This is a genomic window from Gemmatimonadales bacterium (assembly GCA_036500345.1).
Lineage (GTDB): Bacteria > Gemmatimonadota > Gemmatimonadetes > Gemmatimonadales > GWC2-71-9 > Palsa-1233.
Genome location: DASYCE010000031.1, coordinates 173,014 through 227,405 on the forward strand (window position 1 = coordinate 173,014; position 54,392 = coordinate 227,405).

The 54,392-nt window shown below is 66.6% G+C and carries 49 protein-coding genes and 1 tRNA gene (1 of these 50 running past the window's edge); 24 read left to right on the forward strand and 26 right to left on the reverse strand.

Translation table 11 applies throughout. The features are described from left to right. The 7 genes from VGM20_14055 to trxA form a co-directional block, all read right to left on the reverse strand. Positions 1-1,005, reverse strand: partial view of a helicase C-terminal domain-containing protein gene (locus VGM20_14055; GenBank protein ID HEY4101990.1) — the beginning only. The gene continues 1,497 nt to the left of window position 1, outside the view; only the first 1,005 of its 2,502 coding nucleotides appear in the window; the start codon lies at positions 1,003-1,005; the stop codon falls past the left edge of the window. After that, positions 1,002-2,288, reverse strand: a complete 1,287-nt coding sequence (locus tag VGM20_14060; GenBank protein HEY4101991.1) for a hypothetical protein — start codon at positions 2,286-2,288, stop codon at positions 1,002-1,004. Before VGM20_14060 ends, VGM20_14055 begins: the two co-directional genes overlap by 4 nt. Next, positions 2,288-4,051 carry a tetratricopeptide repeat protein gene (locus VGM20_14065; GenBank protein HEY4101992.1) on the reverse strand — a complete coding sequence of 588 codons (1,764 nt, stop codon included), beginning with the start codon at positions 4,049-4,051 and terminating at the stop codon, positions 2,288-2,290. The genes VGM20_14060 and VGM20_14065 overlap by 1 nt, the downstream gene beginning before the upstream one ends. After that, entirely contained in the window at positions 4,048-7,332 is a 3,285-nt protein-coding gene (locus VGM20_14070) for a hypothetical protein (GenBank protein HEY4101993.1), read from the reverse strand. The genes VGM20_14065 and VGM20_14070 overlap by 4 nt, the downstream gene beginning before the upstream one ends. Beyond that, positions 7,329-8,009 carry a DUF4159 domain-containing protein gene (locus tag VGM20_14075; GenBank protein ID HEY4101994.1) on the reverse strand — a complete coding sequence of 227 codons (681 nt, stop codon included), beginning with the start codon at positions 8,007-8,009 and terminating at the stop codon, positions 7,329-7,331. Before VGM20_14075 ends, VGM20_14070 begins: the two co-directional genes overlap by 4 nt. Continuing rightward, complete coding sequence (gene rsmI / locus VGM20_14080) at positions 8,006-8,845, reverse strand: 16S rRNA (cytidine(1402)-2'-O)-methyltransferase (GenBank protein HEY4101995.1); 840 nt, start codon at positions 8,843-8,845, stop codon at positions 8,006-8,008. Before rsmI ends, VGM20_14075 begins: the two co-directional genes overlap by 4 nt. Positions 8,846-8,922: 77 nt before the next feature. Then, positions 8,923-9,255, reverse strand: a complete 333-nt coding sequence (trxA, locus tag VGM20_14085; GenBank protein HEY4101996.1) for a thioredoxin — start codon at positions 9,253-9,255, stop codon at positions 8,923-8,925. A gap of 42 nt (positions 9,256-9,297) precedes the next feature. Here trxA and mce point away from each other — a divergent pair, with 42 nt between their 5' ends. After that, the gene (gene mce / locus VGM20_14090; GenBank protein HEY4101997.1) at positions 9,298-9,687 is read left to right on the forward strand and encodes a methylmalonyl-CoA epimerase; all 390 of its coding nucleotides are present in this window, start codon (positions 9,298-9,300) and stop codon (positions 9,685-9,687) included. A gap of 36 nt (positions 9,688-9,723) precedes the next feature. On the opposite strand, the gene VGM20_14095 is transcribed toward mce, so the two are convergent. Then, complete coding sequence (locus VGM20_14095; GenBank protein HEY4101998.1) at positions 9,724-10,176, reverse strand: hypothetical protein; 453 nt, start codon at positions 10,174-10,176, stop codon at positions 9,724-9,726. Positions 10,177-10,229: 53 nt separating this feature from the next. Between VGM20_14095 and VGM20_14100 the strand changes: the two genes are divergently transcribed. The 21 genes from VGM20_14100 (at position 10,230) to VGM20_14200 (ending at position 34,168) form a co-directional block, all read left to right on the forward strand. Continuing rightward, entirely contained in the window at positions 10,230-10,955 is a 726-nt protein-coding gene (locus VGM20_14100; GenBank protein HEY4101999.1) for a pyridoxine 5'-phosphate synthase, read from the forward strand. Further along, the gene (locus VGM20_14105; GenBank protein ID HEY4102000.1) at positions 10,952-12,817 is read left to right on the forward strand and encodes an Hpt domain-containing protein; all 1,866 of its coding nucleotides are present in this window, start codon (positions 10,952-10,954) and stop codon (positions 12,815-12,817) included. The genes VGM20_14100 and VGM20_14105 overlap by 4 nt, the downstream gene beginning before the upstream one ends. Then, the gene (locus tag VGM20_14110) at positions 12,804-13,826 is read left to right on the forward strand and encodes a lysylphosphatidylglycerol synthase transmembrane domain-containing protein (GenBank protein HEY4102001.1); all 1,023 of its coding nucleotides are present in this window, start codon (positions 12,804-12,806) and stop codon (positions 13,824-13,826) included. Before VGM20_14105 ends, VGM20_14110 begins: the two co-directional genes overlap by 14 nt. Next, positions 13,823-14,680 (forward strand): 4-(cytidine 5'-diphospho)-2-C-methyl-D-erythritol kinase, encoded by an 858-nt coding sequence (ispE, locus tag VGM20_14115; GenBank protein ID HEY4102002.1) that lies wholly within the window; start codon positions 13,823-13,825, stop codon positions 14,678-14,680. The genes VGM20_14110 and ispE overlap by 4 nt, the downstream gene beginning before the upstream one ends. Positions 14,681-14,742: 62 nt before the next feature. Continuing rightward, positions 14,743-14,813, forward strand: a tRNA-Gln gene (locus VGM20_14120). Positions 14,814-14,877: 64 nt separating this feature from the next. Then, the gene (locus VGM20_14125) at positions 14,878-15,831 is read left to right on the forward strand and encodes a ribose-phosphate pyrophosphokinase (protein HEY4102003.1); all 954 of its coding nucleotides are present in this window, start codon (positions 14,878-14,880) and stop codon (positions 15,829-15,831) included. Positions 15,832-15,849: 18 nt separating this feature from the next. Next, a complete protein-coding gene (locus tag VGM20_14130; GenBank protein ID HEY4102004.1) occupies positions 15,850-16,527 on the forward strand; it encodes a 50S ribosomal protein L25 in 678 nt (225 codons plus the stop codon). Beyond that, the gene (gene pth, locus VGM20_14135) at positions 16,528-17,094 is read left to right on the forward strand and encodes an aminoacyl-tRNA hydrolase (GenBank protein HEY4102005.1); all 567 of its coding nucleotides are present in this window, start codon (positions 16,528-16,530) and stop codon (positions 17,092-17,094) included. Between the two features lie 36 nt (positions 17,095-17,130). After that, a complete protein-coding gene (locus VGM20_14140; protein ID HEY4102006.1) occupies positions 17,131-19,197 on the forward strand; it encodes a sodium-translocating pyrophosphatase in 2,067 nt (688 codons plus the stop codon). Between the two features lie 16 nt (positions 19,198-19,213). Next, positions 19,214-20,311, forward strand: a complete 1,098-nt coding sequence (ychF, locus tag VGM20_14145) for a redox-regulated ATPase YchF (GenBank protein ID HEY4102007.1) — start codon at positions 19,214-19,216, stop codon at positions 20,309-20,311. Positions 20,312-20,321: 10 nt separating this feature from the next. Then, on the forward strand, positions 20,322-21,515 hold the full coding sequence (locus tag VGM20_14150; protein HEY4102008.1) for a hypothetical protein: 1,194 nt from the start codon (positions 20,322-20,324) through the stop codon (positions 21,513-21,515). Between the two features lie 139 nt (positions 21,516-21,654). After that, positions 21,655-21,993, forward strand: coding sequence for a 30S ribosomal protein S6 (gene rpsF / locus VGM20_14155; protein ID HEY4102009.1), 339 nt, complete (start codon positions 21,655-21,657; stop codon positions 21,991-21,993). Continuing rightward, a complete protein-coding gene (gene rpsR / locus VGM20_14160; protein HEY4102010.1) occupies positions 21,993-22,214 on the forward strand; it encodes a 30S ribosomal protein S18 in 222 nt (73 codons plus the stop codon). The genes rpsF and rpsR overlap by 1 nt, the downstream gene beginning before the upstream one ends. Positions 22,215-22,222: 8 nt before the next feature. Then, entirely contained in the window at positions 22,223-23,191 is a 969-nt protein-coding gene (locus VGM20_14165; protein HEY4102011.1) for a DUF2232 domain-containing protein, read from the forward strand. Further along, positions 23,188-23,637, forward strand: coding sequence for a 50S ribosomal protein L9 (gene rplI, locus VGM20_14170; GenBank protein HEY4102012.1), 450 nt, complete (start codon positions 23,188-23,190; stop codon positions 23,635-23,637). The genes VGM20_14165 and rplI overlap by 4 nt, the downstream gene beginning before the upstream one ends. A gap of 218 nt (positions 23,638-23,855) precedes the next feature. Then, a complete protein-coding gene (rsfS, locus tag VGM20_14175) occupies positions 23,856-24,173 on the forward strand; it encodes a ribosome silencing factor (GenBank protein ID HEY4102013.1) in 318 nt (105 codons plus the stop codon). 29 nt (positions 24,174-24,202) lie between these two features. Further along, positions 24,203-27,400, forward strand: a complete 3,198-nt coding sequence (locus VGM20_14180; GenBank protein HEY4102014.1) for a DPP IV N-terminal domain-containing protein — start codon at positions 24,203-24,205, stop codon at positions 27,398-27,400. A 4-nt stretch (positions 27,401-27,404) separates the two neighbouring features. After that, entirely contained in the window at positions 27,405-28,865 is a 1,461-nt protein-coding gene (locus VGM20_14185) for an SPOR domain-containing protein (GenBank protein ID HEY4102015.1), read from the forward strand. Between the two features lie 81 nt (positions 28,866-28,946). After that, a complete protein-coding gene (smc, locus tag VGM20_14190; GenBank protein ID HEY4102016.1) occupies positions 28,947-32,414 on the forward strand; it encodes a chromosome segregation protein SMC in 3,468 nt (1,155 codons plus the stop codon). Between the two features lie 51 nt (positions 32,415-32,465). Further along, positions 32,466-33,503, forward strand: coding sequence for a 3-deoxy-7-phosphoheptulonate synthase (aroF, locus tag VGM20_14195; GenBank protein HEY4102017.1), 1,038 nt, complete (start codon positions 32,466-32,468; stop codon positions 33,501-33,503). Beyond that, the gene (locus tag VGM20_14200; GenBank protein ID HEY4102018.1) at positions 33,503-34,168 is read left to right on the forward strand and encodes an outer membrane lipoprotein carrier protein LolA; all 666 of its coding nucleotides are present in this window, start codon (positions 33,503-33,505) and stop codon (positions 34,166-34,168) included. The genes aroF and VGM20_14200 overlap by 1 nt, the downstream gene beginning before the upstream one ends. On the opposite strand, the gene VGM20_14205 is transcribed toward VGM20_14200, so the two are convergent. The 16 genes from VGM20_14205 to VGM20_14280 all read right to left on the reverse strand — a co-directional run bounded on the left by VGM20_14205 (position 34,121) and on the right by VGM20_14280 (position 48,750). Continuing rightward, complete coding sequence (locus VGM20_14205) at positions 34,121-34,999, reverse strand: DUF2520 domain-containing protein (protein ID HEY4102019.1); 879 nt, start codon at positions 34,997-34,999, stop codon at positions 34,121-34,123. The genes VGM20_14200 and VGM20_14205 overlap by 48 nt on opposite strands. Then, positions 34,996-36,597 carry a S41 family peptidase gene (locus tag VGM20_14210; protein HEY4102020.1) on the reverse strand — a complete coding sequence of 534 codons (1,602 nt, stop codon included), beginning with the start codon at positions 36,595-36,597 and terminating at the stop codon, positions 34,996-34,998. Before VGM20_14210 ends, VGM20_14205 begins: the two co-directional genes overlap by 4 nt. A 25-nt stretch (positions 36,598-36,622) precedes the next feature. Further along, on the reverse strand, positions 36,623-37,261 hold the full coding sequence (gene tmk, locus VGM20_14215) for a dTMP kinase (protein HEY4102021.1): 639 nt from the start codon (positions 37,259-37,261) through the stop codon (positions 36,623-36,625). Next, entirely contained in the window at positions 37,261-37,611 is a 351-nt protein-coding gene (locus VGM20_14220; GenBank protein ID HEY4102022.1) for a YlbF family regulator, read from the reverse strand. The genes tmk and VGM20_14220 overlap by 1 nt, the downstream gene beginning before the upstream one ends. Then, positions 37,611-38,456 carry a peptide chain release factor N(5)-glutamine methyltransferase gene (gene prmC, locus VGM20_14225; GenBank protein ID HEY4102023.1) on the reverse strand — a complete coding sequence of 282 codons (846 nt, stop codon included), beginning with the start codon at positions 38,454-38,456 and terminating at the stop codon, positions 37,611-37,613. Before prmC ends, VGM20_14220 begins: the two co-directional genes overlap by 1 nt. Then, entirely contained in the window at positions 38,449-39,507 is a 1,059-nt protein-coding gene (prfA, locus tag VGM20_14230) for a peptide chain release factor 1 (protein ID HEY4102024.1), read from the reverse strand. The genes prmC and prfA overlap by 8 nt, the downstream gene beginning before the upstream one ends. Before the next feature lie 2 nt (positions 39,508-39,509). Next, positions 39,510-39,734 (reverse strand): 50S ribosomal protein L31, encoded by a 225-nt coding sequence (gene rpmE / locus VGM20_14235; GenBank protein ID HEY4102025.1) that lies wholly within the window; start codon positions 39,732-39,734, stop codon positions 39,510-39,512. 61 nt (positions 39,735-39,795) lie between these two features. After that, positions 39,796-41,070: a DUF4105 domain-containing protein gene (locus VGM20_14240; protein ID HEY4102026.1), complete on the reverse strand. Its 1,275-nt coding sequence runs from the start codon at positions 41,068-41,070 to the stop codon at positions 39,796-39,798. Next, positions 41,067-42,080, reverse strand: coding sequence for a Gfo/Idh/MocA family oxidoreductase (locus VGM20_14245; GenBank protein HEY4102027.1), 1,014 nt, complete (start codon positions 42,078-42,080; stop codon positions 41,067-41,069). The genes VGM20_14240 and VGM20_14245 overlap by 4 nt, the downstream gene beginning before the upstream one ends. A gap of 14 nt (positions 42,081-42,094) precedes the next feature. Continuing rightward, complete coding sequence (locus VGM20_14250) at positions 42,095-43,342, reverse strand: SpoIID/LytB domain-containing protein (protein HEY4102028.1); 1,248 nt, start codon at positions 43,340-43,342, stop codon at positions 42,095-42,097. Then, complete coding sequence (locus tag VGM20_14255) at positions 43,339-43,842, reverse strand: YajQ family cyclic di-GMP-binding protein (protein ID HEY4102029.1); 504 nt, start codon at positions 43,840-43,842, stop codon at positions 43,339-43,341. Before VGM20_14255 ends, VGM20_14250 begins: the two co-directional genes overlap by 4 nt. Before the next feature lie 6 nt (positions 43,843-43,848). Next, the gene (locus VGM20_14260) at positions 43,849-44,718 is read right to left on the reverse strand and encodes an RNA polymerase sigma factor RpoD/SigA (protein ID HEY4102030.1); all 870 of its coding nucleotides are present in this window, start codon (positions 44,716-44,718) and stop codon (positions 43,849-43,851) included. A 50-nt stretch (positions 44,719-44,768) separates the two neighbouring features. Continuing rightward, positions 44,769-46,259 carry an aldehyde dehydrogenase family protein gene (locus VGM20_14265; GenBank protein ID HEY4102031.1) on the reverse strand — a complete coding sequence of 497 codons (1,491 nt, stop codon included), beginning with the start codon at positions 46,257-46,259 and terminating at the stop codon, positions 44,769-44,771. A 15-nt stretch (positions 46,260-46,274) separates the two neighbouring features. Continuing rightward, a complete protein-coding gene (locus VGM20_14270; GenBank protein ID HEY4102032.1) occupies positions 46,275-46,736 on the reverse strand; it encodes a hypothetical protein in 462 nt (153 codons plus the stop codon). Next, a complete protein-coding gene (locus VGM20_14275) occupies positions 46,733-48,121 on the reverse strand; it encodes a sigma-54 dependent transcriptional regulator (GenBank protein HEY4102033.1) in 1,389 nt (462 codons plus the stop codon). Before VGM20_14275 ends, VGM20_14270 begins: the two co-directional genes overlap by 4 nt. Further along, complete coding sequence (locus tag VGM20_14280) at positions 48,118-48,750, reverse strand: hypothetical protein (GenBank protein ID HEY4102034.1); 633 nt, start codon at positions 48,748-48,750, stop codon at positions 48,118-48,120. The genes VGM20_14275 and VGM20_14280 overlap by 4 nt, the downstream gene beginning before the upstream one ends. A 70-nt stretch (positions 48,751-48,820) precedes the next feature. Here VGM20_14280 and arfB point away from each other — a divergent pair, with 70 nt between their 5' ends. After that, positions 48,821-49,255 carry an alternative ribosome rescue aminoacyl-tRNA hydrolase ArfB gene (gene arfB, locus VGM20_14285; GenBank protein ID HEY4102035.1) on the forward strand — a complete coding sequence of 145 codons (435 nt, stop codon included), beginning with the start codon at positions 48,821-48,823 and terminating at the stop codon, positions 49,253-49,255. Further along, positions 49,255-49,683: a hypothetical protein gene (locus VGM20_14290; protein HEY4102036.1), complete on the forward strand. Its 429-nt coding sequence runs from the start codon at positions 49,255-49,257 to the stop codon at positions 49,681-49,683. Before arfB ends, VGM20_14290 begins: the two co-directional genes overlap by 1 nt. Before the next feature lie 109 nt (positions 49,684-49,792). On the opposite strand, the gene VGM20_14295 is transcribed toward VGM20_14290, so the two are convergent. Together VGM20_14295 and VGM20_14300 are read right to left on the reverse strand one after the other, a co-directional pair. Next, entirely contained in the window at positions 49,793-52,888 is a 3,096-nt protein-coding gene (locus VGM20_14295; GenBank protein ID HEY4102037.1) for a M14 family zinc carboxypeptidase, read from the reverse strand. Between the two features lie 140 nt (positions 52,889-53,028). Continuing rightward, the coding region (locus VGM20_14300) for a S41 family peptidase (protein ID HEY4102038.1) at positions 53,029-54,392 on the reverse strand (1,364 nt) is incomplete at its 5' end.

Below are 54,392 nucleotides of genomic sequence, written 5' to 3' on the forward strand. Positions count from 1 at the left end.
GGCGAGATCAGCCGAGAGGAGGTGATGATTCACGACGACGATGTCGGCCTGCGCCGCGCGGCGCCGCGCCTGGAAGACGAAACAGTTGTCGAAGTGCTTGCAGCGGAGGCGGGGGCAGAGATCGGCCTCGGCGGCGACCTCGTCCCAGACGTCGCCCGACGGGGGCGTGGGGAGGTCGGCGAGCGTCCCGTCGGCGGTGTTCGCCGCCCAGGCGGTGAGGTTGAGCAGCTCGTCGAGCTTGTCACCTTCGAGCAGCGTGTGCTGACTCGCTGCGGCCGTCTCGAGGCGCTGGCGGCAGAGATAGTTGCGCCACCCCTTGAGGAGCGCGAAGGTCGGCTGATGTTCGTCGTTGCCGAGCGCGCGGGCCAGCAGCGGCAGGTCCTTTCCGACCAGCTGCTCCTGCAGGTTGATGGTATTGGTCGATACAACGGTCCGCTCGCCGTTGGCGCGAGCCCAGGCGAGCGCCGGGACGAGATAGGCAAACGACTTCCCCACACCGGTCCCCGCCTCGAGGAGGAGGACCCCGCCGTCGTTGTAGGCGTCGACGAGATACGCGGTCAGATCGCGCTGGCTTTGCCGATCCTCGTAATTTCCCAGCACCCGCGCAATCGCACCGGTTTCGCCAAGCTGCCCGATCACGTCGAACGGATCGAGGGTGGTGATCGGTGTCACGGCGGGGACTTCCACAACGACGTACAACCGTTCGGCGTCGTTATCGATGATCCCGAAGCCGATCCCGTCGTCGTGCGCCCGCGCCGCGACCGACAGGTCGGCCATCGATGGTTCGAGGCGGCCGCTGGGGTGATTGTGCAACAGCATCTCCCCGCGCCGAGCGACGCCTGGAAGCGCCAGAACCATGTCGACGGTACCGCGTGCTACCGGCCGAGCCGACGTGACGACCCCCTCGGCATCGATCGTCGCGACGAACGACACTTCGTTCCCTCCCGCGGCGCGAATCTCCCGCCGGAGAAGCTCGCGCGCGGTGGCGGCGAGTCGCTCGGTCACGTCTTCAATTCCTTCTTCTTCGCCGCCGGGAAGAGGACGTTGTTCAGGATCAGCCGGTACCCGGGCGAGTGCGGGTGCAATGACAGATCGGTCGGTGCATTCCCGATGGCATGCTGCGGATCTTCCGGATCGTGCCCACCGAAGAAGGTCCAGGTTCCCTTGCCGTGCTCACCATGGATGTACTTGACCCACGGTGCGCCAGACTCATCGCCAAGCACGACGACACCGGGCTTCACCCGGCTGCGCCGGAAGGAGGTCGTGAGGCCGTAGAAATCGGGGATGACTTGCCGGTGATTCTGCACCAGCATCGTCGCGACCGGATCGATCTTCGCGGAGAAGTTGAACAGCTCGAATGCGCCCAGCGGTTGGCGGTTGGGAGTGTTGACCTGGTGGCCATCGATGTCGCTGAACGCCGCCACCGCCGGCGACAGTTCAAGCACCGCATCGTGAAAGGCGAGCGCCTTGTCCCAGTGCAGCTTGCTCGACGCATCGGGGTCCATCGGCGTGCCGTCGGCGTACGCGGCGGCGATGTCGACCCCGTCGCTGGCGAGCGCCAGGTCGATGGTTTCGGTCGCGGTGCACATCGCGAAGAGAAACCCGCCGCGATCGACAAATGCCGCGATCTGCTTTGCCACGCCGCGCTTGCAGTCGGCGACGTTGGCAAAACCGAGCCTCGCGGCGGTGGATTGGTTGAGTTGCATCATCGGTTGCAGCCACGGTGCGCCCGCCGACGTGATGACGAACTTCGAGTACTGGCCGGTGAAGTCCTCGTGATGAAGATGCAGCCAGTCGTACGTCGCCAGCCCGTTGGCCATGACCTCAGGATCCCAGACACGGACGAACTCGATCCCGGCGTAGTTGAGCGCCATCGTCACGGCGTCGTCCCACGGTGCGGCATCGGGCGGCGCGTAGACGGCGACCTTCGGCACCTTCTCCAGCGGAATCGCATCCATGTTGCTCTGCGCGATCTGCGCCTTCGCATCGAGGATCGCCGCGTCGTCGACCTGCTCGACCGTCACACCGGCGAGCGCTGCGTCGCGCATCAGCGCATCGGACGCCGGGAGGAGAAACGCGCCATTGCGATAGTTGAGGAACCACTCCCCCTGCTCGCCGCGCTGCAAGGCGCGAAAAGCGAGGCCGTAGGCCTTGAGATGCTGCTCCTGCGCGTCATCCATCGGAATCAGCACGTTCGACGCGCGCACGCCGCGGATCCACCGGTACCGCGGCAGGAAGAGCGCGGCGCTGGTTCCGGTCCCCCAGCGAAGAAAGTCGCGTCGTCGCATCAGGGTGCCGATCCCGGCGTCGTGGTGCCCAGCGAATCGTGCAAGCGCCGCGCTTCGGGAACGACTGCGCTCTCCGGATAGTCGATGATCAACTGCTCGAGTGCATGACGCGCGTCATCGACGTGGCCTGAGGCGACAGCGATCCGCGCCAGGGCGAGACGTGCCGCCGCAGACGCTGCGGGGGCATTCTTGACGTCCGCACCGCGCAACAGTTCCGTCGCACGCACCGTGTCCCGCGCCGCAAGCGCGATCTGCCCGGCGAAAAGCCGGGTTTCGGCCGCGCCCGCGGGACGTACCGTCGCGGCAAGGACGGTGAGGTCGGTGACAGCCTTCGACGTGTCGCCCCGTTCGAGGGTGAGGAGCGCCTCGCCGAGGGCAGGAAGCGAATCTGCGCCGATGGCCTGGATCAGCGTCAGCACCGTGATGCGCTGGAGGGCCTGCTCGCGCTCCTCGTCGTACGGTCCGGCGGCCTTCAGCAGGTCGTTGGCGCCGGCAAGATCGCCGCGGTAGAGGGCGATCCGGCCCCGCAGGTCAAATCCCGACGTACTCGAATCGCTGGCAACGAGCTGCGTCGCGCGCGCAAAATTCCCGGCGCGAAGCCAGACCATGGCGATCCGCCGCGCAAGGCGATCGTGTTCGTCGGGGGTGATCGTTGGTCCGAGTTGCGCCAGCACCTTCTCCGCGTCTGCCGCCTTCCCTTCGGCAATCAACACGCCGAGCAGCGTCGTCGATGCGGTGTTCGCCATCCCCGCCGGGGCATCGGGTCTCGAGCCGACCACATCAAGCAGCCGCCGTGCCTGCTTCTCGTTCCCCGCGTCGGCGTAGGCTCGCGCAGCGTCCATCAGCGTCTCGACCGCGGCGCGACCGGACTCGCGCGCGGCGATTGCTTCGAGCGTCGCGGCGGCGGCGAGCTTCGAGGGATTGTCGTCGTGCGCGTGCAGGAGTCCGTAGAGGCGGCGGAGTGCCACGATCGCAGTCACTGAATCGGCCGGGAGTGCACCGCGAACGAGCGACAGCGCTTGCGTCGATTCCCCCCACCCTGCGAGCAGAAAGCCGAGCAATTGCTTCGCCTCGATCGACCCGTCCTGCATCAGCGCATCGCGAACCTGGGTACGCTGCGACTGCGCAACCTGCGACAGCACCGTCACGGCGGCGGTGCCGAACGCCGGGGTTGCACGGATCACGGCGACCCATTCGCGGGCCGCGCCACCGAGGTTGCCGGATCGGCGGAAGAGTTCGGCGCGCTCCACGCCGAGCGCCTCCGGTCCGAGGCGCTGGCGACCGAGATCGAGCGCTCGCTGTGCCTCGCCGATGTCACGCGCCTCGAGTGCGGCGTTGGACCATTCGCGATACGGGTCTTCGTCGTGCGGCGCGAGTGCGGCCCAGCGCTCCACGTATTTGCGCGCCGAATCGCCTCGATCGGCGTGCGCGAACGCGCGCACCGCCACTTGGAGCACGCCGATACTGGTCGAATCGATCGCCAGTGCCGCTTTGGAGAGCGTGAGCATCTCGGGGCCACGTCCCAGTTGCGGCAGCACGTGTTCCATGCCGATGAGGGCGCCGACGTTCGCCGGTTCCGTCTGCAGGATCGCCTGGTAGATCTTCGCCGCATCGCCGTAGGTACCGTTCCGCTCCGCCATCAATCCGCGGCCGAGTGGCGTCGCGGTGCTGTTGGTCTGGACCTGCGCCGCCGCGACGACAGGCACCGCGGCAATGAGCAGGAACGTGACCGCGCCACCGAATCGATGGAGGCGGATCGTCATGGATGCGATCCGGGCGGCGCCGTCAGCCGCTGGAAGTAGTCGAGGACGCGCCGGCGTTCGTCGGGCGACAAACGCTGCAGCGATTCCCAGCTCGGCATGCGGATATCGGCGGCGCCGTTGCGGATTCGCGGATCGAGCGGCGGAGGGATCGCGGGTGGGGCGTCCTTCGCCGTTGTCGCCTGTCGCTGCTTGTCGACGTCGTCCTGGTTCCCTTGCAGCGAGCGGCCGGCGTCCAGCATGCGCTTGAACAGCGCCTGCTGACGTTGCACGACATCGGGATTTAGGCTTCCCTGTTCCAGTGCCCGCGAGAGCGCCGTCGCTTCACGCGCCATGGCGCCGGCACCGGGCATCTGGCCGCCGGCGCGCATCCGCTCCAGCTGTTGCGCGAGCGCCCGCTGCTGCAGGGCGAGCTGCATCAGCTGCTGCGCGGAGAACCCGCCGCCTTGCATCATTCCCGCGCTCTGCTGGGCGAGCTGGCCCTGCTTGCCGGCCATCCCCTGCATCTGCTGCATCGCCTCGGGCAACCCGCTTCCGGATTGCGATCCGTTGATCCTGTCCTTCGACTGCATCAGCGCAAACGCCGCGACGGCGAGCGCATCGACGGCGTCGCTCGCGTGATCGGTGGCGGCGCGGACATTGGGGTTGACCGACGCGACTGCGTCGACTGCGTCCTGCATCGCCCGCCTCGCTTCGGCGAGCGCGACACCCGCCTGCGGCGAGACCAGTGCGTTCATCGCCCCGACGGCGACGACCTGCTGGAGCAACTTTCCCGCGCCTTCTGCCACGACACCCTGCTCGGTCCGCGTCGCGGGGAGGAGCGCCCCGTCCTCGAACGCCTGTGCCATCGCCAGCTGACGCTGGGCGAGCCGTGACGTTTCCTCGAGCGCACGGGTGAGGGCCTCCGTCACCTGGGCGCGCATCTCCGCCTGCATGTTCTGGCGGTTGTCGTCGATCTTCTTCGACAGCGGCTTGAGATCTTCTTCGGCCTGCTTCCCCTGCGATTGCGCATCAGAGCTCTTCCCCGTCTCACTCGATTGCGCGGCGTGCTGCATCTGCTGGCTCGCGGCATGTGCCTCCTGCGCCGCCTCTTTCAATCCCGCACGGGTATCGGCCGCGGGAGTCTGTGCCGCGGCCTTGTCGAGGCGCGCGCCGAGGGAATCGGCACGGCGCGCGATCTCCCGTTCCGCCTTCGCGGCAGCACCGCTGTCGTGCTGCGCCAGCTTCGGCGTGAGATCGTGCTGCTCAATGGTCAGCTGATTCGCATCCCGCCCGAGGTTCGCGAGCTCGGTTTCGAGCGCCGCCCGCTTGAAGAGCTCGCGCGCCTGATCGAGGGCGCTCTTGAGCTGCGCCTGCTGTTCGGCGAGGTTCTGCAAGGCGTCGCGAGTCTGGTCGGCGTCCAGTCGTTTGAGCGCGTCCTTGAGCGCCGTGAGATTGTCGCGAAGGTCGGACGAGAGCGCCTGGTCGAGGAGCTGATTGATCTCGTTCAGCTCGCGCGTGATGGCCGAATCGGGGGCACCGCCGCGCTGCGCGGCATCGCGCAAGTCACGCAGGGACTGCTGCAGTTTGGTGGCGTCGTCGATCACCTTCTGCTGTGACTGCGCCACGGCGTCGGCTTTACGGGCAGCATCGCTGGTGAGCGGAGCCTTGGCGCCGTTGTCGGTGGAACTCCCATTCGTGGTTCCGTTGGTCGTCCGGGGCCGCTCGCGTGCAAGATCCTCCTCGGCACGCTGCACCTGTCCAGCCTGTGCGGCGAGTGAATCGAAGGCGGTCGCCGTGGCGCTCGTCTGTCGCGTCTGCATCGCCCGCAATTCGGCAACCGTCGGAATCCGGACCAGAAACTCCCGCGACCGCCCCACCTGGTGCGCCGGCGAGTTGTCGGCCGCGTAGGCGGTGTAGTGAAGCGTGTCGCCACCTGCGACGCCGAGCGATCCGAGGTCGATCGTCGTGGTGATCAAGGCGCGGTCGCCGCCGCCGGGCGGCAGTTGGAGCGAGGATCGATGCACCGCGGACGAGCCGCCATGCCGCGTCTCGATACCGGCCGACACGATCCCGTGGTCGTCGCGGATTCCCACGACGAGCGCGAGCGACATCGACGCGGTCGCGATCGTGTCGACACCGGGGACCGGAATTTCCACGTGCGGCGCACTGTCGGGCACGACGCGAACCGGAAGCGCCGGCACATCGCCCGCCAGGCTGTTCCCGTTGGCGGCCACGACGTCGAGCCGCCAGGTGTTCGATTGCGCCGGCCCGAGTTCACCGTGGAAGGTGTTCGCCGTCACGGTCAACGCGACTCCACCGGCGTGGTCGATCAGGCGCGCGCGCTGCAGCGGTGCGGTCGCGCGCCCCGACATCCGGAGCAGTGTGCCCTGCGGAATGATCAGCGTGTCACCGGTGCTCGGGAGAACTTCGTCGTCGAGTCCGAGGTACGCCGGATAGTGGGCCGTCACCACAAACGACCCGAGAAACGCGGCGAGCGAAATGCCGACATGCACCTCGGCCGAGCGGTGACCGTCGCCTTCCGCGCGAGCGACCAGATCGGCGGTCAGCGGATCGGTGACGACCGTCGCGTGGCCGTCACGATCGAGCGCGATACGAGTGGTGCGCCACTCTTCTCCGGGCGACCGCGTCAGCAGGTCGGCATGATCCGCGCCGACGGCCGTGAGATCGAGGACTGCCCGTTCCCCGCGGGTCACGGTGCGCCGGCGCGCGGTAAGGCGGATCGGTGTCACCAGCGCGCGCAGCGCGGCGACGGGATGCCAGAGTCGCGCCGGAGCACCGGTCGCGGGACGCGCCGCCGCCAGGAGCAGCAGCATGATCAGGAGCGCGCCGCCGGCGCGACGGCCGTGCCCGCGCTGCACGACGAGCATCGGCTCGAGTGCGGTGCGCCCGCGCCGCCGCACCTCGTCGGCTTGCGAGGCAGCGGCGGCGGCGTGCAACGACGGACTCGTCCCGGGCGCGGCAGGTTCGAGCAGCGTGGTCAACGCACCGCGCCGCCACGCCCCGCCGGCTTCCATCGCCTGACCGACATGGAGCGCCGTCGTCTTCCGCATTGCGCTCCGCGCGATCACCACTCCGGCCACGGTCGCGCCGAGTGCGGCGACCCACGCCGCGATCACCCACACCATCGCCGCGGTCGCATCGACGCGATAGATCCATGCCGCGATCGCAAACGCCAGGATCGCCGCGGCAACGCCTGCCAGCAGGCGCACCCCGCCGCGCGTCGCGCCGAGGGGGCGGGCGATGTCGTCCAGTGCGACACGAACCTGTTCCGGGCGATTCATCCGCCGCCGTATCCCACGGCGTAGGCAAAGAGGTTGATCCCCATGCGCAACGCCGCTTCGTGTTTTTCCGGTGGATCGTGATAGACGGTCGTGTCTTCCCAGCCGTTGCCGAGATCGGACTGATAGGTGTAGTAGACCACCAGCCGCCCGTTCACGAAGATGCCGAATCCCTGCGCCGGCTTGCCGTCATGCTCATGGATCTTCGGCACGCCGTGCGGGAAGTCATACACCAGATGGTAGATCGGATGGTCGAGCGGCACGTCGACCAGCGGGTGATCGGGAAAGAGCCGCTTGATCTCGCGCCGAAATGACTGATCGAGTCCGTAGTTGTCGTCGACATGGAGGAAGCCGCCGGCAAGGAGCCAGCGCCGCAGGATCTCCAGTTCCTGATCGCTCCAGTGGATGTTGCCGTGGCCGGTGACGTGGAGGAACGCCACATCCCAGAGTTCCGGATCGGTGAGGCGCACCACGACTTCCTGCGGAGCGACGGGAATGTCGGTCCGCTGCCGGATCGCTGCCAGCAGATTCGGGAGGCTCGACGGATTGGCGTACCAGTCGCCGCCGCCATCGTAGTGGAGGCGCCCGATCGCGAGCGCCGGAACGTTGCCACTGACCTGGGCGGCAACAGGCACGGCGGTGAGCATCACGAGACACGCCGCAGCGGCGGAACGGATCACGGCCGCTCCATCACCATGCGATACGCGTCGTTGCGCGACACGCCGAAGCGCGCACTCACCATCGTGACCACATCCTTCCGGGACCTGCCGGCGCCGAGTGCATCGGCGATCGCGGCCGACACCTCCGCCGGGTCCGGCTCGGACTCGGAGACCTCGTCCTGTCGGCCGGAGAGCACCAGCGTCACTTCACCAAGGACATCGTGGGACGAGTAGTACGCCGCGAGCGCATCGATGGTGCCGGGCCGGATTTCCTCGTGCACCTTGGTGAGTTCCCGCGCGACCACCGCGCACCGCCCGCGACCGCACGCGGAGCCGAGGTCTTCGAGCAATTCCGTCAATCGGCCCGCCGCCTCGAAGAAGACGACCGGCCACGGTTCAGCGGCGGTGCGCTCGAGGAGTTTCCGGCGTGCTGTCCCTTTGCGGGGGAGAAAGCCGAGAAAGAGATATCGATCGCCGCCGAGCCCGGCGGCCGAGAGCGCTGCGGCGACGGCGGACGGCCCCGCAATCGGGACGACCTTGGCGCCGGCGGCATGGGCCGCGGCAACGATTTCGGCACCCGGATCGCTGATGGCCGGCGTCCCGGCGTCGGTCACCAGCGCGACGTCGCGTCCCTGGAGCAGCGCGTCGACAAGGAGGTCGGTCCGCTTTGCGGTGGAGTGGGCGTGATAGGAGAGGAGCTTTGGGTGTGCGTCGATCGCGGAGAGGAGCCCGAGCGTGCGGCGGGTGTCTTCAGCAGCGACCGTGTCGACGCCCCTGAGTGTGGCGACGGCCCGGGCGGAAAGATCCTCCAGATTGCCGAGCGGAGTGGCGACGACGTAGAGCGTACCGGTGGGCATCCCGGAAAGAAACCCGAAAGGGGCCCCGCCGCCACCGTGCTGTGCCCACCCGGGATCCGGGCAGGCACGGTACTGCGTCAGGCGGCGAGATGCTGGTTGATCTTGGCCTCGATCGACGGCCGCGGGTGGGCACCCACCAGCGTATCGACGTGGCGGCCATCCTTGAAGAACATCAAGGTCGGGATGGAGCGCACGTTGAACTTGGTGGCTGTTGGATTGTTGGCGTCGACATCCAGCTTCGTGATCTTGATCTTGCCGGCGTATTCCTTGGCAAGGGCGTCAAGGGTCGGCGCGATCATCCGGCATGGTCCGCACCACGTCGCCCAGAAGTCCACCAGCACCAGCCCCTTCGCATTGGTCACTTCGCCATCGAACGTCTGATCCGTCACCGCCACAGTGCTGTCGCTCATCCCGCCGCCGCTCCTTGCGATCTCGCGTTAAGTTCCGGTCCCATGCACCCTGTCATCGCCCATCTTGGCATCGCGGTCGCCGACCTCGATGCCTCGCTCGCATTCTACCGCGACGTCCTCGGTCTGCAGCCGCGCGGTACCGAAGAGGCTGACGGCGCCCGCATCGCCCATCTCGCGTTCGGCGACTCGGAAGTCGAACTGCTCCAGTCCGTCGTCGACGATTCTCCGATCGCCAGATTCATCGCCCGACGCGGCCCCGGTTTGCACCACGTCTGCTACCGCGTCGCTGATCTTGATGCGGCCCTCGCGGCCTGCCGCCTCTATGGCTACACCCTGATCGACGAGACCCCTCGCCTCGGCGCCGGAGGCCATCGTATCGCCTTTGTGCATCCCAAGGCCGGCCAGGGCACCCTTATCGAACTCACCGAATAGTGCACATGCAACACCGCAAACGCCGCCAGACCGCCGTTAGTTCCCGGGGCGCTGCGCGTGCTGACACGGCTGGTTGATCTTGCTCGCCTGCTCGAGATCGAAGTCGTGCACCAGCCAGCCGGTGCTGGAATGGACCGTGTTAATCGAGATCGTCGCCTTGCAGCCATTGTGCTCGAGCTCGGTCGTCACGGCGTGAACGCCGTCCTTCGTCGTGATATCGCCATGGGCCGTGGCATGGACGCCGCGCAGCATCGCCTGCATGATGACGAGTTTCTTCTCGTAGCCAGTGGGGCGGGTCTTGGCGACCGGCCCCTTGGTGTTGCCAAAGAGCTCGGACATCCGGGTAAGATTGCTGTCGGCAATCGCGTTCATCAGGCCGACCGCGGCGGCGGACGGTGACGAACCACCCTTGCCGGATTGCGCGGCGAGCGCCGCGGGGGATGCGAGGACGAGTGCCACGATCGATGAACGAACGGCGCGTTCCAGCATCGACAATCTCCAGTCCTGGCGTGAAGGGCGAAACGTAATACTTCGGAAGCTGAATGCGACCACTCCGGCTGTACATCAATGTGGACCACGTCGCGACGATCCGGCAGGCGCGTCAGACCGACGAACCTGCGCCGCTCGCCGCGGCGCGTGAGGCAGAACGCGCCGGTGCCGACGGGATCACCGTGCACCTCAGGGAGGACCGCCGGCACATCCAGGACGCCGATGTGCGAGCGATCGCTGCCGCGGTGGGAACCGTCTGCAATCTCGAGCTCGCTGCCCGCGACGACATCGTCGCGATCGCGTGCGACATCCGTCCCTATCAGGTCACGCTCGTACCCGAGCGGCGGGAAGAAGTCACCACCGAGGGAGGCCTCGACCTGTCCCAGCGTGATGGCAAGCTTCGTGGCGCCATCCGCCGCCTCGACGAAGCCGGATTGCATGTCTCGCTCTTCATCGATCCTGCCACCGAGACGATCGACGCCGCCAAGGACCTCGGGGTCCCGGCGATCGAACTCCACACCGGCCGATACTCCCACCGGTGGCGTGACGACCCGACCGCGCTCGACGAGCTGACCAGCGCGGCCGAGTACGCCGCGTCGCTCGGGCTTGCGGTGCACGCCGGTCACGGATTGACCTACGAGAGCACTGCCGCGGTCGCCAGGATCGCAGCCATCGAGGAGCTCAACATCGGCCACAGCATCATCAGCCGCAGCGTCTTTACCGGTATCGGCACCGCTGTTCGTGACATGAAGGCGATCCTGGCGGACGCCGGCCGGTGAGTACCACCTCCCGGCGGGCAGAGTTCTTCACGCTCGAGGCGAGCGAGTACCTCTCCGATCTCGAACCGCTCGCCAACGCGCACGACCGCCCCGATGCCGAGCGACTGGTTCGGGGTGCCCGTGCCCTGCGCGGTGCCGCGCTGATGGCCGGCCTCGGGACGTACGCCCGCACCGCCGCTGGACTGGAAGCGATCGCGCGGCAGGTTCGCGATCACGCGCTGGCGTGGGAACCGAATGCCCGTGAGGCGTGGATCGAGGGGCTGGCGACGCTGCGTGCGCTGATGACCCGCGCGGCAAGCTGGGAAGCGGCAGACGATCGGCAGGCGCTGGCGCTCGCCGAGCGTCTCGACCAGGTCCTCTCGGGCCGCCCGGCACGATCGACGGCACCGGCACCGGCAGCGCTCACACCCGGTGTTCGCGCGTTCATTGCGCGCGAGTCGGCACTCATCGCGGGGTCGCTGGAACAAGCCTCGCGCGCGCTCGCTCCCGTCCCTCCCACCGCGGCGCTCTCCGCCGTGCTGGAGCGGATGCAGTCGCTCCGCGGTCTTGGCGCGTCCGCGGAACTGTCGCCGCTGCCCGAATTGCTCGACGCGATGGAAGTGGTGACGCGCACATTGCTCAGTGACGTTCCACCGCCGCCGAATGTCGCCGCGGTCTTCGGCGATGCGGCGCACGCACTCGCCGCGATGGCGCGCGCAGTGGCTGATTCGGGGCGGATCGTGCCGCCGCCGGAGCTCGACGGGATCGCCAAGCGGCTCCTGGAGAGCTACGCCGCCGAACAAGACGTCGTCCCGATTGCGACACTGGCGCCGACCGGCGTCGACCCGATCCTGCATCGTGGCACACCGCCGCAGCCGTCGCCCGAATCGGTGCCGGTACCGGTCGAACTCGTCAGCGTCGGCGATCATCTGCTGCTCGTCGCCGACGCCCTCTCCCGCCCCGCAACGCCGGCGGCGCGCGACCTGCGCCTCTTCGTGCTGCACCGCACCCTCTCGGCGATGCCGTCGCGGAGCGCCACCGGACGTTTTCTCTCGCCCCTCGCCGACGCGATCACCACCGCCATCAGCCGCCGCATCGCGATCGAGCGGCCGGAGGCGTTCGTGGCGATGCTGCGGGGATCGGGCCGCTTCCTCGTGGAAGGGGCGAGTGTCACTGACCACGCGGCGCTCGCGAATCGGCGCGACGCAATCGCCACGTCGCTGGTGATGGTGTCGCTCGGCGCCCCCGCGGGCGGCATCGATACGACACCGCCAGGGAGATCAGTCGCATCGCCGAGCGCCGCCGAGACGCACGCCGAGGAGCAATTGGTTGCGCCGACCGACGCGCAGGTCGAACCCGTACCGCTCGAAGACGCTGCCGAGGTCGTGCCGATCGCGAGTCTCGTCGTGGACGAGCCGTTCGAGGTCGTGCCGATCGAATCACTTGCGGCGGACGAGGCGTTCGAAGTCGTGCCGATCGAATCGCTCGCACCGGACGAAACGTTCGACGTCGTGCCGATCGAGTCGCTCGCACCCGACGACACCGCCGTCGTGTCGATCGAGTCGCTCGCGCCGGATCCCGTCATATCGATTCCCGACACGGCACCGGGAGATCCGTCGCGGCTCGAACGCGCCTTCGCCGATCGTCGTGGGCGCGGTACCGCGTCATCGGCCGAGGCACCATCGTTGAGCGGACTGATCGGCGCGGAGATCGTTCCGATCGCGACGCTGATCTACCGCGGAGCGAGCGCCCTCGCTCGCGCGGCCGAGGTCCGGATCGAGATCCACGCGGTCCTGGCAGAGCCGAGTGTGTCGCTGGACACCCTCCGGCCGTACATCCACGAATTGCTTGATCTCGTGCCGCTGGCGCGTGACGCCGCCTGATCGCCGCGGCGCGGCTACGGTGCAGATCGTGGCCGGGATCGCCATCTCTGCCTTGCTGGTCTGGCTGGCATTTCGCCACACCGACTACTCAACGATCTGGACGCATGTCCAGACGCTGAGTGTTGCGCCGCTGCTCCTCGCCGTAACGCTTGCCACCATTCCCTTCCCGCTTCGCGTACCGCGGTGGCAGCTGCTCCTCCACTCGGAGGATCGACCAGCGACCACCTTTCGCCCGTTGTGGCAATCGATCGCGATCGGGTTCGCCGCCAACAACACGCTTCCTGCGCGCGCCGGCGAAGTCATTCGCATCGGCGCGGCAAGCCGCCTCACCGGGATTCCGTTCGGTACGGTACTCTCGAGCGTCGCGATCGAACGGGTCATCGACGCGCTCACCGTCCTCGCGCTGTTGGGCGCCGGACTGATGACCGCGAATCTTCCGGCGGGCGCCCGGATCGGAAACGGGCCGCCGATCAGCGTCGTCGCGACGCGGACCGGCGTCGTCTGCGCCGTGGTGCTTGCGCTGGCACTCCTCGCCGCGTGGCGACGCCCGACGGCACTCGCGTTGCTCGAACGAATGCTGCCGTCGGGACGGGTCGCGACCTGGCTGGTGGGATTTGCCGACAATATCCTTCGCGGCCTCGGCGCGATGCGAGATCCCCGGCGCGCGATTCCGGTCGTGGTCTGGTCGCTGGTGATCTGGAGCATCAACGCGCTCGGATTCTACCTCGCGTTCAAGGCATTCCATTTCAACGTGCCGATTTCGGCGGCGTTCATCGTCCAGGGTGCACTGATGATCGTCATCGCCATCCCGTCGACGCCGGGGTACATCGGCGTCTTCGAGACCGTGATCCCCGCAGCACTCCTGCTGTACGGCGTCGACAAGGATGCGGCGCTCGCCTGCGCCCTCGTCTATCACCTCACCACGTTCGTGCCGATCACCTTCCTCGGCGCGTTCGAGGCGATTCGCACCGGGACGCGACTGCGCGCACCGACGACGGCGTCGACATGACCGATTCGATCGTCCGCGACTGCCCGGCGAAGGTCAACCTCTTCCTGCGCGTCCTCGCCCGCGAGGAGGACGGCTATCACGGGATCGAGACGTGCTTCTGCCGGGTCGGACTCGCAGACACGCTGGCTGTTGAACGGACGGGGAGCGGGATTGCACTGACGGTCGAAGGCGCCGATGTCGGCCCGGGCGAAGAGAACCTTGCGTGGCGCGCGGCCGATGCCGTGCTGCAGGTCACCGGCCGGCGGTTTGGCGTGACGATGCACCTGACCAAGCGAATTCCGGTCGCCGCGGGACTTGGCGGCGGCTCCAGCGATGCCGCCGGCGCACTGCTGGCGGTCAACCAGCTCGCCAACAACGCCGTGCCGCGATCCGAATTGCTGCACGCGGCCTACCGGCTGGGCGCGGACGTTCCGTTCTTTCTGCTGGAGACCGGATGCGCGCTCGCCTGGGGTCACGGGCAGCGGATGCTGCGTCTGGAGTCGCTGCCGTCGTTGCCGATCCTGATCCTCGACACCGGCGTGTCGATCTCGACCGCCGATGCGTACCGGCGCGTTGATGAATCGCGCCGATCAGCCGGGCAACGTGGCAGTGTGGCGCTTGACCTCGAGGTGCTCCACCGCTGGAGCGATATCGCGCGGCTGGCAGGAAACGAATTCGAGAGCGTCGCCTTCGCCGACCATCCCCGGATCCGCGCCGGCTTCGAGGCGCTGGCGGCGACCCATCCGATCCTCTGCCGGATGACCGGTTCGGGGTCGGCGCTCTTTGCGGTCTACCGGACCGAGCGCGACCGCGATGACGCAGCCGAACGGCTTGGCGGGAAGCATGGCCGGCTGATTTCGACCGTATCCAGCTGACCGAACCGGGGGTGACCGGCCTCCCCCGGGCACCAATCGATGGTATAAGTTCCGGGCGCTGGTGCCCCTTCGTCTAAAGGCAAGACAGCGGCCTTTGGAGCCGCGAATCTTGGTTCGATTCCAAGAGGGGCAATCGCTCGACCCCCACCTCGTTTGACCGACACCCCGCCACGTAACTATCTTTGATGGCTATCTTTATGGCCGATCTACCGCTGATGCCGAAGCCGATGTTGCTCCTCTGCGGGTCGGCCAACCGGCCGCTCGCCGAGGAGATTGCGGAGCAGCTCGACACCAAGCTCTGCAACGTGGCGACCCGGCGGTTTGCCGATGGTGAAGTGTTTGTCAAAATCGATGAGAACGTGCGCGGGCGGGACGTCTACATCATCCAGCCGACCAACCCGCCGGCGGAGAATCTCCTCGAGCTGCTCCTCCTGATGGATGCGGCAAAGCGGGCGAGCGCGGCACGGATCACGGCCGTGATCCCCTACTTCGGCTACGCACGCCAGGACCGGAAGGACCAGGGCCGGGTGGCGATCTCGGCGAAGCTGATGGCCAACATGGTGTCCACGGCAGGCGCCGATCGGGTGCTGGCGATGGACTTCCATCAGCATCAGCTCCAGGGGTTCTTCGACCTGCCGGTCGACCACCTCTATGCCGCGCCGGTCTTCACGCAGTACTACCGGCAGATGGGGCTGACCGATGTGGCCGTCGTCGCCGCCGACGTCGGGTCTGCCAAGATGGCCCGCGGCTTTGCCAAGCGGTTGAACGGGTCGCTGGCGATCATCGACAAGCGGCGCACCACGGCGAACGTGGTCGACGCGGTCAACGTCGTCGGCGAAGTCGAAGGAAAGAACTGCATCATCCCCGACGACATGATCGATACCGGGGGAACGATGGCGGAAGCAGCCCACGCGCTCAAGAAGCTCGGCGCGCGGGATATCTACATCTGCGCCACGCATGCGCTCCTGTCGGGACCGGCCGTGGCGCGGCTGTCGCAGGCACCTGTGACCGAGGTGGCGGTCACCAACACGATCGCACTCCCCCCGGATCGGCATTTTCCGGCGCTCAAGGTCCTGTCGATTGCGGGGCTACTGGCGAAGGTGATTGGCTACACACATAGCGACCAGTCGGTATCGTCGCTGTTCGACTGACAAGGACGGAGCAGACCAATGCAGCATGTGAATCTCGCCGCGGAATCGCGGACCGATACCGGCAAGGGTGCCGCCCGCTCGCTACGACGCCAGGGGAAGGTTCCCGCCGTGCTCTATGGGCAGGCGCTCGAAGCGCGCCCCCTCACAGTTGAGCATCGTGCCCTCGGCAAGCTGCTCGAACTGATCGGCGGCGAAGCGGCCCTCCTCGACGTCTCGATCGATGGTGCCGCGCCGGTGCGGGCCCTGGTGCGCGAAGTGCAGCGCAATCCGGTGCGCCGCAGCGACGTGATCCACCTCGACCTCTACGCCGTGGTCGCAGACAAGCCAATCGTCGTCGAGGTCCCGGTGCATATCATCGGCACCGCGGAGGGCGTCCGGAATCAGGGCGGCGTGCTCGATCATCACCTGCACCGGATCTCGCTCAAGGTCCTCCCGGGCGACATCCCCGATCACATCGAAGTCGACGTGACCAACCTCACCGTCGGTCACGCGATCCATATCAGCGACATCTCGGTTCTGGTCGGCGAAATCATGAACGACGGCGACGTCTCGGTTGTCTCCGTGGTCGTGACCCGCGCCGAAGCCTCGGCCGAGACGCCGGAAGCGGCTGCCGGAGAGCCCGAAGTCATCAAGAAGGGGAAGGGCGAAGAGGGCGAAGAGGGCGCAGCGGCCGAGGCCAAACCCGCCGGCAAGTAAGTGGGCAAGGCGATCGTCGGTCTCGGCAACCCGGGACCGGAGTACGAACGTTCGCGGCACAACGCGGGCTTCCTCCTCGCCGATCGCCTGGCTCACCGGTGGGGGTTGCCGGCATTCCGACGGTCGGGCGATGCGATGGCCGCCGCGGGGACGCTCGGCAGCGTCCCCGTTCGCGTCTTGAAGCCGCAGACGTTCATGAACGCCAGCGGCCAGGTGTTGCGACCGCTGCGCGGGCCCGGGTTCGACCCGGCGGCCGATCTGCTGGTGCTGGTGGACGACGTGGCATTCGAGCCTGGCGTGTTCAAGCTGAAGGGTGCCGGTTCGCCCGGCGGGCACAACGGGCTCAAGAGCATCGAGGGCGCGCTGCATCGACAGGATTACGCTCGGCTGCGCATCGGTGTCGGTGCCAAGCCGCAGGAATACGACGACCTGGCCGACTGGGTCCTGGGACGGATGTCGGCGGATGAACGCGCGGCGTTTGACGCGGCGGCAGACCGGATGGCCGAGGCGGTGGAGTGCTGGGTGAGTGACGGAATCGAACGCGCCATGAATCGGTACAATCGCTGAGGCACGCTCTGCGCGTGATCTCCTGAGGAGCCAGTCGTGCATCTCGAGCTATACGTCCGTTACATCCCCTTTCTCGGCGCACTCGGCCTCTGCGGCGCCCTCGCGATGTACGTCTACCTCAAGCGACAGCCGGTCGGCAATCCGCGGATGCGCGAAATCTCCGGATTGATCGAGCAGGGCGCCATGGCGTTCCTGCGCCGTGAATACATCGTCCTTGCGCCGGTCGTCGTGATCGTCGCGCTGGTGCTGGCGTGGAAGATCGGGGTCGGGATCGCCGCGGCGTTCGTCTTCGGCGGCGTCTGCTCGGTCGCGGCCGGATTCATGGGAATGAAGTCCGCCACCAAGTCGAACGTGCGCACCACCGAGGCGGCCCGCTCCCACGGACAGGCCCGTGCGCTGGAGATCGCTTTCGACGGCGGATCGGTGATGGGGCTCGCCGTGGCATCGCTCGGCCTGCTCGGGCTCGGCATCGTGCTCGACCGCACGCTCGATCTGTCCGCCAGCGGAATCACGCCGCAGATGTTCAGCGATTTCGCCGAGACGATGAGCGGCTTCGCGATGGGTGCGTCGTCGATCGCACTCTTCGCGCGTGTCGGCGGCGGGATCTACACCAAGGCCGCCGACGTCGGCGCCGACCTCGTCGGCAAGGTCGAAGTCGGCATCCCCGAAGACGACCCGCGCAATCCCGCCGTCGTCGCCGACAACGTCGGTGACAACGTCGGCGACGTCGCCGGGATGGGCGCCGACATCTATGAGAGTTACGTCGACGCAGTCGTCGCAGCCGTGGCGATCGCCTCGACCAGCGCGGTGGTCGATAACGCATCGCGGGTCAACGCGGTGGCGCTGCCGCTGGCGCTCGCAGCCGCCGGCCTCGTCGCATCGACCATTGGTATCTTCTCGATGCGCCTCTTCAAGAGCGGCTCGCCCGCCGCGGCATTGCGCATCGTACAGATGCTGGGTGCCGCGCTCTTCGTGCTGATGTCCTGGTTCCTGGTGCGCGACCTTCCGATCGCTGTCATGGGGACTGATGCCGACGGTCCGTTCGTCGCCATTCTGGTCGGCACACTCGCCGGCGTCGCCATCGGCCTGATCACCGAGCACTACACGTCGGCGGGCCCGGTGCGCGAAATCGCCGACGCCTCGCTCACCGGCCCGGCAACCAATCTGATCAGCGGGCTCGCCGTCGGTCTCCGGTCGACGGCCGCACCGATTCTCGTCGTCTGCCTCGCGATCTGGATCGCCAATCATTTCGCGTCGCTCTACGGCATCGGCATCGCGGCGGTCGGCATGCTCGGCACCGTCGGCATCATCATGACCGTCGACGCGTACGGCCCGATCGCCGACAACGCCGGCGGTATTTCCGAGATGAGCCATCTTGGCCCCGAAGTGCGCAAGATCACCGACAAGCTCGACTCGCTCGGCAACACCACGGCCGCGATCGGCAAGGGATTCGCCATCGGGTCGGCGGTGCTGACCGCGCTGGCGCTCTTCTCGGCGTACGCGTCGTCGATTGAAGCGCACACCGGTCATCCGCTGTCGCTCGACCTCACCGACCACATGGTGGTAATCGGCCTCTTCATCGGCGGCGTCACACCGTTCCTGTTCGGCGCGATGACCATGACGGCGGTCGGGCGCGCGGCGCAGGGCGTCGTGATGGAAGTGCGCCGCCAGTTCCGCGAGATCGCCGGATTGATGGAGGGAACCGCGACCGCCGATTCGGCGCGCGTAGTCGACATCACGACACGTTCCGCGCTAAAGGAAATGGTCGCCCCCGGCGTGCTGGCGGTCGGGATGCCGGTTGTGGTCGGGTCGCTCCTCGGCGTGCAGGCACTCGGTGGCCTGCTCGCGGGAACGACGTTGAGCGGCGCCCTCCTCGCCTTGATGATGGCCAACGCCGGCGGCGCGTGGGACAATGCCAAGAAGTACATCGAAGCCGGCGCGCACGATGGCAAGGGATCGCCGGCACACAAGGCCGCCGTCGTCGGCGACACCGTGGGCGACCCGTTCAAGGACACCTCGGGACCGGGGATCAACATCCTGATCAAGGTGACCGCCGTCGTGGCGCTGGTCTTCGCGCCATGGTTCGCCTCGCTGGGGCGGTAGCACACCGCCCCCGCTGATGCTTTCCCTCGGAATCGTCGGGCTCCCCAACGTCGGCAAGTCGACGTTGTTCAACGCGCTGACTTCCGCCGGCGCGCTGGTGGCGAATTATCCGTTCGCGACGATCGAACCGAACACCGGCGTCGTCGAAGTTCCGGACGAACGCCTCGCACGGATCTCCGAATTCGTCCATCCGCAGCGGATCGTTCCCGCCACGGTGCAATTCGTCGATATCGCCGGCCTGGTGAAGGGAGCCTCGCAAGGCGAGGGGCTCGGCAACCAGTTCCTGGCCAACATCCGGGAAGTCGACGCCATCGTGCAGGTGGTCCGGTGTTTCGCCGACGACGATATCCAGCACGTGATGGGAAGCGTCGATCCGGTTCGCGATCGCGGCGTGATCAACACCGAACTCGCCCTCGCCGACCTCGCATCGCTCGAGAAGCGGCTCGACAAGGCGCACCGTGCCGCGCGCACCGGCGACCCGCAGGCGAAGATGGAAGCGGGACTGCTCGAACGCCTCGTCGCCGCAGTGGGAAACGGGCAGATGGCCCGCACCGTCGTGCCCACCGACGAAGAGCGCGCCACCTACCGCAACTTCGGGCTGCTCACGGCCAAGCCGGTGCTGTACGCGGCGAACGTGCATGAGGACGACCTCGCCACCGGCAATCCTTTCGTCGATCAGCTTCGCGCCGCGATCGCCGCCGACGGCGAGACCGGCGACGTCGTCATCTTCTCCGCGAAGGTGGAAGCCGAGCTGGCCGAGCTCCCGCTCGAGGATCGCGCCGCCTTTCTCGAATCGCTCGGCATCAGCGAGTCGGGACTCGATCGATTGGCACGCGCCGCGTACCGGTTGCTCGGCTTGCAGAGCTATTTCACCGCCGGCGAGAAGGAAGTTCGGGCGTGGACCGTGCGCCGCGGGGCGAAGGGACCGGAAGCGGCGGGCGTGATCCACAGCGATTTCGAGAAGGGATTCATCCGCGCCGAGACCGTGGCCTACGATGATTTTGTCCGGGTCGGCGGCTGGAAGGTGGCACGCGAACAGGGGCTGGCGCGTGCCGAGGGAAAGGAATACGTCGTGCAGGACGGCGACGTCATGCTCTTCCGATTCAATACCTGAGGTTGGGCCGATGCGGGAACGATTGATCGGGACATCACGGTGGCGCGGTGCTCACGCGATGGCGCCATGGGTGCTGATGCTGGCGGCGCTCGCCGGCTGCAGCCGGGAGAAGCCGGTCATCACCAGCCATACCCCCGTCGAACGCACCGTCACCGCCGCGCAACTTGATTCCTTGCCGCAGCTCGCCGCCACGGACGGACGGTTGATCTGCCAGTCCGATGGGGCGTCACCGTGTCCGATCAGCGCCGCGATCGCGAACTGGCTGCGCGACGGCACTTTCGCGACCTGGGAACTTCATCGCCAGGTGCAGATCTGGAGTCCCGGGAAGGTCGACCCCACGGCCCTGGGCGAAAGCGGCGCGGGCGAAAACAAGTACAACTATGTCGTGTCTGTCGCGGCGACTCCGAGCGGATACCAGATCATCGACGGCTCCCCGCCACATGTCCTGCTGTACGACCGCGCGGGAAAGTATCTGAGTTCGCGGCCGATTCCCCCGGTCGCTCTGACGCGGGCGATGGGTTTCTCCGGCACCGTGACGTTCATGCAGTCGGTGCGGGCGTCATCCGCCGACTCGATTTCGCCGGCCACCTTCGAGCTGCGCCAAATCGATTCCCCGGGTGACACCCTCGGCATCAGCGCGGTGAAGCTCCAGCTCCCCTGGTTGCGGATGAAGCGGATGCAGGCCGTGCAGGACAGCGTGGCCGGCCCGGTGCCACTCTTTGCGCTCCTGCCACCGTTCACCTTCACCCCCGACAGCGACGTGGTCTGGTCGACCGGCGAGCGATTCGCGATCAAGCGGCAGTCGTCGCAGGGGGCGTTGCGATGGAGCATCGCCAGCGATGTGGCCGGGCCGCCGGTGGGAGCCGATGAAATCAGCAAGCTTCGCAGTCAGTTCCTGGCGAAAGCACCGCCGCAGTTGCTGGCAAGTTTTGACTCGAACGCTGCCCATACCGGCAAGACGCATCCGGCGATCGTCGGGTTGCTCGCCGCGCCTGACGGCAGGGTCCTCGTCGTCGGCCCGTCGATGATCACTCGCGATTCCGTCACCTTCTATACCGTAGACAATGGCGGTATGGTCACGGCGAAGTTCGACCTGCCGAAGGGCGCGCGGGTCCTCCTCTTTGCAGGAGATTCGCTCGCGGTGCAGCGCGCCGGGGCGAACGCACAGCCGGAGCTGCGCTGGTTGCTTCTCCGCAAGCCGTAGCAGAGCTGGCCCGGGGCCGACCGCAGACCTGCATTGGCGCCGGCGCTCGCCCCCGCCTATCTTGGTGCCGGCTCGCCCATCGATCCTCCTCGGTCGCCGCACCAGCACCGGGGCTACTCCAGACCAAAGGAAGGTGCTCTTGGCTCGTCGTTACGAGGCGGTCTACATCTTCGATTCAGCGCTCGAAGAGGCCGCGGTCACCGAAAAACTCAATCGCTTCCACGCTCTCATCCCCCAGTCGGACGGCGCCGCCGTCACAATCAACCATTGGGGCAAGCGGACCCTGGCGTATCCGGTCTCAGGCCGGGAAACCGGGTACTACGTGATCACCAAGTTCGAGGCGGGGTCGCAGATGCTCCCCGAGTTCGAGCGCGCGCTCAAGCTCGACGAAGGGCTGCTGCGCCACCTGGTGGTGCTCGACGAAGGTGCCCAGATGGCGCCGACGCCCAGCGCCAAAGACGGTGAGGAGGAGGAATAATGCCCCGCCCACAGAAGAGTTGTGCGATCTGCGAATCCGGAGTCCGCGTTGTCGATTTCAAGGATGAACGGCTCCTGACCCGATTCCTCACCGAACGCGGCAAGATGTTGCCCAGCCGCCTGTCGGGAACGTGCGCGCGTCATCAGCGCCAGCTCAGCACGGCGATCAAGCGAGCCCGTCAGGTCGCGCTGCTCCCGTACATCAAGGGATTCGGCGGCTGAACGGATTCGTGCCGGCGTCCGCACTGCGCGGGCGCCGGTCCCAATACCTCCGCCTGCTGGCGGTCGCGGCGATCTTCTACGTCGCGTTCCCGTTTTCCGCCGCGTTCTTCCTCGGGCCGCTGGCAGTCCTGCTGGTTCTCTCCCGGCCGACGACGTTCCGCGAATGGATCTGGATCGCGGTGTGTGTCACCGCGGTGGTCATCTGGCTCCGGCTCCCCGAATCGCTCAGCCAGCAGACGATTCGCGCCGCCGCGGCATTCTACGTTGGCGCGCTCGCCGCGCTGACGCTGGGCGGAAAGCGCTCGCTGGTCTCGCGTGCCCTGATGGCGGTGACCATCGCGGTCGTCGCCATGATCGGCTGGTTCCTCGTCCTGCATCTCCGGTTTGTCGACCTGCAGAACGATCTCGTGGCGCAGACCTGGGGCGCGTGGCGGCAGATCGCGACCAATCTCCCCGCGACGCCGCCGACGGGGACCGGTGACTTTGTCCAGGACGCGCAGGCGACCGATCTGCCGACGCTGCTGGCGACATCGCTGACCACACTCAAGCTCCTCTTCCCCGCCCTCCTCGCGTTGCTGGCGCTGGGCGGAACCTGGCTCGCGTGGGACAATTACCAGCGGATCGCCCGCACGCCGCTGGCACCCGGCGCATCACCGCTGCGCGACTTCCGGTTCAACGACCATCTCGTCTGGACGCTGCTGATCGCGGCCGCCGCCATGCTGCTGCACCTGTCGCCGGCATTGACCATCGTCGGCTCCAACGTGCTGGTGGTGATCGTCGCGCTGTACTGCCTGCGGGGAATGGCGATCGTGGCGATGATGATGCGGAACGCTCCGCCCCTCTTCATCGCGCTCCTCGTGGTGATAATGTTCCTCACGCTCGCGTTTGTGCTGGTAGGGTTCGTCCTCGTCGGCATCGCCGACACGTGGCTTGATTTCCGGCGGCGCGCCGCACCGCCCTCAGGAGTTCGCCCATGATGGAATTGATTCTGCGTCAGGATGTCCCCTCCCTCGGCAAGGCCGGCCAGCTGGTGCGGGTCAAGCCCGGGTATGCCCGCAACTTCCTTCTCCCGCGCGGTCTTGCGTTCGAGGCGACCGACGGCAACCGGAAGCGGATCGAAGCGGAAACCAAGGCGCGCGACGCCCGCCTCGAAGGGGAGCGGGCCGGCGCGTCGGCGCTGGCGGCCCGGCTCGGAGAAGTCACGCTCCGCCTCTCCGCCAAGGCGGGGGAAGACGGCCGGCTCTTTGGCTCGATCACCTCGACCGAGATCGCCCGGGAGCTCGAGAGCCGCGGGATCACGATCGACCGGCGGCGGATCGAGCTCGATCACCCCATCAAGCAGACCGGCTTCCACTCGATCTCCGTCCGCCTGCATCACGATGTGCAGGGCGAGATCAAGCTCGACGTCGTTGCGGGCGAGTAAGCACCGAGTGTCCGGAATCCGGACAAAGTGTCCTGAAAACAGGACACCTGTCAGGAATCGGTTCAGCGAGCGATTCCCGCCTCATTTCACCCATCTCCGCCGGAGTGGCCGGGTATCTTTGACCTGCAACGGCCCCGTCGCGACGTCGGCCCGATCCAGTGGGATTGACCCGATTGGCTGATCGCCGCGGCCCCCGGCTCCCTCCGGCAGTTCGAGCCGTGGTCAACGCGATCGACGATCGCAAGGGTGTCCGGATCCAGGTCCTGGACCTGCGGGGGCTCTCCGACGCTGCCGATTTCTTCATCATCGCGTCCGGCACGTCTGATGCGCATGTTCGAGGGCTCGCCGATGGCGTGGTCGACGCAGTCAGCCGGACCGGTCGGAGCCCACACCACGTCGAAGGCGTCTCGGCAGGCCGGTGGGTCCTACTCGATTTCGTGGACTTCGTAGTCCACCTGTTTCACCCGGAGACGAGGGCGTTTTACCAGCTCGAGCGCTTGTGGCAGGACGCGCCGACGCTCCTCTCCGAACCGTGACCGTCCGATCCGGACGAAAGGTTTCGACGATGCGCCGCCTCGCGTGGTTGCTCCTCGCTGCTGCGACCGTGGTTCCGGCCGCGCTCCCCGCCCAGTATTTCGGTCAGAACAAGGTTCAGTATTCGCGGTTCAAGTTCAAGGTCCTCGAGACCGAGCACTTCGACCTGTATTACTACGACATCGAACACAACGCGGCGCTCGATGTGGCGCGGATGGCCGAGCGGTCGTACACCGAGCTCTCGACCGTGCTGCGTCATCAGTTCCGCGAGCGCAAGCCGATCATCCTCTATGCCTCGCTCTCCGACTTTCAGCAGACCAATACCTCTCCTGATGAAGTCTCCGAGGGGACCGGCGGATTCACCGACTTCCTGAAGCACCGGATCGTGATTCCGCTCACCGGATCCTACGCCGATGTGCAGCACGTGCTTCAGCACGAAATGACCCACCAGTTCCAGTACGATGTCTGGTCGGGCGGGCGCGCCGGCGCCGGCGTGCAAACGCTGATCGCGATCAATCCGCCGCTCTGGTTCGTCGAAGGAATGGCGGAGTACATGTCGCTGGGCGGGGTTGACCCGAATACGGCAATGTGGTTGCGCGATGCGGCCCAGGAAGGAAAGGTCCCGACGATCCATCAGCTGGAGACCGATCCGCGCATCTTCCCCTACCGCTTCGGACAGGCGATCCTGAGTTACATCGGCCAGCGCTGGGGCGACGAAGCGATCGGTGCGATTCTCTCCGCGTCGCGCTCCGGGTCGCTCGAGGGCGCCTTTCGGCGGGTCATCGGTCTCGACTTCAAGCAACTCGGCGACCAGTGGCGCGACGCGGTGGACAAGGAATATCTGCCGCAGCTGAACACGGCGGACCGCGCCGGCCAGATCTCGCAAGTTGTGCTGACGAAGGAACGAAGCGAAGGGACGCTGCATCTGGCGCCGGCGCTGTCGCCGGACGGAACCCGGGTGGCGTACTTCTCGGAGAAGAACTTCTACTTCATCGATCTCTGGCTCGCGAACGTTGCCGACGGGAAGGCCGACCGGCGGCTCTTCAAGTCGACCTGGAGCTCAAACTACGAAACGTTCCGGTTCATCAATTCCTCGTCAAGCTGGTCGCCCGACGGGAAGTTTCTCGCGTTCGCCGGGAAGAACGGCGCCCACGACGACATCATCATCATCGACGTCGCGTCCAACAAGACCGTTGCCACGATCCGGACCGGATTGAGCGGCGTCACCACTCCCGACTGGAGTCCCGACGGATCGCGGCTCGTCTTCACCGGATACGATGGCGGGCTCTCGGATCTCTTCGTCGTCGATCGGAACGGCGCCAATCTCAAACGGCTCACCAACGACAAATATGCCGACCTGAATCCAGCGTGGTCGCCGGATGGCAAATCGATCGCCTTCACCACCGATCGCGGCCCGGAGACCGACTTCACTACGCTGCACTTCGGGAATTACCGCCTGGCGCTGTATCACTTCGACTCGAACCAGATCGAAGTACTCAAGGGAATGGACGTCGGCAAGAATTCGGGACCGCAATGGTCGCCGACCGGCACTTCGATCGCGTACATCTCGGACCGCACCGGGGTGAGCAACATCTATCTGTACGACATGGCGTCCGGCGATTCGTACCAGATCACCAATTTCTTTACCGGCGCGCAGGGGATCACGCCGCTGTCGCCGGTGCTGTCGTGGGCCCGGCAGGCCGACAAGCTGGCGTACGTCTATTACGAGAAGGGCGATTACGACGTGTACGTGCTCTCCAATCCCGAGAGCCGCAAGAAGGAACCGTGGCGCCCGGTGACCGTGCTCGCCACCAATCGGCCACCGGTGACCAATCCCGCCGCGCCACCGGCTGATACCACGCACGTGGTGACCGCGGGCGGAACGTCCCTGTACCGGTCGCCAACGGGCTTCCGGCGCGCCGACTCCCTCGGGAAGCAGGCCGATACGGCGCGCGTTGCCACCGGCGAGGTATCGATTGCCCGGTTGATCGACTCCAGCAAGATCCCGATGCCCGACACGAACACCTTCTCGGAACGGCCGTACAAGACGGTCTTCACGCCGGACTATGTCTCGCGGCCGAGCATCGGCTACGCGCGCAACAATTTCGGCTCAGGCGTCTTCGGCGGCACGTCGGTCCAGATGTCCGACATGCTCGGCGACCACGAGCTGCTCTTCTCGGGATTCGTCAACGGGCGGATCGATGAGGCACAGGTGCTCGGTGCGTATGTCAACCAGACGCGACGAATGAACTGGGCAGTCGGTTTGTCGCAGGATCCGTATTTCTTCTACAACGGCTCCGCGATCGAGGAAGGGACGCCGAGCCAGTTCGAAGACACCTACGTCACCGAAGTGCGACGGATCGTGCTGCGATCGGCTTTCATCACGGGCTACTACCCGCTGTCGCGGTTCCAGCGGATTGAGACCGGGATGCACGTCACCAACGTCGAGGATGCGGTGCTCGACTATCTCGAACCGTTCGATCCGTCGAGCGGGCTGCTGACAGAGGACCCGTCGACGCAGAAGACGGTGCTGAGCGAAAACGCGTTCGTGCAGCCGTCGCTGGCGTGGGTCTACGACAACTCGATCGAAGGGTACACCGGCCCGTTTCTCGGACGGCGGTCGCGGTTCGAGCTGGCACCGGCGATCGGCGGCTGGACCTATCTCCAGGCGACGGCGGATTATCGCCGCTACGATCATCTGTTCGGCCCGTTCACGCTGGCAACGCGCGCCCTGTACTACGGCCGCAGTGGCCGTGATGCCGACAGGTTCGCCATGTATCTCGGCTATCCCGACCTGATTCGCGGCTGGACGTCGGGGTCGTTCGATCGTCACGAATGCGCGGCGCTGATCGCACCGGACCCGAATACGCAGACGGGGTGCGCGCCACTCGATCAGCTGGTCGGTACGTCGATCGGCGTAGCCAACGCCGAGTTGCGCTTCCCGATTCTGTCGCAGCAATACATGCACTGGTTGCCGCAGCTCTTCCCGCCGATCGAGGGGGCGCTCTTCTACGATGCCGGCGTGGCCTGGGCGGGAAATACCACCTTCAGCTGGAATCGTGCGGCGGACGCGAACCCGGCACTGGTGCGGACGCCGCTCCAGTCGATCGGGCTGTCGATCAAGATCAACGCGCTGGGCTTTGTCGTCCTCCGCTTTGATTATGCCAAACCGCTCAACCGACCTGGCGTGAGCCCCTACTGGACGATTTCGTTCGGACCAGCATATTGACCTGATGGCGTTACGTCTCACGGTCCCGATCGTCGGATTGGCCGCCGCGCTCGCTGGGTGCGGCGGCCACTCTGTTCCGCCCGCGTCACATCATCTCCCCGCCTCGGTCGCGGCACCGCCCAACGACGCGGCGCTGCTGCGCGTTTCCCGCACCGGCGGGACCGCCCAGCTGGTGCAGGCGAAGACGCTGGTCCCGCGCGAATGGATCATCGAAAGCGGGTTGCCGTCGATCGCGCACCTGGTGGCGACCAGCATTGAAGACCACATCGTCTATGCCACGGACAACAGCGGCAAGCTCGTCGCCATCGATCTGCTGGCGCGGAGGTGGCGCGTCGTCCCCACGGCGGCGCGCGGATTCGTCGGGGCGCCGGACGGAACGATCGTCGGTCTGGATTCGGCACAGCACCCGATCCGCTTTTCCGCGCGGACGATGACGGTCGATCGCGGCGCCGTCCCTCGCGGCGCCGTGATTGCGCGAGGCCCCGGCGATGAGGTGCTGGCGATCGGCGGCGGCACGCTGTCCGTGTTCGACACGAAGGGCGAGGTCCGTCACATCGCGGTTCCCGACGGTCGCGTGACCACGACCTGGCTCGGTGACCTGGTCGCCATTGCCACCGATTCGGGAGTCGCCGTCGCCGATCCGTCGGGGAAGCAGGCGGTGCGATTCCTGCGCGTCCGCGGCGGGGCGATCGCGGCGACCTATTCCCCCTCCGGACACCGGCTGTACGTGGCCCGCAAGAAGGGCGGGCTGGTGATGTTCGACCGCTTCAGCCACGTCCAGATCGGCGAACTTGCCGAGCCGGGGATGATCAGGGCGCTCCGGGTCGATCGCAGCGGGCGCTGGCTGATCGCCGACGCGGTTGGCGGCAACAAGATCTGGGTCGTCGACCTTGGCACCTGGAAGGTCGCCACGACGATCGACGCGCCGTGGGCGGATGATCTCCCGCAGGTCGTCGACGGGCGCACACTGTTGTTCCGCGACAAGGCCGACCTCGTCGCGATTGACCTCCTCGGGACCCCGCAGGGCCAGCGCGCCGTCCTGGTGGGCGGCGCCCCGGAGCTCTACCTGATGTTGCCGTGGGTGCCGAAGACGACGCCGGTCGCCGTGGCTTCGGCACCGCCGCCACCGCCGCCGTCCGATTCGGCGTCCTCACCCCCGCCGCCGCCGCCGACGACGACAACGGTGACACCGGCGGCCCACCCAGCCGCCGCCGGCGCGAAGCCGGCAACTGCGGCCAATGTCTATCTCCAGGTGTCGTCCTCGCAGAACAAGGACTGGGCCGACGCGTTTGCCAAACAGCTCAAGGACGCCGGATTCCCGGCCAAGGTCCTCGAGCCGCAAAGCGCCGATGAGGGGTATCGCGTCGTGGTCGGACCGTACACGTCGCGGGAGTCGGCTGACTCGGTCGGGAAGCGCCTCGGCCGGTCGTATTTCATCCTCACGCCGGGGTCCGGCGACGGCTGACCGGCCCTGCTATCTTTGCGCCTTGCAACGGCCGGGACACCCTCCGGCTGACTCGCTCCACCACTCAATACCACGCAGGCGATGAAGCTTACCAGGCTGGAACTCTCGGGGTTCAAGTCCTTTGCAGATACGGTCACGCTCTCCTTCGAGGACGGCGTCACCGCGATTGTCGGCCCCAACGGATGCGGCAAGTCGAACGTGTCGGACGCGGTGCGCTGGGTCCTGGGCGAGCAATCCGCGCGACTGCTTCGCGGCGGGAAGATGGAGGACGTCATCTTCCAGGGCGCGGCGACTCGCAGGCCGGTCAACGTCACGGAAGTGTCGCTCTACCTTGATAACAGCGACGGCCAGCTGCCGACGCCATATACCGAAGTCGTCGTCACGCGACGCCTCTCGCGCTCGGGACAGAGCGACTACCTGCTCAACAACGCTCCCGCGCGCCTTCGCGACATCCAGGATCTCCTTCGCGGCACCGGGCTCGGCGGCGATGCCGGGGTCGTGATCGAAGCGAAGATGATCGACCTCCTTCTCTCGGATCGAGCCGACGAACGTCGGTCGCTGTTCGAAGAGGCGGCCGGCGTCGGACTCTACCGGGATCGCCGGCACACGACGTCCCGACGCCTGGAAGAGACCGCCGGCGATCTGCAGCGCCTTGAAGACCTGATCGCCGAGGTGCAATCGCAGCTTCGCTCGCTGGCACGACAGAAGGGGAAGACGGAGCGGCACACCTCGCTCACCGAGGAGAAGTTCGCCGTCACCGTGACGCTGGCGCGCAAGCGGCTGGAGCAGCTCGCCGAAGATGCCAGCGCCTTCGAGCGGCGGCACGGCGAACTGACGGCGGCGCTGCCGACACAGCGCGAAGCGCTCGCAGCCCATACCAGTACCCGCGAGGAATCGGTCGTCCGGCGCAACGCCGCCGAACGCCACCGGACTGCAGTCGCCGACGAACTTGGCCAGGTGCGGGTCGCGCTGGGAAAGCTTGACGGCGATCTGGCGGTTGCAGCCGAACGGCTCGGCAATGCGGCGGAACGCCGGCGCCGTGCCGCCGACGAACGAGGCGACGCCGAAGTACGGATCCAGCAGGCGTCTCGTGAGCTGCAGAGCGCCGAGGGAGAGCAGGCATCGGCGCAGGTCGAGCATGCCAGAGTCCAGGAAGAGCTCGCTGGTCGTGCCGCGGTCGAAGAAGGGGTGCGTACCCGCCTCGGCGCTCAGCGCGACGACGTCCGCCGGATCGAACACGAACTCCAGACCGCGGCGGAACGCCTTCGCTCGCTCGAAGGCGAACGGACGGCGCTCGACGGCGAAATGGCGTCGATGCGCGAACGGATCGGCGAGGAAGAGGCGCATCGAGGTCATCTCGCCCAGGAGCGGCAGAGCGCCGGCGACCGACTGACCGACACGTCGGCGATTGCCGAGCGGCAGGGAGAAGATGCACGGCACCGCGTCGCCGAGGCAGAACAGGCTCGACTTCGCCTTCGCGAAACCCGCGACCGCGAAGCGCGCGAAGTCGCCGAGCGGCGCGCGCTTGAGGAAGAAGTTGCAGTCCTCTCCGCCCGCCGGGCTGCCATCGAAGCGCTGGAACGCGACCGCGTGGGACTTGCCCCCGCCGCCGCCGCGCTCCTGGCGGTTCGCGACCGCTTTGGCGGCCGCGTCATCGGCCCTCTCGCCGATTACATCACCACCAGCGGCGAAGCGGCTGAAGTCGCCGAGCAGCTTCTCGGCGATTTCGCCCACGCCGTGCTGGTCCGTGATGCAGAGACGGTCGAGGAGATCCGTCGCTGGCACGCGTCGGAGCATCCCGGTGCGCTGGTGTTGCTGCCGGTGTCACCCGGTCCCGCTGCGACCGGCGGCCAGATCGATCCCCGGCTTCGCGTCGACCCCGTCGCCGCCGACTGGATTGCCGCGCTGGTGGGCGGGTCCGAAGTCATTGAGCAGAGCGGCCACGCGCTGCGTCGCGCCAATGGCGCGATCTATCTCACCGGCCCGTCGGCCGCGACCGGACCGATCCGGCGCCGCGCCGAGCTCAAGGGGCTCGGTGAGCAGATCGACAAGGCGACCGCCGCGCTCGCCGCCGTGGGAGCGCGCGCCACCAGCACCGCCGCCGAACTCGCGACGCTTGATGCGTCGTTCGCCACCGCCGAGGAATCCGCGGACAAGGTTCGCGAAGCCGAGCGCAACGCCGTCGCCGCGCGTGAAGATGCCGCGCGCCGCGTCGCGAATGTCGACCGGGAACTCGCCGAGGCAACAACACAGCTCGAGCGCCTCAATGATCGCCTCCGCCGCGCCGAAGCGCGACGCGCCGAAGTCGAAGCGGCGATCCTCGCCGACGGAGCCCGGCGTGAAGCGCTCGACGAATCGCTCCGCACCGCGCGCAGCGGCCTCGCGGTGCTCGAGGCCGAGCAGGAACAGGCACGGGACGATCGCTCCGCGTGGCAGGTCCAGGAAGCGCATCTTGGTGCGCGACTGCGGTCGGCCCACGACGCGATCGCGCGCGCGCGGCAGATCATCGCCAGTGCCGAAGAAAGTGGTCGCGCGCGCGCCGAGGAAATCGCCGCACTCGACCTCGATCGTACCCGCCTCGAGAGCGAACGAGCGCGATGGGTCGCCGAGAGCGAAGCAGCTCGTGAGCGGGCAGCTGCGCTGGAGACCGCCGTGGCCGAGGCAGAAGAAGCACTCGCCGGCGCGGATGCCGACCTCACCGAGGCGGAAATGGTGCTGCACGAGGCGCGCGCGACCACCGAAGCGATGAGCGAGGAGCATCACCGGCTGCAACTCGACGTTGCGGAAACCACCGCGCAACGCGGCCGAATCGTCGAGCGTGTCGAGGCCGAATGGAAGCGCTCGTTCGACGCGCTGGTCGAGGCTGCACCGATCCTTGATCTCGACCTCGACTCCCTGGAGCTCGAGGCGGAACGGATCGTCAACGCGCTGGAGGCGATCGGTCCGGTCAACGCCCTTGCCCTCGAAGAGCACGCGGAGGAGAGCAAGCGTCTCGCCTTCCTGCAGGCGCAGCGCGACGATCTGGTCGCGGCGCGGCAATCGCTGCTGCAGGCGATCAAGGAAATCGATGGTACCGCGCGAGCTCTGTTCGTCGAGACATTCGCCGCCGTGAGCACCAACTTCGTCCACGTGTTCCAGACGCTGTTCGGCGGCGGCGAATGCGAACTGCGACTCAGCGACCCCAATGATCCGCTTGAGGCGGAGATCGAGATTCACGCCGCGCCGCGCGGCAAGCGCACCCAGCGGATTCATCTTCTGTCATCGGGCGAGCGGACCCTGGTCGCCGTGTCGCTGCTCTTCTCGATCTATCTGACCAAGCCGAGTCCGTTCTGCCTGATGGACGAAGTCGACGCGCCGCTCGACGACGCCAACGTCGGCCGCTTCCTGCGGCTCCTAGACGAATTCAAGGCCCAGACCCAGTTCCTGGTCATTACACACAATCCGCGGACGATGCAGGCCGCTGACAGCGTGTATGGCGTCACCATGCAGGAGCCGGGCGTTTCGACCATCGTGGGAGTACGGATCGCGGACCATACCGCCGCGGTGTAACACGCCGCCGCCGCGCTTTCTTCTCCCGCCGTCCCGCGGTATTCTTCGATCATGCTGATTGTCATGAAGCCGGACGCCACGCCCGATGAGATATCCGGCGTGGTATCACTCATCGTCTCCATGGGGTACGAGGCGCGCCCGATGCCCGGGCGGCAGCGCACCACCGTCGGACTGGTCGGAAATGACGGCCGGGTCGATTCGTCCACCATCGGCGGGTTGCCGGGGGTGGCCGAGATCATCCACGTCTCGAAACCGTACAAGCAGGTGTCGCGCGAGTGGAAGCCCGAGCCGACGCGAATCGCGCTGGGCGACGGCACCACGATCGGTGATCGCGAAGTCGTGGTGATGGCAGGGCCATGCTCGGTCGAGAACGAGGAGCAGATCATTGCGTCGGCCCGACTGGTGAAGGCCGCCGGTGCGACGGTGCTACGCGCTGGAGCGTTCAAGCCGCGGTCGTCGCCGTATTCGTTCCAGGGTCTCGGCGCCCGCGGGCTCGACCTGCTCGAGCGCGCCCGCGAGGAGACCGGGCTGCTGATCGTCACCGAGGCGATGGACGTCGACGGCCTTGAACTCGTGGCACGGACCGCCGACATCATCCAGATCGGCGCGCGCAGCATGCAGAACTATCCGCTGCTCAAGGAGTGCGGCCGCCTGCGCAAGCCGATCCTCCTCAAGCGCGGCCTCGCTGCGACGATCACCGAACTCCTGCTCTCGGCAGAATACATCCTCTCCGAAGGGAATCCCAACGTGATTCTCTGCGAGCGCGGGATCCGTTCATTCGACACCACGACACGCAACCTCTTCGACATCGCCGCGATCGCCGTCGTCCACGGCCTGTCGCACCTGCCGATCATCGCCGACCCGAGCCACGGAACGGGTCATCGCGACATGGTCATTCCGATGGCCCGTGCCGCGATCGCAGGCGGCGCCGACGGATTGATCGTCGAGGTACACCCCAACCCGGAGCGCGCGATGTCGGACGGCGCGCAGAGCCTCTACCCGGAACAATTCGAACGGATGATGCGCGAGGTCGGTGCCATCGCCGAGGTGATCGGTCGCTCGCTCGCCACCGTGGGAAGCGCGGTTTGATGATGCGGCGCCTCGCCTCGTGGATCGGTGTGGCGCTCGTGACGGGACTCCCGGTGGCTGCGCTGGCGCAGTCGGGCGGAGACGCCGGGGTTCCGGTGGTCCGCCGTGCGTCTCAGGCATACCAGTCGCTGTCGAGCTTCCAGGCGAATTTCCATCAGCATTTCGAAGACAAGGCCGTCGATCAGCCGGACCAGAAGGGCGTGCTCTACCAGCAGGGGACCAACCTCTTCGCGATGCGCTTCACCGATCCGCCCAAGGACGCCATCGTTTCCGACGGCAGCAAGCTCTGGGTCTACACGCCGAGCGAAACGCCGGGCCAGGTGCTCCAGTACCCGCTACAGAACCATCCAACGTATGGCAGCAACCTGCTGGCGATGTTTCTCGACAATGCCACCGACCGGTATCGCATCACCTACCTCCGCTCCGAGCCGATCGACGGCCACATGACCGACGTCGTGCTGATGGAACCACTCGAAAGCGATCTACCGTTCCGCCGCGCCACGATCTGGTTCGACCGCGACAATCACATGCCGCGAAAGCTCGACATCGAGGAAATGCACGACCGTCGGCGAATCCTCCAGCTGTCGCAGTTGCAGCTCAACCGGTCGATCGACCCCTCACTCTTTCGCTGCAAGACCCCGCTCGGTACCAGGATCGTCAACTAACGCACGACGCAACGCGTCTGCGCTCGACCGATCGAGACCGGCACGCATGGCAATCGCCAGCGCCTCCCGACCCAGTGCCAGGTAGAGCGCACGATCTTCGCCCGCCAGCACCTCCAGATGACGTGAGACCGTTCCCCCATCGCCGCGACGGATCGGTCCAGTCAGCGCCGCGAGCCTGCCGCCCTCGAGATTGCTGATCGTCCTGCGCATCAATGGCAGGAAGAGCGTCTCGGCGACGTCGCCGAGACCGGCGTCGCGCCCGAGGCGCCCGGCAATGGCGGCGAGGACCACCGGGTAATTGGAGGCAAACACCGCAGCGGCGTGGTAGAGCGGCTTCTTGTCCGCCTCGATTTCCACCACCGGTGTGAGGCGAAGCATCGAGGCGACACGTCGAGCGACGGCGAGGGCACGCGGGTCGCCTTCGATCACCGCCGGCGCGCCGGCGAGTGCATCGGGATCGCCGTCGGGATCGGCGAAGGTCTGCAATGGATGGATCGAACCGAGCGCCGCCCCCGAACTGTTGAGGGCGGCCAGCGACGAACGATCGCAGAGCCCGGAGGTGTGGAGGACGGCGTGATCGGCGGTGATCAACCGGGAGCGGGCCAGCTCGAGCGCCACTGCACCGATGGCATCGTCAGGCACCGCAACGATCACCAGATCGCAGGCAGCGAGCGCGGCATCCCAGACCGGCGACGCCGGCTCGAGCGGTTCAGGTATTGCCTGCGCTTCGCGGCCGAGAACGGCAATCGACTCTCCGGCACGAAAGAGCGCGCGGGCGAAGGAGAGACCGACACGGCCCGGCCCGATGACCGCGATGTGATCGAATGTCACTGGATCGACGGACCGCCGGAAACTTGCGACAGCAGCGCGGCCTGCGTCGCGCCGTTCTGGAATAATCGCAACGCGGCGCGCACCTGCGGATCGTCTTCGGTGCGACGCCGCAGCTGAGCCGCTCGGCCGAAGACGTAGGCATCGACTTCGTAGGCGAGCTGTTGATCAACAAGCTTGGTCCCCGCGGCGACCTGTTGCGGCGTCAACGTCACCTTCTTCGCGCGAAGGCGGTCGAGCACTGCCTGACGCATCGGATCGGTGACCTGGAAGTCGGGCGAACTCACCGAGTGCTTCGCCTTGACGTCGAGCGCAACGGCCACGAGTGCGTCCCGGAATGCCGCGACGTTCGACCCGATCCCCTTGGCGAAGTCCTTTTCACCATCGGTCAATGTGTCGGTCCGCACCAGGCGATCGGGGACGATCCCGCCGCCACCCTTTACGATCCTGCCGCTCACCGTCTTGAACGAGGGAAGCGAATCGAGCCACCGCGAACCCGCCCGCGTCGCTTCGTCGTTGGCCAGTTTCACCTGATCGGCCTGGCTCGATGCGGTGCGCTGAATGGTGCGGCCGCTCGGCGTGTACCACCGACCGGTGGTGAGCTTGAGGCCGCGCCCGTTGCCGAACGGCCAGAGGGTCTGCACCAATCCCTTCCCGAACGTCGCGTTGCCGACGATCACCGCGCGGTCGTTGTCCTGCAGCGCGCCGGCGATGATCTCAGCCGCGCTGGCGGTGTATTCATTGACCAGGACGACGATCGGAAGTGCTGGCCACGGTTGCGGCATCTGGTCGACAAACCGGTGATTCATGTCCGGCATGCGACCGCGGGTTTCGACGATCTTCCGCCCTGGATCGAGGAAGAGATCGGAGACCGAAGCGCCCTGGGTGAGCAGTCCGCCGGGATTCTCCCGGAGGTCGAGGATCAGCCCCTTCATTCCCTGCTTGAGGAGCCCGCTGATCTCGCTGCGCAACTCGCTGGCAGAGCTGTCGCTCACCGTGCTCAGCGCGACGTATCCGATGGTGCCGTCGAGCATGGTCCCCGGTTGGACCGACCGGTTGTGAATCACTTCGCGCACCAGCGAGAACGGCAGAAGCTCCGTCGTTCCCGGTCGGCGGATCCTGACATCGACCCGCGTGCCGGGCGCGCCCCGCAGCAGCTTGATCGCCTTGTCCTGCGTGATGTTGTCGGTCGGGTGGCCGTCGACTTGCTCGATCTGGTCGCCGGCCTGGATGCCGGCGCGTTCCGCCGGCGTGCCCGGCAGCGGCGCGACGATGGTGATGACGCCGTTGCGCACGTCAATCTGCATGCCGAGTCCGCCGTAATTCCCGGTCGTGACTTCGCTCAGCGCCTTGTAGTCTTCCTGATCCTCGAGGACGGAGTACGGATCGTTCAGCTCCTTGACGGCGCCTGCGGCAGCCATGTCGTAGAGCGAATCGGGGCCGACGGAATCGACGTAGAACCGGTCGATGTACTGCATGACGGTCTGCAACAGTTCGGGGCCACTGACATCGGTCCGATTGCGCGCGCCGCGCAGGAGCCAGCCGCCGCTCAGGAAGGAGACGATGGCCACCAGTACGATCAGACCCCAGCGCTGCTTCACCATTCGTTCCGATCCCTTCGGCGCGTCACGACGGCCGCGATTGGAATCGGGCGACGTCGCTCTGTATCAGCGCGCGCCACGACGCTTCGAGGACACTCTCCGCACTGCCATCCGCCTGAATATGACGAACCCCGGGGCCGGCCGCAGCACGATACGCACCGGCGACACGACGGTGAAATTCGGCAGACTCGCGCTCCACACGATCGAGTCCCTTCCCCGCCCGCTGCTGTCGCTCCAGGGCGATCGCGGGATCCACATCGAGCACCAGGGTGAGATCGGGGACCAGACCACCGGTCGCCGCCTGATTGACCCAGCGCACGTGGTCGAGCGGAAGTTCGCGGCCGGCGCCCTGATAGGCGATCGTCGAGAGATCGTATCGATCGGAGAGCACCACGCGACCTGCGTCGAGCGCGGGCCGGATCACCCGCGCCACGAGATCGGCGCGCGCCGTGACCATGTAGAGGAGTTCCACGCCAGCCGACAGGGTGCCGGTTGCGTTCAGGAGTTCGTGCCGAAGCGCCTCCGCGACCACCGTTCCGCCGGGTTCCCGAACCAGCACCGGATCGATGCCGACGCCGCGCATCCGCTCGGCCAGGCTCGCGGCAAGGGTGGTCTTTCCCACCGCCTCGGGCCCTTCGAGAACGACAAAGAGCCCGGGTGCCATCAGAGGGTGATGATCCCGCTGGTCGCGCCGCGTTCCATCCCTTCGGCGATCATCTGATTGACGCGGCTCATCAACTTGTCGACGTTGGCGCGGGCCACGAGGTAGTTCTGTCCGATCGGTGACAGCTCGAATTCGCGCAGCGTCGTCTCGTACTCGGTGGCCTTCGCTTCATCGGGCGGCTGCCCCTGCGCCATCGCCTGGTCGAACTCCCGCGTCAGTCGGGAAATCGTCTCCAGCCGCTTCTGCGCTTCGGAGTCATCTCGCAGCGCCTGTTCGGCGCGCCGCAGCGCCTGATACTCCGGCGCCTGACCGATCAGCCGACCAAGCTCCTGCGCCTTGTCCTCGATCATCACTCCGTCCCCCGTCGCGCGAGCAGATAGCGCGCACGACCAAAAAGGTCATCCTCGATGACGATATCGCGCCAGCCACCGTCACTCGCACTGGCGGCCGCGGCATCAGCCCGGCGGCAATCGACCTCCATCGCGATCCACCCCCCCGGCTTCAGGGCCTCCTGGGCCCGCTGCAGGAGTCGGCGCGTCGCGTCGAGCCCATCCGTGCCGCTCCGGAGCGCGAGTTCCGGTTCGTAATCGCGGACCGATGATGGCAAGGTGTCATACTCATTCGCCGTAAGATAGGGCGGATTCGACACGATCAAGTCGACGCGTCCCCTCGCGATCGGGTCCAGGAGATCTCCATGCACCCAGCGCACGGAGATCCCCGTCGACGTCCCGTTCTCCGCAGCCAGCGACAAGGCGTCGCCCGACAGATCGATTCCCCAGACCTCATCGAATCGCCCCTCCATTGCCAGCGAAAGTGCGATCGCTCCGGTGCCGGTCCCGACGTCGACGGCGATGCCGGTCGAGACGCGGGAAAGCGCCCGTTCGACCAGCCCCTCGGTTTCGGGCCGGGGAATCAGGGCGCGCCGGTCACAGCGAATCGTCAGGTGGCGGAAACCGGTCCACCCGGTGACGTAGGCGAGCGGCGCGCCGGCGGCGCGTGCGGCTACCGCAGCGAGATAGCGGTCGGCGTCGGCCGCGGCAACCGATGCGTCGGTGCGGAGCAGATGGGCCGTCGGAAGTGCCAGATCAGACCAGAGGCGGAGCGCGTCGCGGCGAGGCTCGTCGATCCCGGACGCGCGGAACGCGGCGGTCCCCTGCGCGATCAGCGTCGCGATCGTTGCCGGCGCCTCAACCATCGGCATCTTCGTTGCGCGCGGCGAGGCGAAGCGCATCGACCAGTTCGTCGAGCTTTCCGTCCACGACGTCGGCAAGATTGTGCACCGATACGTTGATCCTGTGATCGGTGACCCGGCTCTGCGGGAAGTTGTAGGTCCGGATCTTGGCCGATCGATCGCCGCTGCCGACCATCGATCGCCGCTCCGCAGAGCGCGCCGCTTCGTGCTCCGCGATCATCCGGTCGAGCAGGCGGGCGCGCAGCACTTCCATCGCCTTGAGCTTGTTCTGCAACTGCGATTTCTGGTCCTGTTGCTGCACCACGATCCCGCTCGGCAGGTGCGTGATGCGCACCGCCGAATCGGTGGTATTGACGCTCTGACCGCCGGGCCCTGATGAGCGGAAGACGTCGATCTTGAGGTCGTTCTGATCGATCCGGACGTCGATCTCTTCCGCCTCGGGGAGGGCCGCAACAGTCGCCGCCGAGGTGTGAATCCGTCCCTGCGTTTCGGTGGCCGGAACGCGCTGCACGCGATGGACTCCCGATTCACGGCGGAGAAGCCCGTACGCGCCGGCGCCTCGAATCGCGACGACCGCTTCACGGATTCCGCCCATCGTCCCGGAGTGGACCTCGATCGGTTCGACGCGCAGCCCACGCCGCTCGGCGAAACGCGTGTACATCCGGAGCAGGTCGCCGGCGAAGAGCCCGGCCTCGTCGCCACCGGTTCCGGCGCGAATCTCCAGGATGACGTCGCGGTCGTCGTGGGGATCGGGCGGCACGAGGAGTTCCTGCACCAGCGATCGCACCGGCTCGACCTCGACCTCGAGCCGGTGGAGCTCCTCGAGTGCCATCGCGGCAATCTCGGGGTCACCGGACGAGGTCATCTCCTGCGCGCCGGCAATCTCACGATCGAGGCGCTGGAGCGACTCGGCCGCGCGCACAAGCGGTACCAGCCGTGAATGCTCGCGGCCGAGGGATCGCAATCTGGCGGGGTCTGCTGCAGTCGCGGGCTCGGACATCTCCCGCGCGACCTCCTCCGCCCGCGCGAGCGCCTGGCGGAGTCGGAGGTCCATGCTCAGGACTTGGCGGGTTCCGCCGCGGCGGCGCCGGAATACTTGCGCCGGAAGCGATCAACCCGGCCCGCGGTATCGACCAGGCGCTGCTTGCCGGTGAAATACGGGTGGCACTGCGCACACACTTCGACGTTGATCGACTTGGCGGTGCTGCGGGTTTCGAACGAATTGCCGCACTGACAGTGCGCGGTGATCGTCTGATAGACGGGGTGCAGATTCGGCTTCACTGGATTCCTCACAGTTTGTTGAGCCATGGCCGCTGGACGCAGGCCATGATAGCCATCCAACCTAAACGGGGAGGGGTCCGGATTCCACTGGTCGGAACCGGCCTGGAGCCATTCTCCGCCACCCCACCAGCGCCGCTGCCGCCAGCGTCGGGGGCGCGGTCAGCAGGACGATCGGCAGGGTTTCCTGTCCGGCTGCCGCCGGGAGGAGCGCCAGGACGACCGCGACACCGGTCGTGGCCAGGACGACCTGCGACACCCGCCGCACCCATGAGGACGGCGCGACGCGGCCCACCCGCCAGCACGGGACGATCAGCAGGAGCGCCAGTGGTGAAATCACCAGAAGATTGTGATTGGCGTGAGTCGCGACGTTCGCGCTCACCGTCCAGAAAAAGACCAGCAGCAGCCCCCCCACTCCCATCAGCAGCAACCAGAGACTCCCCACCAGCCGTCCGATGACGCCCGGTGGCCCGGCGATCGTGGCGAAACCGATGACGAGTGCCAGCGCGATACCGATCAGCAGGAAGTCGAACGTCCAGTGCGGGGGCGCCGGGTCGACGTGGAAGGTGCCGATGGTGAGCAACCCCTGCTCGCGAATCACCAGTGGCGATTCCGACCCGTTGGGGCCAGGGACACGCAGCGTGCGGATATGCTGCTGCACCTTGATCGGCAGGAACATTTCGTCCCATTGATCGAGCGGTTTGTCGACCTGCGGCCCGAGCGCGGCATCGATCCCGACGAACAACAGCTTGTCGTTGGTGATCGAGCGCAAGGTATGAAATCTGAGGGTTCCCTCTGCGGGCTTCCCAACCGTCACCTCCCGGAGCGAGCCGCCGAGCACCGCATCGAGCAGATCCCGCACCCGCGTCGAGCAATTGTCTCTATAGTAATCGTAGATATAGGTGCGATTCTCGGGGAGCGCGTTGCGGGCGAGACGGGCGGCGATGTCCTCACGCTGGGCATACGAGAGATTCAGCAGCTGGACGGTGACGTCCCGGCGAAAGAAGGCGTATTCCTCCAGCACGTTGGTCAGCGAGCTGTCGACGCCGAGCCAGTAGCGCGGTTTCCCGCTCGCGAAGTCGGCGACAAAGCCGAGCATCCCCGCCACCGTGTGCGGAAACTCGAAGGTACCGAAATTGTAGATCAGGTCGGTGTGGGCCGCGGTGTCGCGAATCCAGATCGCGTTGTGATCGAACCGTTCGTAGATCTCGGCGCCCGGCCCCATCGTCATCAGGTAGACCTGGAGGTTCTCGCCGTTCGATCCCTGTGCCTGCGCCGAGACCGACGTTCCGGGAATGACGAACGCCGCCAGCGCGGCAAGCCATCCTGCAAGCTTCACAGCGTCACGGCTCGCTGCTCCTCCGCCGCCTGGTAGATCGCCTCCATCACCTTGACCAGTGTGACCTGTTCCTGCAGCGATGGCGCTGTCGAGTCGCCGCGAACCGCTGCAACGAAGTGCGCCCACTGGGCGCGCAGGCCGAGGGCGAACGGCGTTTCGCGCGAGTGCGCCCCCGACGAGACAACGTCCCGGGCCATGCCGTGGAAATCCTTCCAGATCGCCAGCGGATTGATGCGAGCCGATCCGCGGGCCGCCCTCACCGCGAGCCCGAAGCGCTCACCCGGTCCGACGAAGCGCCACGACACATCGATGTGGACCGAGGCGCCACCCGCCAGCGCGATCATCGCGGTCCCCGACGGTTCGACCCCCTTCTCGCGGCCGCGATCGGGGAAGACCGCCATCACCCGCTCCGCCTCGGCAAACCCTGCCATCCAGAGCGCCAGGTCAAGCGTCCCAAGGCCCAAGTCGAGCATCGCGCCGCCGCCGGCGAGCTCCTTGCGCTGGCGCCACCCGAGGCCGTCCCGTCCGGCGCGCGCCATGAACCACCAGGCGCGAATCGATTCGAGGTCGCCAAGCTCCCCGCTCTGCACGAAGGAGCGGATCTGCTGCACATCGGGGCGATAGCGATGGTTCGCACCGACCATGAGGACGCGGCCATGCCGCTGCGCCGCCTTCACCGTCTTCTGGACGCCGGCGTGGGTCAGCGCGAGCGGCCGCTCGACGAAGACGTGAAGCTTCGACGCAAGTGCCGCCTGGATGTGTGATTCATGCAGATGACTCGGCGTGCAGATCAGCAGGGCATCGAGTCCTTCCTCGAACTCGACGAGTTCCTCGATGTCGGTGAAGGCATCCTGCACGCCGAAGCGATCGGCCAGCGCGCGCGCCTTGGCGAGGTCGGTATCGCAAATCCCCACGACCTCGATCTCCTTGATGCGCTTGAGGGCCGGGAGATGCCCCACCTGGGTCACCGCACCTGCGCCGACGATACCGAGCCGCAACCGCTCCGCCATGACGATCTCTCTGCCTAGTAGGCTGGTTCGATTTCCGTGCCCGGAAAGTAGCTCGCCAGGATGGTTTGGTAGTCTTCCCCCGCGCGCGAACGCCCGATCGCGCCCCACTGGCACATTCCGACGCCGTGCCCATTCCCCTGCCCGTCGATGTCGACGCGCTCGATCCGCCCGCCGGTGCGGCTGATCCGGATGGTGAATGATGTGCTGCGAAGGATGCCGCCCTCGGGCGGCGAAAGGACCCGCCGGATCGCCTGCCCGCTCACCGGCGTGGCGCCGTTGCGACCGACGAATTCGACGGTCGCCACGCGTCCGCTGGCGGTGTGCGCCGCAACCCGGACGTCGGTGATCTCGCCGGCGCGCCCCCCGGGGAGTCCTTCGGCGGTGAGAGTGCGCCGCAGGATGGTCGCGAGCTGGCTGGCGCTCCATCCCGCGGTCCACTGGAATCGCGGCGAGATCGCACACCATGGTGTGCCGTTCGGATCGACGTCGTCGACCGCGCGAAGATAGGGATGCCGCGCGCCGGCGAACGCTGCCGAGCCGTCCTCGGTGCGGCCGCCGCAGGTCGACGAGAAGAAGGCGTCGATCGGTTCGTGATTGAAGGTGATGATCTGTCCGCGTGTGGCGACCACCGCGGCGCTCGCCAGCGAATCCTCCGCCGATGCGCCGGCGTAGACCTGATCGCTGGCATCGGCGTTGAGGTCATACCCGCGATCACGCCAACGAGTCTGGTTGCGGATCGCATACGTGCGCGAGACCACCGCCTGCGCCTTGAGTGCCTCGAAGTCGGTGTTGGATCGCGTGCCAAGCTCCGCGGCAACGACGCCGCCGAGATACGCCTCGAGTGAGACGGTGTTGATCACCGTCACGCCGCTGTCGGATCGGCGCAGCTCGAGGGTACCGCGGTATTCCCGACCGTTGAGCCGCAGCGTCGAGCCGACGTTGACCGGCTCGATCAGGAGGATCTGCCGGGTGACCGGGCCGCGGGTATCGAGGAGCGACACATCGGCACCGCGCACGACCGCATCGGCGCTGGCGCCGTCCGCGGTGGTGCGGAGTTCGCCCTCCATCGGATCGCTGATCCGGAGCCCGCCGCCGCCGCCGATCGTGACGCGCCGTGCGTTGAGGATCACGCCGATGCGGACCTGCGGATCGGGTGCCACCGCGACGGGGACCGGTGTCGGATTGGGTTCGGGGGGAGCACACGAGCCGGCGAAGAGCAGAATCGCCGCGACACCGCTCCAGGCCCGCGGGGCGCCGGTCACCCGCGATAGTTGCCGAACTTGAGTTCGACCTCGAAATCCTGGCCGCGGAGGAAGGCGATCACGCCCTGCAGTTCGTCGCGGGAAGGCGACGTCACCCGCAGCTCGTCTCCCTGGATGCTCGCCTGCACCTTCTTGAATCCACCGTCCTTGATGGCGCGCTGGATCGCCTTCGCGGCGTCGGCGGGAATCCCCTGCGTCAACGTGAGCGTGCGGCGAACCGAGCCAGCGCTGCCGACAATCGGATCTCCGACCTTGAGGTTCTTGACCGGAACGCCACGCTTGATCAGGCGGCCCTGCACCACGTCGAGCAGTGCATCCATCCGGAATTCGTCATCGGCGTGCAGCGCAATGGTGGCATCGGCGCGCGTGAACTCGATGGTGCAGTGCGTTCCCTTGAAATCGTAGCGCCCGGCGATCTCCTTGACCGCCTGGTTCACCGCGTTGTCGACTTCCTGCAGGTCGGCACCGGTCGAGATATCAAATGAGGGATTGGCAGCCATGCGGAGTCATCCGAGGAAGGAGTCGAGTGCTCTCGCCTGGCTCGCGAGACGGAGCCGGAGGAGCGCCTTGTCCTTGATCTGGCGAACCCGTTCGCGGGTGATTCCCATCATCACACCGATCTCCTCCAGGGTCATCGCTTCGCCGGCGTCGAGCCCGAAGTAGAGTCTCACCACCCGCGCCTCGCGCTCTCGCAGCGACCCCAGCACTTCGTCGAGGCATTCGGTGAGGGCGTGTTCCATCGCGTCGGCATCGGCGCCGCGTTCCTGGGCGTCGGGGAGGTAGTCGAGGAGTCGCGATTCGTCGCCGGGAACCGCCGGCGCGTCGAGGGAGAGATGCTCGCGCGACATCGCGAGGGCGCGCTCCACCTCACCCACCTCGAGGCCGGTCCCGGCGGCGATCTCGTCGGCGGTCGGCTCGCGGCCGAGTTCCTGCTGCAGCTGTGCCGTGTGGCGGCCGATGCGGTGCAGTGCTCCGGCCTGGTTGAGCGGGAGGCGCATGATTCGTCCCTGATCGGCAAGTGCCTGCAGAATCGATTGGCGGATCCACCACACGGCGTAGGAGATGAACTTGATGCCGCGCGTTTCGTCGAAACGTTGCGCGGCCCGGAGCAACCCCAGATTTCCCTCGTTGATCAGGTCGGCGAGGGAGACGCCGCGATTCTGGTAGCGCTTGGCGACCGACACGACGAAGCGGAGATTGGCGCGAATCAGTCCGTCGAGCGCCTCAACATCACCACGCCGAATCCGCGCCGCGAGTTCCTGCTCTTCGGCGCGGGTCAGCAACGGATAGCGGGCGATGTCGTGGAGATAGAGGTCGAGCGAACCCTCGTCAGGGCCGCCGGTGTGTCTGCTGCCACCAGTGCGCAGTGGTTGCATGACTGAAAGCTGGACGGACGCGTACCGAACAGCAAGAGCAGCCCGCGAATTCACACCTCATACGTATCGATCTGCGCACGCTGCAGCGAGCCGGAATAGTCGACATAGCAGACCTTCGTCTCGGAATAGAAATCGAAGACTTCCCAGCCACCTTCACGGTGACCATTCCCGGTCTGCTTCACGCCACCGAACGGCAGATGAGCCTCTGCGCCGATCGTCGGCGCGTTGACGTAGGTAATGCCGTTCTCCAGATCTTCCATCGCGCGGAAGGCGAGATGGACATTCGCGGTATAGATCGAGCTCGAGAGGCCGTAGCGCACCTCGTTGTTCACCTTGGCGGCCTGGTCGTACGAGCCAACGCGAATCACGCTCAGCACCGGTCCGAAGATCTCTTCGGTGGCGAGCCGCGTTCCCGGCTTCACTCCGGCGATGACCGTGGGCCGGTAGAAGAAGCCCTTCGACGTCCTGGCCCCGCGCGGCCGCGCCCCGCCGCACACCACCTCAGCCTCGCCGATCACTTCCGGTGCGAGGTAGCTCTCCACCTTGTCGCGCGACGCGGCGTGGATCAATGGTCCCACCTGCGTGCGCTTCTCGCGGCCGTCGCCGAGGACGAGATCGTTCGCCGCGTCGGTAAGGCGGGCGAGGAATCGATCGTGGACCTTGCGGTGAATGATCAGCCGCGATGTCGCGGTGCACCGCTGGCCGGTGGTCCCGAATGCGCCCCAGAGGACGCCATCGAGCGCCAGGTCGAGATCGGCGTCGTCCATCACGATCATCGCGTTCTTGCCGCCCATTTCGAGCGACAGCCGCTTGTGCATCCGCCCGCAGACGGCGCCGATCGCCGAGCCGGTTGCGGTCGATCCGGTAAAGGAGATCACCGGCACGCCAGAATGTTCGACCAGCGCTCGCCCTGCCGCCTCGCCGCCGTGGACGAGCTGGATCACCTGCTCGGGAATCCCCGCTTCGAGGAGAATCTCGACGAGCAGCGTCGCCGTGTGGGGAACGTCTTCCGACGGCTTGAGAATCACGCTGTTGCCGGCGAGGAGTGCGGGGAACGCTTTCCAGGTCGGGATCGCCATCGGAAAGTTGAACGGCGTGATCAGGCCGCAGACGCCGATCGGACGTCGGACCGTCATCGCCCACTTCCGGCGCAGCTCGGATGGCACCGTCCGCCCAAAGAGCCGCCGCCCTTCCGTGGCCGCGTAGTACGCCGTGTCGATTCCCTCCTGCACATCGCCACGCGTCTCGGCGAGGACCTTCCCCATCTCGCGCGTCATTGCGTTGGCGATCTCTTCCTTGCGGGCAACCATCAGGTCGCCGACGCGCCGCAGCACGTCGCCGCGGAGCGGCGCCGGCGTTCGCGACCACCGTTCGAATCCGCTCTGCGCCGACCGCACCGCCGCCGCGACATCGACGGCGCCGGAGTCGGGAAAGCGTCCGATCAGGTCATCGGTGTTGGCGGGATTCCGATTGTGGAAATACCGGCCGGTGCTGGGAGCGGCCCACCGCCCCGCAATGAAATTCTTGTAGGTCTTCGCCATGTCGGTCAACCAGGTTCAGGGACAGATCCAGGTACGGTGCACTGCTGCAAATCCGGAACGCTCGAGTATCTCCAAGGCCATGAGGCCGAGGCCGGCGAGGAAAATCAGCACGCCGACGGAATGTGCAACGCCGCGCCGGTGCGTCCACGAGCCGCGCATCGTCCAGATCCCGGCGGCGGCAACGGCACCGGCTCCAAGCAGATAGAGGCCGAGGAGCGGCCCGCAACTCCGCGAATACGGCCAGAATGGAAGCGCCACTGCGCCGGCAACACCAAGGAGTGCGCGAAGCCAGACGCCGACCGTGTGGCGGCGACGTGTCACGACCACCGGCGCTCCGGGCGGAAGCGCCGCCGTAGCCGCCGGACCGGGTGCATCACGCCGGACCACGGGCGCCGGACCTGGCGCCGCCTGCTTGTCGGCCGCCATCAGGCGATCGATTTCGGCCATCTCCTTGTCCCAGTCGCGTGGCCCGGTCATCCAGGGTTCTCCCTCTCGATTTCGTATCGTTCGAGCAGGGCGTAGAGATTCGATCGGGGGACGCCGAGCGCTTTCGCGGTTTCGGTGATGTTCCAGCGGTGTTCGACGAGGCGCGCGATCAGGAACGCCCGTTCTCCGGCGCCACGAAAATCATCCAGCGTCCGCTCGGAGCTCGCCGTGGCCTGTTTTGCCTCGACCATCGCCGCCGATTCCGGCGGCAGCGCGTGGCCCACGTCGACATCGGTGACCTCGGGGCTGCTGCTGAGGATCAGGATTCGCTCGACCGCGTTGCGCAACTCGCGAACATTCCCCGGCCACGACCGTCGCTGCAGCCGGCGGATCGCCGCCGACGAAAAACGCTTCGTCACCATCCCGGGCCCCAGGGAGAGCGCACTGACAAAGTGCGCCACGAGCGCCGGAATGTCGTCGATCCGATCTCGCAGCGGCGGGACGCGGATCGGCATCACGTTGAGGCGGAAGAAAAGATCCTCGCGAAAGCGCCCCTCCGCGATCTCCTGGGCGAGGTCGCGATTGGTCGCCGAGATCACTCGAACGTCCACGTTGATCGGCTTGGTGCCGCCGACGCGAACGACCACGCCCTCCTGAAGCACCCGGAGGATCTTCGCCTGCGCGTTGAGCGCCAGGTCACCGATTTCATCGAGAAAGAGCGTCCCGCCGTCGGCGACTTCGAACTTCCCTGCCTGATCAGTGGCAGCACCGGTGAACGATCCTCGCATGTGCCCGAAGAGTTCGCTTTCGACCAGTTCGGAGGGAATCGCGGCGCAATTCACGTCGACGAACGGGTCGCGCCGCCGGTCCGATCCGTCATGAATCGCCCGCGCCACGAGTTCCTTGCCGCTGCCGTTCTCTCCGCTGATCAGGACGCGAGCATTGGTCGGTGCCACCCGCGCCACCAGTTCGCGAATGTCCTCGAGCGCCTTGCTCTTCCCGACCATCGCGTAGCGCGATTCGTTGGCGCGCTGGAGTCCCTCACGGAGCCGCGCATTTTCTCCCACCAGCCGCCGGTGATCGAGTGCGTGCTGTACCGTCACGAGCAACCGGTCGGAATCGAGCGGCTTCTCGAGGAAGTCGAAGGCGCCCTGCTTGACGGCCTGGACCGCGGTGGAAATCGACCCGTGTCCCGAGATCATCACCACGCGGACGTTGGGATCCTCGGCGCGAAGTTGCTGGAGCGTGTCGATGCCGTCGATCCCCTGCATCTTGACGTCGAGAATGATCAGATGGAATGGCTGAGCACGGTGCGCGGCGATCGCCTCGCCCCCGGAACCTGCGGTGATGACCTCGTACCCCTCGTATCCGAGCACCTGTGCCAGGACATCGCGAATCGACCGCTCGTCGTCGACGACGAGGATGCGCCCTTTCACTGGTTTCCTCCCGCCCGATAGACGGTGACTCCATCGTGCCGCACCCGGAATCCTCCGACTGACGCCGGCAGCGGAATGTCGATCCGTTCCCCACCCGCGCGACCCGTCACGCCGGCAATGACCCTGGCCGCCATATCGACCGGCACCGGGACACCATTCGCCGACAGGCGATCGACCGTGAACTCACCGAGCCCGGCGCGCACCGGTGTCATCGCCCCGTGCACGACGACACTGGCGTAGCGACCGCCGCGCAGCGTCAGGAGCTTGCGCCACGGGTCGGGGATCGTCGCGGTATCAACCACGGTGCGCACCCGCACGTCTCCATCGCCCAGTTCCACGGTCAGCGAATCCCGCGATAGGCCCGGGAGAATGTGGACACCGTCAACGAGGAGTGAGGCGAGTTCCGACGCCGACAGCGTGGTCGAATCGCGCTCCGCCGCCCCCATCCGCTGGAGCTTCGTCGTCGCGTTCGTGAGCGCCGCCGAGGTGGGGTGACCGGTCTCCACCGCTGCACTGCGCGGGTGCAGTCGCTCGTTGACCACCCGGCGGAGGTCGTTCCGGAACAGCCACGCCGCCAGCGCCACGACGGCGATGAAGGCGAGCACCAGAAGACGGCCGAGGCAGCGCATGGTTCAAACGTAACCGGGGGTGGACGCCGCTTGGCTTCATTCCACTCGACCGGCAGGTTACCCTCCACCCATGGCCGAGCACGACGCGATCGAGGTCAACGCTGCCGTGACGATCCCTCGCGAGGAACTGCTGCTTCGCGCGTCACGCAGCGGCGGCCCCGGTGGCCAGCACGTCAACACCTCGTCCAGTCGGATCGAACTCGTCTGGGACGTCGCGGGATCTCCGTCGATCGATGAGACGCAACGTCGTCGGCTTCTCACCAGACTGGCGTCACGGCTCGACTCGCACGCTCGTCTCCGCCTCGTCGCCCAGGACGAGCGAAGCCAACTGCGCAATCGTGAAGCGGTGATCGAGCGGTTCCGGGAGATCGTCGCCGCGGCTCTCGTCGTTCCGCGGACCCGCCAGCGGACCCGCGTCCCATCGCAATCGAAACGTGCGCGCCTCGATACGAAGCGAAAGCGTGGCGAACTCAAGCGAGAGCGCCAGCGCCCCAAGGAGGAGTGATGCGCCGCCTGCTGCTGCAGTCAATCGTCGCTGCTGTCGCGATCGTCGCGCTGCCCGCGGTCGCGCGCGCGCAGGGAGTCGAGCAGGAGATGATGAACGGCCGATGGCAAGGGTGGATCCAGGAAGCCGACCAGGACAGCATCCGCGTGTCGTTCGCAGTGCAGCACGTCGACAAGCACATCCTCATCACGATGAGCGGCCGGAGCGGCATCTCCTATGACATGTCGGGCGCCAAGGTCAAGGCCGACGTGCTGACGTTCGACTGGGCAATGGGACTCAACTCGTTTCTCTTCTGCCGCCTCACCCGTCGTGACGGCAAGACCTTCGAAGGGACGTGCAACGATCGCTCCCCGGGCGAGACCGGGAAACCGGTCCGCGTCTGGATGATCATGACCCCTCCCGATACGACGTCGCGCCCGCACGGCTGATTCGCCCGGCAGATTCTCTCGGAGTCAATGCAACGCGGGCCGCCATCATCGGCGGCCCGCGTTGTTCAGTAGCGACACGACGTCAGTGGCAACAGCGGGCCTGCTCGCGTCACTTCCCCGCGTCGAGATGATTCCAGTTCACGATCGCATTGAATCCCATCGCGAAGGTCCCCTGCGTCTGCCACCGCCAGTACGGCCGGAAGGCGAACATCACGATGTGCCCCTTCCCCACGGTTTCGTCGACGAGCTGCGCCTGTCCTGACAGCGGCTCGGCGTTGGCAAGCGTCCCCGACAGCAGCATCGCCGACGTATCCTCCGGAAACCGCATCACGACGCGCGCGCGCGAGTTGGGATCGGCGGTGACACCCGGAAGTCCTTCGGCTGCGGCACCGCCGCGACCACCAGCTCCGCCACGCCCGCCGGCGGCTCCTCCGGCACCCGCGCCACCGCGGCCACCCGCTGCTCCGCCGCCCCCACCGCCCCCAAAACCACCACGCCCGCCGCGCCCGCTTTGCGCAAAGAGCGAGTCAGTCCTGAGCTGAGTCTCGTCGAATGGCATGCCCGAATGCGCTGGATCCCAGCGCGACAGATTGAGCAGCGTCGCGTTCGGCGTGGTGTTCTGACTCTCACTGCTACCGCGCCCACCACGTCCACTCGCAGCAACGGTACTGCTCGACGGCGCAGCGGCATTGGTGGTGAGGACCGGGCCATTGCTGAAATAGACCGGCACCTCGTTGTACTGGTAGCCGTAGACCAGCGGGCTCGTCGGGTCGGCAATCGTCCCGCGCAGGATCGTACCGTGCGCAAAGAGTGCGGTCCCCGCAGTTGACTCGACGGTAATGCCGGGAGTGAGCGCCAGGTTCGGGAAGATCGACGCGGTCCCGCCCTCCGTGATGAGGGTCCCGCCCTGCTGCACGAACTCGTAGAGCGCCTTCATCGCTTCCGGTCCCGCGGTCTCCCGCAGGTTGTCGGTCGAATCGGGCGTGCCGAACGACGGAAACTCGGCGGTCTTCTTGTACGGAATCGGATTGTTCCCGCCACCCGCTCCGCCTCGGCCCCCCCCGCCGCCGCCGCCGCGACCGCCGGCACCTCCAGCGCCGGTACCACCGGTGGGATAGATGATGACGTCGTACTTCGCACGGAGATTCCCGTCCTTCAGCTTCGGCTCACCGAAATAGGTGAACGGCACGCCGTAATGATCGAGCGCCCCGCGCACCCAACCTTCGTCCTGCGTGCTGGTCCAGCTGTGCACGAAGCCGATCCGGGGAATCGTGATGTCGTGTGCCTTCACCGCTGGCGCCGACGACATGGCATACCCCGAGAGGCCAAGATCGCGCAGCACCGGCTCGAGTACCGCCGCGCTGGCATCGCGGATGATGAACGCACCCGCACCGAAGTGATGGCCCGCGGCGTCGAACGGCTCTTCCGCCGCCGCGATCGAGAGATTCGGTTCCTTGAACCGGAAGGTGACGAGATTGTTGTCCTGGTCGTTCTCGACCACCACGATGGGCCCGGTACCCGTGACGCCGCCGGTGGCACGGACATCAGCGGTGATCGGCGTCATCGGTTCCTTGAGCAGGGACGCGTCGGTGATCTCGTCGATGGTGAGATTCCGCATCAACGGAAAGGTCCATCCGGTGTCATCGTACGGCGCCGGGTTGTCGGGCGGAAAGTTCTGCAGCGAGAAGTACATCTGCGCGAGCGTGCGGTATGGCTGGTCGCCGCGAACGATGTAGTCGCCGGCGTTTACCGTCACGGCGCCGGCCTTGAAGCTCGTGGTCGCGCGCTGGAATTCGAGCCCCTGCGCGCGAAGGTCGTTCACCGCTTCGGCCGCGTTCGCCTTGGCATGCTGTGTGGCCGGAATCACCCACCCGTAGACCGGGCCGTTTCGCCCCTTGTTCACCGCGTTCCGGTTCTTGATCCAGTAATCCTCCAGGAACGTCACCCGATCGTTGGCGAAGCGGTTGAGCGACAAGAGGATCGCCGATTCCTGGATGTTGGTGTTGGCGCGCGGTCCCCATTTGATTGACGGCAGTGGCGGATTGGGGCGATACCACTCGCGACTGTTCGTTGTCGGTCCCGGCGTCACCATGTTGGTGTCGGTGTAGCTCTGCACCTCGTAGAAGCGCCCGGTCGCATTGTGCGTGTGCGCGATGAAGAACATGTAGTTCGGGACCCAGCCGTCGTAATAGTTGTAGGTCCAGACCCCGGGCACGCCACGCTTCGCCATCTCCATCAGGTCGTTCTCGGCCATCAACCACCATTCGTCGACGGTGATCGGATCGAGGGCATCGTTGTACGGTCCGGTGCCGGTCGAGACGTACAGATATGTGACCGACTCGTGCAGGTCGTGGAGCACCTGCGGTGTCCACTCGAGAAAGGTCTTCGTGATGTACTTGGTCAGGTCGAGCATCTGCCCCATGCCGTCACGATTGTCGTCGTGCTCGACATAGTTCCCCCAGTACGGGGTGTTCATCCGGCCGACCGTGGCGCCATACTTCTTGTTGAAATCATATGCGTCAACGATCCGGTCGCGACCATCGGGTTCCACCACCGGAGTGATGAAGACGATGACATTGTTTCGGATGTTGCGGATCAGCGGCGTATCCTCGACGACCAGACGGTAGGCAAGCTCCATCAGCATCTCAGGGCCGCCGGTCTCGGTCGAATGCATCCCGCTGGTGATCCAGTAGATCGGCTTCGCCGTGTGCAGCAGCTGCTGTGCGCGCGCTTCGCTGGTCTTGCGCGGGTCGGTCAGTTCGTGGAGGTACCCCTTGTACTTGTCGAGTTGCGCGATCGTCTGCTCGTCGGCAACTGCCATCACCACCATCTCGCCGCCGCCCTCGGTCTTCCCCATGCTCCAGATCTTCGCTCTGGGCGACGCCTTGGCGATCGAGCGAAGGTAGGTGTTGATCGTCCCGTTGTGATCAAGGACACCCGGTGCGCCGATGATATGCCCCAACCCCTTGAGCGGCGTCGGCACCGTGGCGGAAGCGGGAAGATGATCAACGAGTTCGGTCGAGATCCGCGGATCGGAAAGGTCCTTCCTGATCTGTGCGGTATACTCGGCATCGTCCTTCTGCGCCGGCGCGGCGACCGCCTTGCGGGCCGCCGATCCCTGCGCGGCGAGCGGCGTGGCCTGGACCAGTGCGCAACCGATGACCACGAGGGTGCCGGCACGCAGCGACCCGATCATACGGGACATCCTGCCTCCATTGGGTGTGACAAGAGGAAACGGAGCATCGCATTGGAGTTGTGGGGCGGCTGAATATACGACAACGACCAGCCGACTGCCGATCGATCCGGCGCGCGGGCTGGTCGTTGCGAGGAACCGGCGAGGGAGAGCTAGGCGCCGAGCTCCTTGATCAAGTCGATCTGCGTGGCCGCCTTGCGGAGCATGTCGACGGCACGGCGCATCTGCGGATCTTCGGTGAGCCGGTGACGCGTCGCGGCGGAATCGCCGAGGGCCAATCCCAACGTCTGCTGCGTCAGCAATTCGTCGAGATATGACGAACCACCAGTGAACACCGTGTCGGAGAAGGTGATTCCGCCCTTCGCCAGCCGCTGGCGGAGGTCGTCGCGCAACGCGGGGGTGACCTGGAAGGTCGACGCCACGCGGCCGTGCTGATCGCGGGCCTCATCAAAAATCGCCGCCCGGAACGCTCCGGCATGCGGGATCGCCACGCGAACCAGCGCCTGCTCGCGGGTCGTCAGCGTGTCGGGCTGCACAGCCACGTCAGGCGAAATCCCGCCACGACCGACGAGGCGCCGCCCGGCGTCGGAGTGGGTGATCTGCACCGCGGTGGTGTCACCGGTGGTGTCTTCGAGAACCAGGCGCCCGTCAACCAGCTTCCGGTCACGATGTATCGACCGTCCGCTCGGCGTGTACCACTTCCCGGTGGTGATCTTGAGCGCGAAACCGCCGTCAAGATTGTAGACCGCCTGCACCAGCCCCTTGCCGAAGGTGCGCGTCCCCACGATCAGCGCGCGATCGTGATCCTGCAGCGCGCCAGCGACAATCTCCGAGGCCGACGCCGTGCCGCCGTCGACCAGGACCGCAACCGGCTGGACCGCAGAGGTCGGATCGCTCGCCGCAGTGTAGACCTTGGGTGGTACGTTCCGCTCGCGCTGGGTGGCAACTTCCTTCCCCCGCGGAAGGAAGACGTTGGCGACCTTGACCGCCTGATCGACATCGCCGCCGCCGTTGCCGCGAAGGTCAACGACAAACCGCGTCGCGCCCCGGGCCTGCAGGGACTTCACCGCGTCCGCCAGTTCCTCGCCGGCAGTCGCGTTGAACCGCTGCAACGGGATGTAGCCGATATGGTCCTCGACCATCAACGTGTACGGCACTGCCGCCGCGTGAACAGCCGCGCGGGTGAACTTCGTGGTCACCGGCTCCGGCACCCCGGCCTTCTGGAAGGTGACGACGACCGGTGTCCCGACCGGGCCAGTCAGGTGCTGCGACACCTTGTCGGTGCTCCACCCCACGACGCGAGTGCTGTCGATGGCGAGAATCAGGTCGCCGCGCTCGACACCGCCGCGTTCGGCCGGTGACTGCGGGAAGACATCACTGACGACGACGGTCGAATCTTCCTGATTGATCCCCATGCCGAGGCCACCGTACGAATTTCCGATGGTGTTGCGCATGAAGTCCCCGATCTCCTTGCGGTCGTACAACGACGCATAGGGATCGTCGATCGAATTGACCA

What these genes read in the sequence shown, in the direction of transcription:
- rplI (HEY4102012.1), top strand. Translation starts at nt 23,188, where the DNA reads ATGATGGAATTGATTCTGCGTCAGGATGTCCCCTCCCTCGGCAAGGCC.
- VGM20_14200 (HEY4102018.1), top strand. Translation starts at nt 33,503, where the DNA reads ATGATGCGGCGCCTCGCCTCGTGGATCGGTGTGGCGCTCGTGACGGGA.
- aroF (HEY4102017.1), top strand. Translation starts at nt 32,466, where the DNA reads ATGCTGATTGTCATGAAGCCGGACGCCACGCCCGATGAGATATCCGGC.
- VGM20_14280 (HEY4102034.1), bottom strand. Translation starts at nt 48,750, where the DNA reads ATGCGCTGCCTCGGCCGTCTTCTGGTGCTCGCCTTCATCGCCGTCGTG.
- VGM20_14130 (HEY4102004.1), top strand. Translation starts at nt 15,850, where the DNA reads ATGCAGCATGTGAATCTCGCCGCGGAATCGCGGACCGATACCGGCAAG.
- VGM20_14150 (HEY4102008.1), top strand. Translation starts at nt 20,322, where the DNA reads ATGCGGGAACGATTGATCGGGACATCACGGTGGCGCGGTGCTCACGCG.
- trxA (HEY4101996.1), bottom strand. Translation starts at nt 9,255, where the DNA reads ATGAGCGACAGCACTGTGGCGGTGACGGATCAGACGTTCGATGGCGAA.
- VGM20_14295 (HEY4102037.1), bottom strand. Translation starts at nt 52,888, where the DNA reads ATGTCCCGTATGATCGGGTCGCTGCGTGCCGGCACCCTCGTGGTCATC.
- VGM20_14070 (HEY4101993.1), bottom strand. Translation starts at nt 7,332, where the DNA reads ATGAATCGCCCGGAACAGGTTCGTGTCGCACTGGACGACATCGCCCGC.
- ispE (HEY4102002.1), top strand. Translation starts at nt 13,823, where the DNA reads ATGACCGATTCGATCGTCCGCGACTGCCCGGCGAAGGTCAACCTCTTC.
- VGM20_14060 (HEY4101991.1), bottom strand. Translation starts at nt 2,288, where the DNA reads ATGCGACGACGCGACTTTCTTCGCTGGGGGACCGGAACCAGCGCCGCG.
- VGM20_14270 (HEY4102032.1), bottom strand. Translation starts at nt 46,736, where the DNA reads ATGACCGGGCCACGCGACTGGGACAAGGAGATGGCCGAAATCGATCGC.
- rpsR (HEY4102010.1), top strand. Translation starts at nt 21,993, where the DNA reads ATGCCCCGCCCACAGAAGAGTTGTGCGATCTGCGAATCCGGAGTCCGC.
- VGM20_14100 (HEY4101999.1), top strand. Translation starts at nt 10,230, where the DNA reads ATGCGACCACTCCGGCTGTACATCAATGTGGACCACGTCGCGACGATC.
- mce (HEY4101997.1), top strand. Translation starts at nt 9,298, where the DNA reads ATGCACCCTGTCATCGCCCATCTTGGCATCGCGGTCGCCGACCTCGAT.
- VGM20_14095 (HEY4101998.1), bottom strand. Translation starts at nt 10,176, where the DNA reads ATGCTGGAACGCGCCGTTCGTTCATCGATCGTGGCACTCGTCCTCGCA.
- VGM20_14125 (HEY4102003.1), top strand. Translation starts at nt 14,878, where the DNA reads ATGGCCGATCTACCGCTGATGCCGAAGCCGATGTTGCTCCTCTGCGGG.
- VGM20_14065 (HEY4101992.1), bottom strand. Translation starts at nt 4,051, where the DNA reads ATGACGATCCGCCTCCATCGATTCGGTGGCGCGGTCACGTTCCTGCTC.
- tmk (HEY4102021.1), bottom strand. Translation starts at nt 37,261, where the DNA reads ATGGCACCCGGGCTCTTTGTCGTTCTCGAAGGGCCCGAGGCGGTGGGA.
- VGM20_14255 (HEY4102029.1), bottom strand. Translation starts at nt 43,842, where the DNA reads ATGGCTGCCAATCCCTCATTTGATATCTCGACCGGTGCCGACCTGCAG.
- smc (HEY4102016.1), top strand. Translation starts at nt 28,947, where the DNA reads ATGAAGCTTACCAGGCTGGAACTCTCGGGGTTCAAGTCCTTTGCAGAT.
- VGM20_14185 (HEY4102015.1), top strand. Translation starts at nt 27,405, where the DNA reads ATGGCGTTACGTCTCACGGTCCCGATCGTCGGATTGGCCGCCGCGCTC.
- prmC (HEY4102023.1), bottom strand. Translation starts at nt 38,456, where the DNA reads ATGGTTGAGGCGCCGGCAACGATCGCGACGCTGATCGCGCAGGGGACC.
- VGM20_14260 (HEY4102030.1), bottom strand. Translation starts at nt 44,718, where the DNA reads ATGCAACCACTGCGCACTGGTGGCAGCAGACACACCGGCGGCCCTGAC.
- arfB (HEY4102035.1), top strand. Translation starts at nt 48,821, where the DNA reads ATGGCCGAGCACGACGCGATCGAGGTCAACGCTGCCGTGACGATCCCT.
- VGM20_14290 (HEY4102036.1), top strand. Translation starts at nt 49,255, where the DNA reads ATGCGCCGCCTGCTGCTGCAGTCAATCGTCGCTGCTGTCGCGATCGTC.
- VGM20_14245 (HEY4102027.1), bottom strand. Translation starts at nt 42,080, where the DNA reads ATGGCGGAGCGGTTGCGGCTCGGTATCGTCGGCGCAGGTGCGGTGACC.
- ychF (HEY4102007.1), top strand. Translation starts at nt 19,214, where the DNA reads ATGCTTTCCCTCGGAATCGTCGGGCTCCCCAACGTCGGCAAGTCGACG.
- VGM20_14220 (HEY4102022.1), bottom strand. Translation starts at nt 37,611, where the DNA reads ATGATCGAGGACAAGGCGCAGGAGCTTGGTCGGCTGATCGGTCAGGCG.
- VGM20_14180 (HEY4102014.1), top strand. Translation starts at nt 24,203, where the DNA reads ATGCGCCGCCTCGCGTGGTTGCTCCTCGCTGCTGCGACCGTGGTTCCG.
- prfA (HEY4102024.1), bottom strand. Translation starts at nt 39,507, where the DNA reads ATGGACCTCCGACTCCGCCAGGCGCTCGCGCGGGCGGAGGAGGTCGCG.
- VGM20_14265 (HEY4102031.1), bottom strand. Translation starts at nt 46,259, where the DNA reads ATGGCGAAGACCTACAAGAATTTCATTGCGGGGCGGTGGGCCGCTCCC.
- rsmI (HEY4101995.1), bottom strand. Translation starts at nt 8,845, where the DNA reads ATGCCCACCGGTACGCTCTACGTCGTCGCCACTCCGCTCGGCAATCTG.